Here is a 51842-nt window from a genome sequence, read left to right on the forward strand (position 1 = left end):
CCACCAGGCCCGGACGGACACTGCCGAGCACCGTGAGGGTTTGCTCGACGGTCAGTTCGTCGACGATGAGCGGGGTGAAGCGCCGCGCGAAGGCAGGGTCGTCGTCGAAGGCCCGGGACTCCGTGGAGGTGGTGGCACCGATGACGCGCATGTCGCCGCGGGCCAGGGCAGGTTTGAGCACCTGCGAGACCTTTCGCAGCACCGAGTCGGTGTGGGAGGTGGATCCACCGGTGATTTGGTGGATCTCGTCCATGAACAGGATGACCTTGTTCTTGGGGTCTGAGGCGAAGTCGATGACGGCCTGGACCTTCTCCTCCAGCTGCCCGACGATGCCGGAGCCGGCGACGAGGTTGGTGATGGGCAGCTCGTAGACGGTGAAGCCCTTGAGCTGGTCGGGGATGAGGGTGTCGCCCAGGGCGATCCGGCGGGCGATGTCCTCGACGATCCGGGTCTTACCAACGCCGGCGGAGCCCTTCAGGAGCACGTTCGGCTTGTTCCGGCTGATCAGGACGGAGAGGACCTGCTCGATGAGCGCGTCGCGGAACATCGTCGGGTCGGCGTTCTTGAACTTCTCGTTGTAGTCGACGAGGAGCTCCTTGACGGCGTCGTCGGACTGGCCGCCCTGGCTGGGGATGCCGCCCATGGGCGGGAAGCTCGGAGGCGTGCCGCCGCTGTTCGTGTCGTCGTCGGAGCCCGACGTGAAGTTGTTGAGGCCCATCGCGGGTCCCTCCTTCGGTGGGGTTCGCCGGGCGGCGCGCTGGGTGGGCGCGCCGGGATGCCCGGCAGGGTTACGGGTAGGTCTGAGGGAGGAGGAGACGCCGGCCGGTTCGGCCGGTCGGCGTCTCCCCTGTGGCCGGGAGCAGGATCAGAGGACCATGCCCAGCAGCTTCTGCCGGATGCTCGGGTCGATGTGCTGCATGCCGTTCGCGTACGCCTCGGCGGAACGGACCATGTACTTCCAGTCCATGGCCGAGCACGGGGCGTAGTAGAGGTTCGGCGGGTGCTCCTCGCGTCTCGAGGGCGGAGACCACTCGAAGTCGGTGATCATCAGCGACAGCCGGCGCTTGCGCACCGGGGAGGCGTTGATGTAGTCCCACACCTGCTTGAACTCGGTGCCGCCGGTGACCTTGGGCACCTTCCGGAACTCCTGCCAGATCTGCCGCGTCGACTTGTTCTCGACCTTCAGCAGCGTCTCCTGGGAGAGCATGTGGCTGAAGGAGTTGAAGTACAGGTTGACGTTGAGCTTCTTGGCGATCCGGATGAGCATCAGCACCGCCTCCTGGTAGTTCTCCTCGGAGATCGACCCGGAGGTGTCGATGAAGACGTGCAGGTCGGGCATGTACTGCACCGAGGTGATCCGGCCCGGCTTGTTGAAGTCGTCCGGGTTGCGGCGGTTGGCCTTGAGGAAGGTCGTCTTCGTCGTCCGGTAGACGTTCTGGGACTTGTTGACCTTGCCCATGCGCTTGAGCACCCGGGTGATGTCCTTGAACAGGTCCAGCTTCGTGGGCGGGGCCTTGCGGAACTTCACCTGGGCCGAGCGCGAGCCCGGCTGTCCCGGCTGCTGCCGTGCGCCCATGGCAGCGGCCCTGGCAGCTGCTCGCGGGAGCGAGGTCAGCTTGGACAGCGCGGCGTTGGAGACGACTTTCACGGGTGAGGCGAGGGACTGGTTGATGAGGTTCCACTCCCCCGTTACCTTTGCGGCGGTGGCGCGGGCGTGGGCCTCGACGTTGACCAGGACCAGCGACCGCGGGCAGAACAGCTCCCCGACGGTAAACGGCATGATGCCGGTGTCGAGGGCGGCCGCGCCTGTTGAGGCGGCCTTGCGCTGCTGGTCGACGTAAGTCATCAGCATGCGGATGACCAGCCGGGCGAAAGAGAACTCGTCGTTGCCGTCGGAGTCGTCCTTGCGCAGCAGCAGCGATTCGGTCAGCCCCTTGAGCGAGAGGTTCGCGAAGTCGTTCAGCAGCCGGAGGGTGTCCGCCGGCATCGCGTTCGCGCCGGCCATCGTCTGCACCTGCTGGTTCAGCCAGATCTTGAAGCCGTCGAACGCGGCAGAGGACTGGAACCAGAACCCGAGGGTATTCGGGTGGTAGGTGTAGGCGACGGAGGCGAAGAAGGCGCTCTCGTCGGCGGAGCCTGCGAGCAGGCCCTTGGCCGCGGGGATGACATCGTTCTGGGCTGAGTAAAGGACCCGGGCTGACGGCGCGGGCCACTTGTTCTGCTGCCCGGCCTGGACAGCGAACAGTTCGCCCACCGGCAGGGGCGTGCCCTGGTCATAGCTGACCATGGTCTGCCCGAGCAGCGCCTTGGCGTTCTTCTCGGCGGCCGGGTCCATCGTCTCGCCGAGGCAGCGCATGACGATGTCCAGGACGTCGCCGGTGATGTCGTGGCCCGAGCCGTCGACGATGCTCGCCGGAGCGCTGGGGTTCAGCGGCTCCAGCAGCGGGTCGACCAGGACCTTCTGGATGGCCGGCATGGGGTCGTAGTCGCCCGTGCACGAGATCGTGTGCAGGGCGTCGAGCACCGCCGGCTTCTGGTTCGTGACGGTGATCGTCATCGTGGTCTCCTAATGCGGTCTGAGGCGACGGGTGTCGTGGGATGGCGGGGGACGCTCCGGAACGGAGCCGGTGGCGTCCCCCGCCGCCCGGTGCCGGGTCGGCTCAGAGGAAGGCCGACAGGGACGGCTTGACCGCGGCCACGATCGGCGAGTCGACCTCGAGGAAGGCCTCCAGGTTCTGCCGGTCGAACTGCCCGGTGGTCACCAGCTCGAACAGGGTGCGCGTGTGCTCCGGCTCAATCTGGACGGCGGCCTGCGCCAGCTGCTCGATGAGGCGCGAGTTGTCATCCTTCTCCTTCATCGCGTAGAGCAGCGAGCCGGAGACCTCGTTCTGGGTCAGGCCCGAGATCTGCGCGGCGAGGTCGGTGACCGTGCCCGCGGACTTGAGGGTCGCGTAGCAGTTCGGCTTTGGCACGTTGACTCGGTTGTGTGCCGGGCCGCCCGAGTTCGATGCGAGGTCTTCGGCGATGACCGCCACGAGCTGGGTGGTGAACATGGTGTCGCCGGTGAAGGCCTCGATCGCCTCGTTGAGCAGCGAGGTGTCGCGGCCGCCGATCTGGACCGGGGTCGCCAGGTGGCTTGCCAGCTCCTGGCGGTCGACGCGGTTCAGCCACCGGGAGAGGTGGTCGATGGTGCGCGGCGTGGTGAGCTGGTTCATCTCCTCGCCGCCGTCGAACAGCTCGGCCATGGTGACGTTGCCGTCGTCATCGTCGTCATCGCGGCCGTCGGCCACGATGGAGTTCGGCGTCGACTTCTGGAAGATGAGTCCGGGGTGCTGGGTGAGGACTTTCTTCACCCAGGGGTTGAGCGCGTCACCGAGGACGGACATGAGGGTCGTCGCATCGGGCTCGACGTGGAAGATCGCGAAGCGCGACAGCGAGGCCTCGTCGAGAGTCGTGACGTTACCCTTGTCGTTGCCCGCCACGATGAGGCGCACGTTCTCCGGCAGTTCGATGTGGCCCATGCGCCGCAGGGTCACCAGGGTGAGCGCGCCGGAGGTCACGTCCGAGGTCGTGCGGTTGATCTCGTCGAGGAAGAGGATCGGCCACTCGCGCGGGTTCTCCAGCGCGTAGTCGATGCACTCCTGAATGACCTGGTGCGGGTAAAAGACCTGCTTGTAGGACTGTGTCCCGTCGGTCTTCTCGTAGGGCACCAGGCGCGCGCCGGTGAGGTCGGCCTTGTCGGCGAGCTGGTTGCAGGGCAGGACGAAGGCTTTGGTGCCCATCGAGTAGGCGAGAGCCTCGACGAAGGAGGACTTGCCGATACCGGGCTCGCCCATGAGCGCGGGCGTGGCCCCGACCTCGAGGGACTGCTGGATCAGAGTCGTCAGGGTGTCGTTGAACTTCATGGGAATGTCTTTCTGGTCGTGGGTGAGCTGTGAGCAGGTGAGACGGGAGACGGACCCACGGCAGGGCTGAGCGCCGTACGGGACATGTCGGAAGCAGGGCCACAAGGCCCGGTGACGGGGGCGGTCGGGCTCAGAAGCCCACCGCCTCCCCATCCCCGATCGGGCTCCGCCCGATCCAGTCCTTGTTCCACCGCCAAACCGATGGGCAACCCCCAAAGGTTCACCCCGCCTCGGCGGAGGCTTCCCGTGCCGCCACCAGGGCAGCGGCACGGTCCAGCAGGAACGGCCTGCCGTTGCGCATCTGGGCGTGCTTGGGCCGAGGCTCGATCACCGCCAGCGAGGTCTTGTACAGCAGCCAGGCCTCGTCACCGGAGGAGAACTGCGCGCCGAAGGACCGGTAGGTGCGCAACGGCAGCTGCATGCCGGTGTAGAGGACACCCAGGACGGAGAACTCCCAGCGGGAGCGGTCGTTGTCGAAGTCCTCGGGCGTCTTCAGCCGGTCGCGGGAGCCGGCGAGTGTCTGCTCGACGATGGCCTCGGCGTACGGGATGTCGGGCATTTCGCCGTCCGTGCCGACGGCGGTCGAGGGGATGCTGATGCTTGGCTTGGCCTTGGCGGCGAGGTCTGCATACAGGTCCGCCACCGAAGAGAACCGGTCGGAGGCTGGTCGCGCCGCAACGTGTTCGACGATCCGCTGCGGCACCGGGTTGCGGGTGAACGTGCACCAATGGTCCAGGAGGACCTCGTACCAGCCGTGCTCCTCGCGCAGGACGCGCTTGTCAGCGGCGATCGGGAAGTCGTGGAGGTTGGCAGGCAGCGGGGCGACCAGGTGGAAGCCCCGGCCCGACATCGACAGCTCCGAGTACAGGATTCCGGGCAGGCGCAGGATGTCTGCGGCCACGTCCGGCGGGCAACCGGGCTCGACGTCGATCACGATCAGACCGTCGGAGGGGGCCTGCAGGTAGAAGGCAGCGTTCGCCGCGTTCGGCAGTGTGGCGGCCAGCTGGTCGAGAGTGAGCAGGCAGGTCGCGTCCAGGGCGAAAGCTCCGCGCAGGGGGCCTGCGTGGCGGCAGCCCGGATTGCAGCCGTCGAGCAGGTGCCGCACATCGATCGGTGCCTTGCGGCCGGAGTCCTCGTCGTCGAGCTCGCCGAGCCGGCCGGAGATGGTCCAGCGGCAGGCGGTCGCCAGGGCGCGAATCGCGGGGTTGTCATAGAAGCTGGGGAAGATCGCGCGGGGATCGACGGCGGTCACATCAATGCCTTCTTGTCGGGAGCGGATGAAAACAGGGCCGGGTTGCACTCCGGCCCTGAAAGACGAGACCCCCGTACGGCATGGATGCCTGCACGGGGGTCTCGTCTGGGGGTTCGGTCGGTCGGATCGGCCTTGGATCAGCCCTGGTAGGTGATTCCGGCCTGCTGGGCATCGCCGGAGCCGCCCCACGGGCCCTGGCCGGCGGGAGCACCCACGGCCGAACCCGCGTTCTTCAACTCGGCGTTCTCACGCTCGAGGCGGGCGAGCTTCTGCTCGGGCGTCTCCTGCTGCGGCTGCACCGCGGGGACCGGGGCGGCAACCGGAGCCACGGCAGGGGCCGCCTGCGGAGTCACCGCGACCGGTTCGGTCAGGACCTGCGCGTGGGCCTGGGCGGGGACCGGAGCCGCGACTGAAGCCGCGACGGCGGGCTGCGGGGCCGGGAAGGACAAGCCGTCCTCGACCTCGGTGGCGACCGGCTCCTCGCCGTTGCCGACGGCGGAGCCCGAGCCCGGCTGGGCCTGGACCGCGCGGGGCGGGGCGTTGAAGACGATGCCGCGGGCCGCGAGCTCCCCGCTGGCGACGCCGCCGGCGTTGTAGTAGCGCGGGGTCTCGTGCACAATCACCTGGTCGAGCGACAGGCCGCGGTTGGCGAAGTTCTTCGGCTTGTAGACGCGGAGCACGAGCGTCACGTCCAGTCCCTGTGCCAGCTCCTGGCCGGAGGTGTCCTGGTCGTAGGTGCCATCACCCTTCTCGGACGGGATCGCGATGATCGGCAGGTTCGTGCCCTTGGAGTCGATCGAGTAGTTCGCGCCCGAGGCTGGGTTCTTCTTCGAGGTGTAGCGGCGCTCGGAGACGAACTGCTCCTCGACCGTGGGGTTCGCCGGGTCGGCGAACTGCACCTCGGCCTCGGTGATCGTCGCCGTGGTGTGCGGCTTGCCCACGGGGCTCATGCCGTTCTGGACCTTGCGCTGGTCGCTGGCGGCGAGGGCAGCACCCTCGATGAGGCTGGTCAGCCGGGCGAAGGCGAGCTTGCCGCGGATGAAGACGCTGGTGCCCTCGGTGAGCTGGTTGGCGGAGATGGAGTAGTTGGCCATGGTGGTGGGTTCCTTCTGTTGAGTGATTCGGTGGTTCGTGGCGGCCCGTCGGACTGGTCTATGACTCGTCTATTCCTTCTCCTATTCTATCAAGAGGCACTGGACTACGAGTAGAATGTGCATGAGGACTCGAATGGTCACAAATGGTGAGCTGGATAGAGAGGGACAGGGATGACGGATACGATGCACAGGCCCGAGGAGAAGGTCGCTGATGCGGCTCCCCCGGCCCGGGTGGCGGTGCAGCGGCGGGACCGGCTTGGGCCCCTGGGCTATGGCGGTGGACCGGTGCTGGCGGCCGGGATCATGGCCGGTGGCGCGCTGCTGTTCGCCGGCTGGGGCGCGACGCAGCTCCTCACTGCTGACCGGAGCCCGGCGAGCGATGCGGCGGCAGCTTCCCAGCACGAGGAGGGCACCGTGACGGTGACCTTGCCGGACCGGGACCGCAACGGGGTCCCGGACGCCTTCGAGGCCAAGGCCGGTAACGGCAGCTCTGCGGACGGCCAGGGTTCGGGCACCTCGGCGTCGGGCAAGGGCGACGAGGACAAGCCGGCGCAGGTCCCCGAGCCGAAGCCACAGCCGCGGGTGTATGTGATCCAGTGGGGTGACACCCTCACGGAGATCTCGGCGGAGACCGGAGTGCCGATCGGGGCCCTGGTCGAGAAGAACCGGATCCAGGATCCGAATCTCATCTACGCCGGGGCCTCGCTGCTCATCCCGCCCACGGCGTGAGAGCAGGCCTGGGGCCCGGACTGCGCCGACCTTCAGCGCAGTCCAGGCCTCTTGCTGTGTCCGGAAACGGTCAGTCGGCGGGTCCTGCAAGCATCTTCTGCAGCGATCGCAGCCGCGTCAGCTCGGCCTGCATGCGGGCGACGTCGTCCGGCGCGTAGTCCTGGGGGTAGTCGAGCTTGTACTCGGCGAGCAGCTCGATCTTGGCGGCGAGGAGGTCCGGCACGCCGAGTTCGTCGATCAGGGCCCGGGTGAAGGCCCGGAACGCGTCCTCGTGGGTGATCGCCGCGCCCTGGGCCCAGCCGAGGGCTGCGAGGGCGGATTCCCCGTCCTCATGGGTGAGGCCCCGGGAGGTGACGACAGCGGCTGCGGCCTTCTCGGTGAGGCTTGCAATCGTTCCGGTCAGGTCAGTCATCGGCACCGCCGCCTTGCCCTGCGGCGCTGTCGCCGGCCGGGGGCGACGGGGTCTGGATGTCCAGCCAGATCTGCATGGCCTCCAGGACGTTCGAGACCCCGTCGCCTTCGTCGAGCGTGATCAGCTCCGTCCATCCCGACTGCGTGAGTGTCGAGACGGCGAACTCTTCCCTGGCCGCAGTCACCTGGTAGAGCCCGGAGCCGGCGACTTCGTAGATGGTCCGGCCGTGCCGGGCGGAGCCTTCGGCCCGTTCGTACTTGACGGGCAGCTGGGCTGCGCGGAGAGGGACGGTCATGGGCTACTCCTGTGGGTCGTGGCTCTCAAGAACAGACGATTCGGTAACGGTGGCCGCGCCGCGCACCGCGCGGCTGCGACCACCACGGAACGACCCCCGGGACCGGCGTGAGCCGGTCCACGGTCTTTTCCACCGGTTCCCCAGGGAAGCAAAAGACCCCGCCTCGGCCGAAGCCGGGCGGGGTCGATCGAGCGCCGGAAGAAGTGCTGCGCCGCGCTCAGGCGGCGTCTGTGTCGGCCTCACCGGGATCCTCGGCAGCGTCGTGCTTGTCAAACAGGAAACCCCGGGCCTGGCCGCTGGCCATCATGTCTCCGAGGTGCGCCAGGAGCACCGCGCGCTGCGTGGTCCGGCGGTCCTCCAACGGGTCGTAGTCGCGCAGGGCATCCAGGTTGACCACCCAGCCGTTCTCGCGTTCGACGGCTTCCTCAAGTTCGGAGCCAGCGGCGACGGTCATATCGGTGAAGTCGTGGTCGAACTCGGGTGTGACGTCGAGCCGCCGTGTCGGGTCGTCGATGTAAAGCGTGTCGCCGAACAGCAGCCCGCCGGAGCGGTCGAAGGCGGTGAGAAAGACGCGGTCGGCGCGGGAGGTGTTCTCGACATGCACGGCGGCCACGGCGTCGTTGGCGAGAAAGTCCGTCTCGCTCAGACGGGCATAGATGCGTGAGCGGGCTTCGTAGCACCACATGATCGACCGGGCCTCGTCGAATCCGCGGAACTCGTCGGAGGGGGGCTGCATATCGACCATCTGATGCTCCTTCACGGGCGTGATCACCTTAGTCCGGCGGGACATCACGATGTACGGAATCGCCGGGCTGTGGTTCCCATCCTGCCACAGGAGTGGAAAAGATTCCACTCAAATACCAAACGCCGGCACGAGGAAGACGTCCGCAGGGTGGTGGGACCCCGCGGCGGGATCAGTCTTGAGCGGAATCAGGGCTCTTGGGCGGGTCGTCGAGCTGTTCGCTCTTGCGCGCCAGCTCCACAATGGCCCGGATGCTGGCCAGTGCGCCGTCGCTGAGCCCGTGCACACGCAGGGCGATGGTGCGCTCCTGCGGGGTCAGCTCCTGCTCGGTGGCGCTGTCTGGCTCGTTCTCCTCCAGGAAGTAGGACAGGGGGACGTCGAAGGCGTCGGCCAGGGCTCGGAGGTGCTGCAGGCGGGGATTGTGGGCCTCCCCCTTGCGCAGTTGCTGCAGGTAGCTGAGCGACATCGAGGAGATGCCGCGCTGCTCCATTCTCTGGACGATTTCCTGCAGGGTGACGGGGCGACCGTGTGGTCCCGCCGTCTCCGCGAACAAGCGTTCTAGTCGCTGGGCGATGGTCACGGAGCTGGATCCTCCTCGTGATTTCAGACATGAAGTCATCGAGGCGAACGGTGCACGCGACGACACCTTCATACTAGTGGAAGATCTTCCAATGCGGTGGCATCGGCACATTTCCCGCTGCGCCGGAGCGGCGGGCAGTCCTAGCCGGCGGTGGGCATGTACGCACTGGCTCCGAGCATCACGGCGGCCGCCAGGCCGGATCCGAGTGCGAGCTCGAGGCGTGTGTGGTGCTTTAGCTTCAGCCGGGCGAAGGCGACCACGGGCAGCAGGGTTGGGAGGGCAAGCAGCCACCAGGGCGAGAGCCGCATCGCCGCGAGGACGACGAGGGAGGTGAAGCAGAACGCGTGCATGGAGACTTTTGGTCCCAGGAGGGTCACTCCCCCGGCAAGGACGAGCCCGACGACCATCGTCGGCAGGATCCACAGCAGCGGGCGCGGTGCGTCCAGCAGCACCGCCGTTGCCATGCCTCCAAGCACAGACGCCACGCAAACCAGGAAGACCCACCAGCGCTGATCGCGCCGGGTGACGTGTCGATCGGTGAGCTGCTCGCGCCGCACGGCGACATGGATGGTTGCTGTCGGGATCACTGCGCAGAAAGAGCCGATCAGGATGCCCCATCCGAGACCAACCCATGTATGCGGGTGGCCTGTGACGCCGCAGAGGACGCAGATGAGGAACACGGACACAGCGGGCGCGAACACGTCACTGAGGATCCGGGCGGCCCGGGTCGCAGGATCGCCGGCCGCGGGGATGCGGATATTCGTCCCGTTCCCGGTCATCGCCCGTCCGCCCCATTCATGGCACTCATCGCAACACGGATTTCGTAGAGGCTCTGCACAGAGGCGGCCAGGGTTTCGTCGTCTTTCAGCTTGAGCGTGCGGAGCCGGCTCAGGGCGAGTGTGAACCACCCGAGGCTGGGAACGGCGTTCTCGCCGCTGAGATGGCGCACCAGCCCCGCCGACAGGTGCGGATCCTCGGGGTGCTGCCTGTGCAGGGGTTCCAGTGCGGGGTCGTGGTCCTCGCGGATGAGTCTGAGCGCGTCGTGGGTTTCGATGGTGAGCCTTGAGAGCGTCATCAGCTGATCGAACCCCTGCCTGTCTTCGGGCGGAAGCTTTACGTCGGGGTGAAGAGTGGTGGTCGTTCGCCACAGAGGTACGACGACCTCGTGCGCGAGGCGGAGCGCGAGCCTCACCTGCGTTTCTATGCTGATGCGGCGGATGACCCCTGTTGCGAGTCCCAGGAAGAAGAAGCTGACAACGGTGACGAGGAGTTGTGTCCTCAGTTCAGTTCCGCCGACGACCGGACTGCCAAAGAGGTCCAGGAGTGATGAGCCGATGAACAGGGCAGATCCGATGGCCCCCGTAAAGACGAATGCAACCGGAAGGCGGGCGGAGAAGGGTTGGTTCTTCTGCGTCATGGTCCGCCAACAGCCGACGGCAACTACGGCAGTTGCCGCGGCGAATGCAGAGAGGTACAGGAAGTTGTAGGAGATCAGTGCCCAGGCCTGGCCGCGGGCAAGGGCGGCGTCGATGTCGACCCGGTCGTAGATGGTGCCGTCGGCATGGACGGGGATGAACCACACCAGCACGGCCTCGCCCAGGGCGATGATCCCGGCGAAGAGGTAGATGAACCGGGTTGCACGTCGTGAAAGCGGAGTCGCGCGGAACGTGAGGATGAGCAGCGCCACGGATACCTGGGCGGTCAGGATGGCAAGGCGCTTGAGGAGGTCGACGGCAGGTCCGTCTAAGGGCGGCTCCACGCCACGGCAGACCGTGGCCACGAAGAGGGCGGCACAGGTGACCCTGAGAAGGTTAACCCGGCGTCGGCGTCCTTGATACAGGGCAGAGACGATGATGATCAGGCCCATGGTGATACCGACAATGATGATCTCAGTCATCAGATCTCACCGTCCTCGTTTGATCCGGACAGGAAGGCGAGGACCTCGCTGCGTTCTTCCGATGCCCGCCGCTTCCGGTGCAGAGCATCCATCAGCCGCATGCCGGTGGTCTCGGCGCGCTTCTCCACCGGATCGTCGAACATGCTGCGCAGATGGGTGCAGTCGGTGTCGGCCCGGACGTCGCCGTGCAGGATATGGGCGAACTCGTGGAGGATTGTCTGCTCAATGTTGAGGGGCGGGAGCTCAGGGTCGTAGAAGACGTGGGCCACTCGTCCGATCACAGTAGTGAGGCCGCTGACCTCATGATGGCGCATCTCATCCGGGATGGGCCGTATCACGATCTCGAGTCCGCAAGCTGAGGCGATGGCTTTCCCGAGTGCTTCGAGGCTCAACTCGTTCGGCCAGTCGAAGAGGTCGAGCTGAGCGGGCTTCGGGGTGCAGCTGGTGGGACCGATCTTGGCAGCGCCTTTGCGCATCAGTCGGGCGAACAGGGGGTGACGGGGCTGGCCGTTCCGAGGCGTATCGGCGGTCGCAGCGGATGGAATGAAGGCAGGCATCAGCGTTCCTCTAAATAGCGAGAAGAGCGGACACCGCCTGTCGTTTGTCAACGAAGGGGTACAAGTCCAGTAAAGTTCCGTGTCACAACTTTACAACCTGGGAGGGTAAGAAAAAAATGAGCGACATGGGGAGAACTGCCCTGGTGATCGGTGCAACCCGTGGGATCGGGGCGGCCACGGCTCGAGCCCTGCTCTCCGCCGGCTACCGGAACGGCGGGTACGCATCGTACCGGGGGGACCGTGCCCGAGGGGGTGCTCCCCCTCGAGATGGATGTGCGTGACGGTAATTCGATCGCAGCTGGCGTCAAGGCGGCTGCCGCCGACCTGGGTGGTCTGGATGTGCTCGTCGTCGCAGCAGGGATCACCCGCGACAAGCTGCTCATGCGGATGAGCGAGGAGGACCTGAGCGAGGTCATGCAGGTCAATGCGATCGGGCCGATGCTGGCCTGCAAGGCGGCCCTGGGGCCGATGCTGCGGCAGCGCGGCGGATCGATCGTGCTGGTTTCATCCATGTCCGTGAAGTACGGCGTTGTCGGCCAGTGCAATTACACTGCCTCCAAGGGGGCATTGGAAGCGTTTGCACGATCGATGGCCAGGGAGTACGCAGCCCGGAACATCCGGGTGAACGTTGTTGCTCCCGGCGCAACTGATACGGACATGATGGCTGATGTTGCTGAGGAGGCACGGATGGCAATGCTGGAAGGAATCCCGCTGGGTCGGTTCGGGACGGCAGATGAAGTCGCTTCGGCGATCATTCACACCGCGGAGAATACCTACATGTCGGGGGCCACTGTGCAGGTCTCAGGCGGTATTTGATCATGCAGGTCCAGCTGGATGTAGGTTCCTGGGGCCTTTTCTGCGGAAGCGACGGCAAGCAGCTGGTTCTGGTGGACGATAAGCCCTGTGGTCCGGTCTCCGCTCGGAAGCCCACGCGTGCAATTCCCAGGCGTCTTCTACTTGATGAGAACCGCATCGCCCAGGTGATGCGCAGTGGCAATGTAATTTCCGAGACAGTCCCCCATGCGGACGAGCAGTGGGCAGTTGAGGTACGGCCCGTCTTCTCTCCACGTACCTCCACGGTGATCGGTGTCCTCGCCGGCGTGGCCAAAGCGGCTGATCCGCTTCCGGAACTACCGCTGGTCGGTGGCTGGGAATGGGAGATCGAGCGTGACGCCGACGGTCAACCAACACTGCGCCGGCGCACGTACTGGGACCGGAACCTGTTTCGTATCTATGACGTCGACACAAGCGTCGCCCAGCAGCGCAGTGGCTATTGGGAAGCCGGGGAATGGGCGAGCGAGCTCATCGACCAGTCCGACCGGATGCGCGTGAACAGCCTCATCCGCGACGGCATCCAGGACGGGCTGATGGGCGTAACGGGCAAGGTCCGGTGCCTGACCTACAACATCGTCACAGGTTACGGCACGGCTTCACAGGACCGTCGGCACATGCGCCTGGTCGGCGTGATTCCGCCGATCGAGCCCGATCACGACAAGATCTATCTGCAGGGCTTCAGTTACGAGGCCCCGGAGACTTTTCACGATATGGCCTTCGAGCAAGACGCCAATGCGGGGCGCGTGGACGACGTGCTTCGCGGAGTCATGGCCCTGGCCAAGGAACCGATGGCCGTCGTCGACTCTGCAACGCTGGATGTTCTTATGACGTCGCCATCGTGGCGTCGGGAAGACTTCGGGTATGTCGGCGGCCTTGGTGAATTTGCCATTGACGCTTCAGGTGAGTTGCACAGGTTCATCGCGGCTGCGGCGAGGGATACCGCTCGTTCTCAATCGATGGGTCTGGCGCTTCGCCGGGTCGACGGTTCCGTGCAGAATGTGCGCATCACCGCCACCGGAGTCAGGTCTGGGGCTGAAGGGCGGGATGCAGTCATCAGGCTCGACTTTTAGTCGAGTCCACCTGCCCCGCCGTTTCGCAACGGGTTTCGTGCACTGAACACCGCCACGGTACCGATGACGTCGACCTTCACTTGGTCGAAGCTTCGCCGCAGTGCAGCCTCAAGTCCTGCGGCGTCGTCTTCGCGGTTGTGAAAGATGCCCAGGCGGTTGTACAGGGCCATGAAGCCGCGGCCGATGAGGTTGTGGCTCACGCCACTGCCCAGGATGGTACTGCCGAACAGCACACCGTCAGCAGCGAGCCGCTCCCCTAGGTGTTTGAAAGCTACGCCCTTGTCCGCCCAGGAGCCGGGAACGCAGTGGAAGACGTAGTTCGCCGCGATGGAATCGAATTGGCCGAGAGCCTCGGGGATCGGTTCGAGGACGTTCGCGGTCACACCTCTGGTGCTTACGTGGGTGTGGGCGAGTCTGGACGCTGCGTGCTCCACGCTGTTTTCGTTGAGGTCCATGAGTGTGATCTCAGCAGATTCGGGGAGGTCGGCATTGGCGAGGTACCAACCAGTGCCGGGACCGACATCGAGATGGCGGGTGCCGATGCAACGGTTGTACTGGTCTAGCATGAGCTGGCTGGGGCATCGCCAGGCCAGCGAATTGGAGAACTTCACGACGAGCAGGTCGTAGAAGCCCAGCACCGGCTTGCTGTAGATACCTGCGCCGCGGCGCACTTCCTGGTCGTTCATGTGATCGGAGCCTATCGGTCGAGGTCGGCGAAGTGAGGGTGAGCAGGGTGGTTTCACGAAGGAGCAAGGACGGCTGTGCTGGGGTCCGTGTCCACTGGGTAGCTCTGAGATTGCATCCTAGTGGAAGTAGTTCCACTGGTGAAGTCGAGCCGGTGCGGCGTCAGCCGAAGACCAGCTCGCCGTAGCAAGCGGTCTGAAGGATGATGTCAAGGTCTTGGACGCAGCCGAATCCGAGCTGTTCGGACTCGATGGCGGCAGAGCAGCAGAGGTGGTACCCCTTCTGCTTGGCCTTTCGAAAGGCTTCCTTGATTTGGGCGGCCGACAGCTCGTAGTCCTTGGTCTTGGACTCGTCATCAGACTCTGGATCGTCAAGTGTGATGCTCACGTGCAAGCCGTCCTCTGTCAGCTTGCTCCCGTGGTACCAGGGAAGCGCGCCACCGAAGTAGAACTCTTCGACGTCCTGCAGGACTGAAGTTGCTGATTGGGTGAAGATACCGGTGTTGGTCATGTTTCCATTCCTTCGCGATTCCGTGCGATCAGGGCAAAATGACTTCGCGGGAGGCGAGGTCGGAGAGAACGGCCGGATCCGGGACCCGTGCATCGACGCTGTCCTCCTCACAGAGGGCATCGATCAAAGGGTGGCCTTCCAGCGCGCTGCGGGCTTCTGTGGGAGATGCGAAGACGACAGCTGTGCGGGGATGGAACTCCCGGTCGATGAGCACGTAGCCTAGTTCGCCGGGCTCGCGGCGCTGCATGCGCAGCAGGTCGAGATGCAACCGTGCCTGCGCTTCGACGGCGGCGACGTCGATACCAAGATCTGCTGAGAGTCGGTCGTCCACAGTCCTGGGCTTGTCGGACTCCGGGGTCTGCCTCGCGCGTTCAGTGTTGTCGTTGATCATGCTCATCCCCTCTCGTAGGTCTTGTGGAAGCCGACGACTTTGCTGGTGATTTTCCATGCAGCGACGATCCAGGATGATGCGGCCACGGTTCTACCTCTGGTCCGCGATCTAGTCGAGGGGGTTCCTGTCCTCCACGGTCATCTGATCGATCGCAGCCAACCGTCTGGCGATGGTTTGTTCGAAGCCATTGCCGGTAGGACGGTAATACTGTGTGCCGCGGACGGCATCGGGTAGGTATTGCTGCAAGACAACTCCGTGTTCGAAGTCGTGAGGGTAGAAGTAGCCTTCTCCGTGCCCGAGGCCCTTCGCGCCCGGGTAGTGCGCGTCGCGCAGGTGCACTGGCACGCTCCCGGTCCGGCCGCGCCGGACGTCTTCCAGCGCTTGGTCGATGCCGCGGATGACGGCCGGCGACTTGGGGGCCGTGGCGATTGCGACCGTTGCCTGAGCGAGGTTGAGCCGCGCCTCGGGCATACCGATCAGCTGGACGGCCTGGGCGGCGGCCACTGCGATGCCCAGCACCGAGGGGTCGGCCATGCCGACGTCCTCGGAGGCGTGCACCACCAAGCGCCGTGCGATGAACCTCGGGTCCTCCCCCGCCTCGATCATCCGGGCCAGCCAGTGCAGGGCCGCATCCGGGTCGCTGCCTCTCATGCTCTTGATGAATGCGCTGACGACGTCGTAGTGCTGGTCGCCATCGCGGTCGTAACGCTGCAGCGCAGCGCCGGTGACCTGCTCCAGCACCTCGCGGTCGACGACGCTCTTGCCTGCGGCCTGCGCAGTTGCGACAGCGGTCTCCAGCCGGTTCAGCGCCTGGCGGACGTCGCCGCTGGACAGCCCTGCAATGATCTGCAGCGCGGGGTCGGCGAACCCGATCCCGGTGGCTGAGAGGACCGGGTCCTCCTCTAGGGCACGCGAGAGCAGGTTCACGACCTCGCCGTCCTCCACAGGGCGTAGGACCAGCAGGATTGAGCGCGAGACCAGTGCCGAGTTGACCGAGAAGCTCGGGTTCTCGGTGGTCGCGCCGATGAGCGAGATGACCCCGGCCTCCACGGCGGGCAGGAGGACGTCCTGCTGCGCCTTGGAGAAGCGGTGGATCTCGTCAATGAACACGAACGTCTGGAGGTCGTCGTCGAGGGCCTTCTGGGCTCCGGCGAGCGTTTTGCGGACATCGGCTACGCCGGCGCTGGTCGCAGAGAGCTCGACGAAGCGGCGGCTGGTCTGGCGGGCGATCACCGAGGCGATGGTGGTCTTGCCGACGCCGGGCGGACCCCAGAGCAGGACCGAGGTCGCACCCTCGCCCTGGGCGAGCAGCTCGAGCGGCGAGCCGGGAAAGACCAGGTGCTCCTGGCCCACGATCTGGTCGAGGGAGGTGGGCCGCATGCGGGCGGCCAGGGGTTGGATGGCACTCATGGTCTACTCCTTGTTTGGTTCGAGGCGGGCGATCTCGGCCTCGACCCGGGCTTCTTCGCTCTGTGCCGCGGCGGTGCGCGCCCTGGCCTCGGCGAGCCGGGCACGCGCCTCGCGCAGCGCCTGCGCGTCCGACATGGCCTCGACGGCGTGGATCGCTTTGAGCACCGGTGCGGCTGCGTACGAGGGCACCCGGACGCCGATCTGCAAGTAGAAGTCGTCACCGTCAGATGCGTGACCGACGCTGGGCGGCCGGCCGAACGCTGTCGTGCACTCCTCGTTCTTGCGCGTGTGGATCCGGCCGGCGAAGACCTGGGCGGCGGTCACGCTGCAGTCCGCGACGGCGGCGTGGATGGCCCGGAGCACCGGCTCGACGAGCTGGGTGTCGGTGCGCTGCTGTGGATTGACGGTCGGCAGGAGTCCGGGGTCGAGGTGGCTGTCTTCGATGCGGGGGTGCATGATTGCTCCTTTTGCGGCGGGGGTGGCCATCAGCTCTCGATGCGCGTGAACGGGCCGGAGTTGTGGACGAACAAGGCGATGATCGGCGCGTACCGGGCGTCGCGGTGTACGCCGCCGGCGTCGGTCCAGCCGCCTTGGGCGTCGAGCGTCCAGCGGTCGCCCGTTGTGTCGAGGTACTCTCCCGGCTCGGCCGGGAGCCGATGCTGTTTCACCATCCGGCGGAGCTTGCGGTCAATGGCGGCGCGTTTCCTGGCCGGCATGGGCGCGCCTGTAGTCCGTTCAGGGGGATAGGCGTCCCCGGGCAGCATGTTCTGCTGCCTGAAGCGGCGCGGGAACAGTGGCATGGCGGTCCTTTCAATTGACGGTGCTGCGCTCAGGCGGAGACGGCGTCCTCCCGCTCCTTGTGCCGGGCGAGCACCCGGTAGACGGTGCGGTCGGTGACCTCGGCCATGTCGGCGATGGTCCGGGGGTCGATCCCTCTGCCGGCCATCGCGACGATGAGGGTGTCGCGTTCCTGCTTTTGCGCCTGGGCGGCGCTACGGTGTGCCACCGGTGAAGTCTTGATAAGGCGGTCGCGTTCGGCGGTGCTGAGTCCGCCCCAGATGCCGAAGCGCTCGTCGGCGCTCAACGCGTAATCCAGGCACTGTGCGCGCACCCCGCACTGGGCACAGACCTTCTTGGCGTCGGTGGTGTTGCCGCCCTTCTCCGGGAAAAACGCGTCGGGGTCTGTTTCTGCGCACAGGGCATCCCTGCGCCACTTCTCGTCGGGGTCCTCGCCGCTCATGACGGTGCGGCCGGGAGGCGGGTGTTCTGCTGTGCGTGCACCGTGGCTCCTCCTAGAAGTTGTCGTGCGTGTGTCGGTACTTCGTTCTCGGGGTGTGCGGGCACAGAGCCCCGGAGGATCCCATTCCTCCGGGGCTCTGTGCGCGAGGCTTCCGTCCTGTACTCCGGGGCGGCTGCGCCGCGCGCTGCTCCCGCTGTTCCTTTTAGTCACTGAAAAGGTGCGCGAAGTGTTCGTCGCTGAGGTCAATCTCGACACGCTGGCCCCCACGAGAGATCGTGAAGACGCAGCCCTCGTCAGCACTGGGCTGCCATGGTCCGCGCTGGAAGACCTCCCGCCAGACCTTGCTGGCGGCCTCAGCGGGCGATGCAGCATCCTGGTCGATCGTCCATCCGACGAGGTACTCCTCGCTGCCGGTGCCCTCAAACGGGTCGAGCTGATCCCGGGGGAAGACCTGGTCGAGCGCACGCTCGAAGTCTTCCCGGGTGGTGTCGCCGCCGGACACAGCTCCGCGGATGAGGTCGGCAAGGCTGTCGATGTGCAGGCTCATGGGGTTGCTCCCTGGGTTTTGGTTCGGGTGGGGTCTGCTGCGACCAGCGCGGCGATGAGCTCGAGGTCGTCTCCGCTGTCGGGGTCGATGAGGGTCCCGGCGGATCCGATGTCGGCCAGCGGCTGCTCGTGCGTCTTGCCTGCCGTGTCCCGGTAGACGAGCGTCACGCCGGACAGGTCCACGGCCGTGGTGCTTACCGGGGAGGACCCGGAGGCCTCGAACGCCGGCCGGATCGCCTCGATGAGCGCGATGAGGTGCTGTACCTCTGATTTCCGTTCGAGCAGCGCCTTGCGCTGGAGTGCGCGCTGCTCGAACCGGGCCAGGTGCGCGTCGCAGCAGGTGTCGGTCTTGTCGGGCTCGTCCTTGGGATAGGACAGCAGGTAGTGGTCCGTCTCGACGGATTTGTCGACGAGCGTGTCGAGCAGGATGTCGGCCTGCCGGGCGGTGATGCTGAGGCCGAGGCGCTGCTGCGCCGCTGCCATCAGGACGCCGCCTTCCGGTCCTCCGGGACGATGCCCTTGGTGCACAGCCGGACGAGGGCGGTGAGCATGTCCTGGCGGTGCCCGCCCCAGTGGACAGTGCGGCCGGAGGCCAGCTTGACGACGATCACGGGTGCCTGGGCGTATCCGAGGTCTTCGGTGATGTGGCGGTGGTTTTCATCGCCCTGCTCGATGTCGATTTTGGTGTACTGCATCGCGGGCTGCTGCCGATCGAACAGGCTCTTGGCCTTGTCGCAGTTGGGGCACTCCGCCGGCCCGTAGATGGTGATTTTCGGCGCGGTGTGGGCGGTCCGGGGCAGGTCGCCGATCGTGGTGGGGGTCATGGGACTTGGTTTCCTTCTCTCCCCTGCTGGGGTCGTTGTGGTGTGGAGGCCCTGGCTCTCAGACGTCGGGCTCCAGGTCGAACAGCCCGGGCTGGGCCACACGCTCGCGCAGCTGCCGGGCGGGTTCCTCGCCGAGGCGCTCGACGGCCTTGTCCAGGTCGCGGTAGGCCTCGGACTCGCCGAGTCCACCCATGGCCTCGATCTGGAAGTACAGCTCGGCGAGCTCCCGCTCGCTCAGGCGGTGGCCGAGCACTTCGGGGGCAGCGAGGTCGGTGTACGAGGCGCTGTAGCCCAGCTCCCAGTCGGACTCGGTCTGCTGCTCGGCTGTAAAGGCCACGAGGATGCCGTGGTCGGGCACGAGCGCGCCGACGAGCAGGTCCGCCAGCTGGTCCGGTGTCGGGCTCCACGGCTGCGCCTGCTGGAGGACTGCGCGGACCTTGGTCCGCAGCACTGAGTCGGCGTACAGCCCGGGCTTCCCGCACGGGCACCCGCCGCGAGGGGGCCGCGATCGATGGGCACCCAGAGCCCGTGGTCGTGCTCGAGGTGTTGGTCGGCGTCGTGCCGGGCGATGGCTGCTGGTGTCGACATGACCGTGCTGTGCTGCCAGCTGCACCCGATGCACGCCATGCCGTCTGCGCGCTGCTGGCCGTAGACGTAGACCTCGTGCTTGCCGGGGTGCTTGGCGCGCTTGCCGTCCGGCGTCGCGTCGACCCACCAGTCGGGCAGGGGCGCGTTCACGGCTTCACGTCCTTGGCTGTGCTGTGCATCTCGGCGAGATGGGCGATGGTGCGCCGGCGGAGCCCGTCGTAAAGCGCCCAGAAGGCGTCGTCGCGCGCGGCGAGCTCGTGTATCCAGCTGTTGATCTGTCCGTCCGGGAGCGCTGCGATCTCCGCCGCCTGCTCCGGATCGAGGCCGTGGGCCTCCGGGGCCTCCCGCAGCTCGGCGCGCAGTGACTCTGCGTCGAGCGCGATTCCGGTTGCGGGCCCTCGGTTGTTGTCGGTCATGGGTGGTCTCCTCGGTGTCGCTGCTGGTCGCGGATCGCCTGTCGCTCCCGCTCGCGGCGGGTGCCCTTGCGGGGCTTGGGGGTGTGCCGCTGCGTCGCACTGGACTTGCGGAGTTCCCGCATCCAGTGCGCCTGTTCGGGATTCGCCGACGGCCGGAAGCCCTCGGTGGAGTAGTGCTGCCTGCGCTTTCGGCTCATGGGTTCTTCTCCTCCGCCACGCGGGCGATGTGGCGGGCGCAGCCAGCCGCCCACGTGCGGGCATCGGCGGTCTGCGCGGCGGCCACCGCCTTCGCGGCGCGGTCGGCATCGATGGGCAGCCGATGCCGGATGAGCAGCGCCAGGGTGACGTCGAGCATCACGGTGCGCTCGTGGTCGCTCAGCTCCGTCTGCTCGGAGTGCTCGTGCACCCCACGGCGTTCGTGCAGGGCACGGTCCGCCCGCGAATCGAGCAGGGTCTGCTCGATCTCAGGGACGAGCTCTTCTGCGGTGGTCGTGGTGGTCTGGGGCGTCATGCGGTTCTTTCCGCCGGGCCGCTTGGCCCGGGATCGAGGAGCCCCGTCGCGACGCCGTCCCACAGGGACCCGGCCGCGGCGAGGCTGCGGTCGTGTGGTCTGGGTCAGTCCTTCGAGCCGTCGCGGAACTGGAGGTACTCCCGCAGGGTCGGCGCGTCCGCGCCGGGAAGCGAGATCCGGTCGAGGGCTCCGTACAGGTCCTCGTCTCCGATCAGCTCGCCCTCGTGGGCGACGACGGCTTGCGCCAGGCGGACCAGCAGGACCTTCATCTCCTCGGCGCGCTCCTCGTCGGCGGTCCGCAGGCGCTTGATGTCGATGAGGCGCTTCTCGCAGAGGCTCTTGAGGTAGAGCGCGCCCTTGCGCCACTCGAGGAACTCGATCAGCTGTGTGCTGTGATCCAGCGGGGACAGCCGCCAGATCTCGGCGTCGTCCTGGCGGAATGAGAGCTGCTGGTCGATGCTTGAGGCGGTGGTCTTCAGCCAGTGCTCGGTTTGGTTGAGGCCGGCCGGCGTGGTGGTGACCTCGGCCCAGACTGCGTCATCGCGCAGGCAGCTGCGCATCACGGCGTCGAGCGGGTCCTGCAGGCGTGGAGGTGCGGGGCGGGCGGTGGTCGTCATGGTCATGGCGGATGTCCTCGTCGGTCGTGTCGTTGATGGTCTGCGGAGCGTCGGCCCCGACAGCGCGCCCGTGGCGCTGGTTGTGGAATTAGGTCTCAGTTCCTGGTGCCGAAGCGCAGGTCGGGCCAGATGGGCTCGACCGAGACGCCCAGCAGCTGGATACGGGGGTCGCGGTCCTTGGCGCGTTTCCAGGCGCGGCGAACGGCTGCGGCCTTGTTCCGGGCCTTCTTCTGGTCGTCGAACGGCCCAATCAGGCGCGAGTAGGTCTGGGGGCTGGCGGACTTCAGGCTCTTGGCCTGCATCATCACCACGACGCCGTAGCCGTTGGCCTCCTCGGCCACCAGGTCCTCCCAGGAATCGTAGGTGCGTTCGGTCTGCGTGCTGTACGCCTTCATGGCGAGACCTCCTGGTCGTCGTGACGGATGTCGATGGGCCGCTCCCAGAGCGGCATCCCGTCCTCGCCGGTCTCGGCCGAGAACTCGAGGCGGACCTCCGGCTGGTCTATGTGTGCGCCGAAGTCCGACCAGCCCGCAGGCGGGAGCCGGTAGATGGGCTGCTCAGCCATGGGACTCGCTCCTTCTCGTTGTGGTGTCGTGGCAATGAGGGGGGACCGGGCCGGGACCCGACCCCCGGCATCACTGCCCCGGCACCCGGGTCGGCCCTGCCGACCCCGACGCTGTGCCCTCCGGTGACCAGCACCCGCAGGGTGCCGGTCACCGGTCGGTCATGAACCAGCTGCGATGCGTCCCGTCCCGGTCATCCTGGTCTCAGCCATAGGGCTGTTCTCCTGCGTTTCCGGGTTGGGTCTGCCGACGTTCGGCGGCCCAGGGGAGGCGGGAGTCCTGGTCAGCGGAGCACCAGAGCCCGCCAAGCGAGGCGCTGCGGTGGGTGTGGGGCAGGTGGTCCTCCCGGTCTCCGCACAGCCCGACGGGCAGACCGGCCGGGTCTCCAGTCAGCTCGGCGAAGCGCAGGCGGTACTCGAGCTCGGCAGCATCCGGGCTCCAGGCCTGGATCTCGATCCCGAAGGGCTGACCTGGAACCTCCCAGTCCCCCGCCGGCTCGCCCAGCAGCGCCGCGCGCTCGTCGAGCAGGATCCGCGAGTCGGCGTGCTTCACCTCGGCGGGCATGGCGGGGTCGATGCTGAACTTCTGGGCGATGGCGACCATGACGCCGTCCTCGACGGCCCGGTACTCCGGCATGTGAAGCTTCAGCGGGCGGACCATGTCGCCCACGTATGCCTCTGTCGCGTCGTGCAGCAACGCCCAGAGCGCATGCTCCGGGGCGACGAGTCGCGAGAGGAGTACGCAGTGCTCGGCGACGGACATGAACCGGCGGACGTGGCCGTTGTAGCGGCACTGCATGGACAGCGCGTGTGCGATGTCGGCGATGTCCACGTCCTCGGGCCGCGGGTCCAGCGGGTAGAACCGGCGACCCGTGTAGGTCTGCATCCAGTTGCCGCGCGGAACTACGGTCGTGGCGGGCCGGGCTCCGGCTGTGGCCATCCCTGCTCCGTGATGGCGAGTGACGCTCCTTGTCCCCCGGGCGGGGTCGAAGCTGGCCGGCAGCTCGCGGTCGAAGAGCTCCTCGAGCAGCGCGACGTCGGGGTCGACGGGTTCGTGCTCTGCGCTCTGGAGCCAGAGCACGCCGTAGCGTTCCCCGGTCTCGCGCAGCACGACGTCGTGCAGGCCGTCGTCGGTGTTGTCGATCGTGTAGTCCGTGTTCGGCCCGAGGGCCGGTGCGCGCAGCGGCTTCGTTCCGGGCCGCGCCTGCATGGCTTCCCTGGCCTCGGCGGTGAAGCGCACGCGCGCTCCGTCGGGCCAGGCCTGGTGCTTCGGGTCATTCATGGATCAGTCCTCCTCGGGCCGGGTGGCACTGGGGTCGGGGTGGTGCGCCGCGGAGCGCCGGCGTGTGGCTGGCGCTCCGCGGCGTCGGAATGGGTTGGTCAGACCCGTTCGGAGACCCACAGGTCGTTGAGGTCGTCCTGGATCTCCTCCTCGAGGGCGACGAGGATCGCCTCCTCGCCGGACACAGCCGAGATGAGGTCGTCCTGGACCTGCTGCTTCTCTGCCAGGACTCCGGGCATCCGCTCGTCCTGAGTGCCCTTGGTGATAATCCGGTGGATCACCACGGGCTTGGTCTGCCCCGTGCGGTAGAGACGGCCGTTGGTCTGCAGGTAGTGCTCGAGCGAGAACGGCAGCGTGTACCAGATCATCGTCGAGCCGCCGTCCTGCAGGTTCAGGCCGTGGCCGGCCGCCGCGGGGTGCAGCAGCATCACCTGGATCTGCTTGGCGTTCCACCGGCGGACCATCTCCCGCGAGCCGTCAAAGACCTGCGCGTCGATGCCCGCCTTCTTGAAGCGCGCCATCAGCTGCTCCAGGTCAGAGCGGAAGTGGTACGCGACCAGCACGGGGTCTCCCCCGCTGTTGCGCACCAGGTACTCGGCCATTTCGAGCTTCTTGTCGTGGATAACCTCGTACTGGCCCTTGGTCGCCGGGTCCTCCGGGTCGGCCGTGTAGAGCGTCCCCGAGGCGAACTGCATCAGTTTGCTGGTGAGGACCGCCTGGTTCTCGGCGACGATCGACTCAACGCTCTGGGTGAGCTTTCCGTCCTCGTCCTGGTAGGTCTTCACGACGTCGAGCACGAGGTCGCGCCTGAACTCCTTGTAGGCCTGCATGAGGTCCGGCGGGAGGGTGACGTTGGCGTCCTGGATCGTCAGGCCCGGCAGGTTGAGGTTGGTGTTCTGCGCGCTCATCACCAGGTGCCTGATGGCCTCATGGATCTCGGCCTCGGCGTTCGGGGTCGGGATCCACTTCGCCGGGGTGGTGGTGCCAGGCACCATCTTCGGGATGAACCACCGGTTGCGGAACTCCGTGATGGTCCGGCCCAGGGCCTCGCCCTGGTCGAGCAGGTAGATCTGGCTCCACAAGTCGTGCAGCCCGTTCGGGCTCGGCGTGCCGGTCAGCTCGATGAGCCGCGTGATGGCCGGGCGGACCGCCTTCAAGGCCTTGAACCGGGCGCTGCTGTGGGACTTGAAGCCCTGCGACTCGTCGATGATCACCGTCTGAAACGGCCAGATGAGGGTGTCCTGTCCGTTGATGGACTGGATCGGCATCTGGTCGACCAGGCCGTAGCGGCACTGCGCGCAGCCGTCGCCGCCGCAGCTGCGACAGTCGTGGCTCTCGCGCTCCAGCGCGCCGCGGGTGACGAGCTCGCTGATCGCCTCCTTGACCGCGGTCTTGGTGGGGGCTTTGGTTCCGGACTGCCCGGCAGCCAGCTGCAGGAAGTGTCCGATCAGCTGCTCCTGGGCCATTGGTCCGATCGTCTCGATGAGCCCGCGCAGCCGCACGGCCTCCGGTGAGATCCCGGCGGCGATGGCATCGCCGGTAGGGTCGCCGGTCAGCTGGAGCAGACGCGCACCCTGGGAGGGCTGGGTCAGCAACTCCTGGTTGACGAAGTACATCGTCGGCGGGTCGGAGAAGACTTCCCGAAAGCGTTCCAGTCGCTTCTCCTTGGGCAGCTTCCGGTCGTTCTCGTTGACGATGAGCGACTTGGTTCGGATCGGGAATCCCCATTTGTCGATCTCGTCGAGCCAGGTCGAGCGAGCGATCGCGATCGGTGCGACGACGAGGATGTGGCCCATCGGCCGGACTGTCTGCAGGACGCTGAGGGTCGAAAGCGTCTTCCCGGCTCCGACACCAAGCCAGGCTCCGGCGAAGGGGCGGCTGACGAGGAAGTCGTGGATCTGCTGCTGGTAGGGCTTGAGCACGATGGGCGCGGGTGACGGCTGCGGTGGTGCGATGGTCGTGGTCATGGTGTGCGGCCTCCTCTCGTGGGTTGTCGGCAGTCGGGATCAGGCATGGAATGCCTCGCGTATAAGGCCCAGGCGGACCTCGGCGTCATCGGCCCGGCGTGTCTGGGCGGCGAGCTCTGCCTCCAGCCCGACGATCCTGCGCTGCAGGGCGGTGACACGCGGGTCCTCACCCAGCGCGGTGCGTACGCGCTCAAGCACCGCTTCGGCAGAGGCATCCCCGACGGCCGCATCGGGTATGGGCGTCGCAAACGGCAAATCTTCCTTGGCCTCGGCGGTCATGTCGTCCTCTGCTTCCTGCCCGGGCTCGGGCGCGATCATCAGGTGTCCCCGGCGGCGGGTGGGCCGGGCCGTCGCGGGCTCCGGCTGGTCTTGTTCCGGTGCATCGGGCTGTGCGGGCGCGTCGACGGGCACGGCCTGGAAGGCCGGCTCCCCGGCCCCGTCGAACGAGACCTCGATGAGCTGGTCCGCAGGCAGGCCCTCGGGCTGGGCGTCGAACCAGCGGGAGAAGGCGGCTGGGTGCTCCACGAAGGCCACCGCGACGGTCATCTGCCGTTTCCCGCGTGGCCTGCGGTCTGCGGCGGATACTGCATGATCGGCCCGGTGCCCGCCGAGCAGCCGTTTCATGTCGGCACGGGCGTTCTGCGCCGTGCGGTTGGGTGAGGTCATGTTGCGCGGCACCGAGACGGATCCGCCGGCATTGTTGCGCAGGATGGCGTGGCCCCGGGACGAGACACGCCCAACGCAGCCGGCCCGCATCGCTTCGAGCACGAGCTCCGTGGCCTCGCGATCGAAGGTGCCCAGGTCGGCCCGGGTGAGCTGGCGGAAGGCCGAGGTGGCCTGGCCGTTGCCCTTGGTGACGCGGCCGCTCATCGGGCGGCCTCCGGGGTTCCGGCGTCACCGCGGGCGATCACCGTCCGGGTGCTTTCCGCGGCCAGGAGGTTGAACACCACGGCAGCCGCGTGGTCCTCATCGTCTTCGCCGCACATCCACTGCATGAAGTGGCGGAAGGCGCTGGCGCGGAACTCCTCCATCTCTGCGGCAGTGCTGGCCTGCTCCCAGTCGCGCGAGTCGTACTTGCGCGCTCCACGCTCCACGAGCGCGGCCGTCCTTGTGAGCAGCTGGTCCTGGTAGGGCACCTGAAGCGGTACGAGCAGGTCGAAGCGGGGCTGGCCTGTCTTCACCTCGCGCTGCATGCCGGAGGCGGTGACCCTGCGTGATCCCGAGTCTTTCGTTTCGTAGTCGCGGGCGGCTGTCTCCGGGCCCGCGGCCGTGGCTGTTGCGGTCATGATGCTGCTTTCTGCTGGCTCTCGATCCGGCGGTAACCGAGCACGTGGGTGATGAAGGCGTCGACGGCCTGCTCGTCATCCACGACGTGGATCTCGGCACCGAAACGGCGCATCTTGGCGTGCATGACGCGCTGGCGCTTCTCGAGGTCTCCGCCGGGTCGCTTGACCTCGACGAAGACCGTGCCGGTGGGCGTGAGGACGATTCGGTCGGGGACGCCCCCGCGGGCCGGGGACACGAACTTCAGGCAGAACAGACCGTGCCGGCGGCACTGCGTGAGCAGGTACTGCTCGACGGCCTTCTCCCGCTGGTTCTTCTTCCTCGGCATGGGGCCTCAGTCCTCGTCGGTCCCGGCAGCGTCGGAGGCGTCGCCGTCAAGGAAGTGCCCGAAGCCGACGATGTCCTCGTCGTCGATGTAGGCAGCGATGGCGTCCGGGTCGTAGACGAAGCTCGGGTCGTCAGGGTCGACTACGACCCAGCGCTTGGCCGCATTGCCGTAGTTGGAGAAGCCGTCGATGTCGGCGACGGTCACCAGGCCCTGGTGGGCGAGCTCCTTGAGCCGGGTGCGGATGACGGAGTCCGAGGAGCGCGGCACCTCGCCGAGGCTGGTGACGACGCGGTCGTGGTAAGCGGCGATGAGCTCGTCGTGGGTGAGCGGGCCCTTCTCGCGGACGATGTCGAGCACGATGGGACGGACGCGGGATGCGCCGAGCGCGGCCTTCACGGCGGCGGCGTAGGAGGTCTCCGGGTCAGTGGAGCGGACAGGGAGTGTTGACTGGGACATGATGGCCTCTCGTGGTCGTGTCGTGTCGAGCCTGAATTGCCTTTCGTACTCAATTATGACTCGAAGTGAATGATCTGTACGGAACCATTCGCAATGGTGCACAGAGTTGAACAAGGGGCCGCGGCGTCCGCGGCCCCCTTGTGCGGGCTGTGGTCGATCGGCTCAGGCGGCCTCGTTCATCCAGTTCTTGGTGAACGTCTCCTCGAGCATCCGGACGTAGGTGTCCAGGTCCAGCGAGGCGATGAGCCGCTCGATCCGGTCGGCCGGCAGCTGGTGCAGGTCGTCGTTGACGACGACCATCGACCAGGTTGGGTCGATGGCGTTAATGCGCCGCACCACGACGTCCTGGTCGTCCGGGAGCACGGCGAGCCCGTCCGACATGCTGGCCTCGGCGCGGGAGCGGGCCCAGCCGTGATGGCGCAGCACCTCCAGCGCGACCGGGTCGCGCTTGGTCCGGCCGATGTCCTCCTCGCGGCGCTTGGCCTGGCTGGCCGCGGTGACCTTCCAGGCACCGGCGTTGAGCAGGCTCCGGGCGTTCTCAGTGCCCTCGCGGACGATGAACACCCGGTTGACCATCTGCAGCACCTGCGGGTCGCGGACGTTGGTCACGTGACCCTGCTCGCTGTACTTCACACCCACGGCGGGGTCGATGGGTGCAGCCGAGAAGGGGTAGGTGATCGAGCCGCGGGAGGCCGCGATGACGTTCTGGAACAGCAGGAGCGACCGGATCGGGTCGTCCTCCAGGACCGCCTCCTCGATCACCTTCCGGCCCAGCATCAGGTCGAAGGGCTCCGCGATCGCCGACTCTCCCCTGCTCGCCACCGTCTGCAGGTAGCGGGCCAGGGCGAAGTCGATCACGGCCGGGTGGGCCAGCGACTTCGTCGGAGTCGGGCCCGCGTGGCAGGCCAGCGTGCCGCCACCGGCGGCGATGATCGGACTGTCTGCCACGGACCGCCCCGGCTCCGGGGCCTCCAGCTCCAGGCGGTTGTTCGAGTCCTTGCTGATGAGGAACATCAGCTCAGGCTCGATGTCGACGCCGATGGCCTCCTGCTGCTCGGCGAGCACCCGGTTGTTGGTCGCTTCGTCGAATCCGTTCTCGCCGCCGACGACCGAGTAGAGGCCGTCGGTGTTGGTGGAGATGATCCGCGCCCCGGCCAGGGTCTGGGCCTGTCCGATCCGCCAGCTGAACAGCTGGCCAAGGATGCGCATCGAGATGATGCGGTTGTTCATCCGGATCGGCGTGCGGTGACTTGCGTCGCCTGCGCCCGAGGCCGAGTTGAGGATCAGCTTCGTGCCGTTGCGCAGCACGCCGAGCCCGGCGATCTGAGCCTTCAGCCGCGCAGCTTCAGGGCTGTCGCCCGGAAGCTGGGCCAGCTGCTTCTTCAGCCCCTTGATCTCCTGGCCGTAGCGCTCCTTGTCGAAGAAGATCTTCGCGTAGCGGTCCTCACCCAGCTCGGGGTTCCAGAACGCCCGCATGTTGCGCAGCAGGTTCGGGTAGTAGCTGGTGAAGTCCTCGTGGATCACCAGGCCAGCCGAGGTGCGTGCGAACTTCGGGTGCAGCTTGTCGGAGCCGTCTTCCTTGGCGATGAACAGCTCTGGCTTCTTCTTGGCCGGCTCATCGCGGTAGGCGGCATTGGTGGCCGTGCTGTTGGCGAGTACCACCTTGCCTTCCAGGACACCGCCGTCGGGCAGGACGACGTTCAGCGCCTCCGCCTCGGGCCGCTGGGTGGTCAACAGGTCCGCCGGGTCAGGCACCTGGGCCTGGGCGCGGGCGAGCTGCCCGGCCTGGTCAGGGTCGTCCTTCTTCGGCTTGCGGTACTTGACCTTCTCCGGGTCCGAACCCAGCAGGACCAGCCGCTTGTCGACGAAGGTGCCGTCGGGCAGGCGGAGCATGGCGTGCTGACGCTTGGCCTCTGCTACGAAGTCCTTTGCGTCCGGGAAGGCCTGCGCTGCCCGGATGAGCATCATGGTCTGATCGTTGTGCTCGACCTTCTCGGCGTTGAACACCGACAGGTCGGCTTCGGCCCCATGGATGCCGCCGGTGGAGAACGTGGCGAAGCAGGACGACGGCGAGGCGTCCGCCCGGAAATACGGCACGTTGTTCGGGGTCTTGGGCACATCGCGCAGAGACCGGGCCGGAAGGCTGAACTTGTCGCGGTACTCCTCGGAGTCGTTGAAGTTCTGCCCCTCGATCGAGCGGTAGTACGCCACGACTTGCAGGAATTGCCGGTGGGCCTCGCGCTGGGCTGCAGTCACTTCGGAGTGGGTGGCCGGGTCGGGCGCGACGTTCTCCTCGAAGAAGCGCACGCACTCGTCGAGCACGTTGACCGGCTCGATCCCGCGTTCTTTAGCGACCTCGGGGTGCGGATATACGAAGGACACCGCCTCGATGTCATCCAGTGAGGCGTAGGGTGCGAGGATGCGGCCCACGAACTTTGCCGATGAGGAGTCGACTGCCAGCCGGTCCTTGCGCACCGCACCGTTCTTGGTGAACACCGTTTCGGTGAACTGGGTGAGCAGAGCGGCCTTGAGATCGAAGTTGCTCGCGTACGCCGGGTGCCGGAACAGCTGGGCCAGACCAAGGCAGTCCGAGACGTTGTAGGCCAGCAGCTCATAGAGATCCTCTACCGCCTCGATGCTCGTGTCATGGCTGAGCTTCTCGGATTCCTTGATCTGGCGGCCGAGCATCCCGAGCAGGCGCTTGAGGCTGACCTTGGACTGCAGTTCGTTCAGCCGGGCCACGTCCAGGTGCCGGCCCGAGTGAAGCATGGCACGGCGGATCTTCGCAGCCGCCCCGTCCCAGCCGAGGTAGCCAGGCATGTACTCGATGTGCTGGGACGAGAAGAGCTGGTCGTTGTGGTCGCGCAGAGTACGGGCCGTGGTCGGCTGAAACGGCCGACCGCTGCCCGGGGCCGGAAACGCCTCGTTGAGGTAGAGCGCGACCATGGTCGTGTCATAGTTCATTGAGTTGTAGCCAGCAAGGAACGGATGCAGTGCCGGGTCGTATTCGGGGTCTGTGTCGCAGACCGGACGCAGCGCCGCGGGGTACCCGCCTGGGTCGGAGTGGTTGCACACCTGGTCGGCGTTCGAGAGGCCCATCAGTTCGGCGAGCCGGAGGCTGCCCCGTTCGCTGCCGAGGTTCCAAAGCTGGACGCTGACCGCGGGCAGCCCCGGGTTGGAGCGGATCACGGTGTCGTAGAGGGCCTGGGGGTCGACGGAGGCGACCAGCGCCGGGTCGTCGGCCAGGAAGAAGATCTCCAGGTCGTGGACGGCGCGGCCCGGCCGCGGGGTGTAGGCGCACAGCGTGAAGACGTTCGACAGCGATTCGATGTCGTAGAACGTGAAGAGCGCGGTCTCAGCTGTGACGGGGGTGCGCTGGGTGGTCATGGGTCTGGCCTTTCGGTCGTCACCGGCCGTCACGGCCGGGGTATGCAGTTATCTGGTCGGGGTGCCGGGCGCTGCCGCGGATGGCCTTAGGCGGCGCTTCTTCCTTGTGACGGGCGCGGGGACCGGCCGGGCACCGCGGGCCCATCGACCTCCCACCAGGGAGTAGCCGAAGTGCTCACGCTGGCCGGTGCAGTCGGCGCATTCCTTTCCGGGCGAGACTCCCTCTCCTGCACATCCGTCTTTCCAGTTCGGTTCGTTCGGGTGCGGCTGCGTCATGTCCTGTTTTCCGTTCTTGTCTTCAGTCGATCGGGTTGTGTGGAGAGCGGCGGCGCGGGGCGTCCATCCGGCTGGAGGCCTCAGCCACGAGCCGCCGCTTCTCCTCCGGGTCGGCACTGATCTGCGAGCGGACGATCAGGTTGGTGATCCGCTGTTCGCGGGCGACATCGGCCAGCGCGGTGCTTGCCCTGCCTTGTTGCTTGGCGAGGTCGGTCACCGCCCGGGCGAGCTCGGTGATGGCCCTGGCGATTGTGGGCATGGTCGGATCAGTCCTCTCCTGTGGTGTCCTCGTCGTCGGCGTCCACCTGGGCGGCGGGACCTGTGTGCCGGAGCAGGCCGCGGTAGTTGGCCTGAAGGACCGGCTGCGACTTCTTTTTCGGGTCCGAGCCGCTGTAGTGCGGGTTCATCCACTTCTTCAGCTCGTACTCGGCGATGGTCGTCTCGGGGGTGGCCATCATCTGGCCGGGGCGGATCTTCTTGTTCTTGTCCGGGCAGTGCCACAGCGGGTCAGGCCGCACGATCGCAACCAGGTCCGTGATGAACTGCTTGTTGCTCACCGGCGACCCCGAGGGCGAGACGTCTGCGAACCAGGCCTTGTAGAGGTCATAGGTGAAGGTGAAAGGCACCAGGTCCCACACCAGCCGCTCGCGGAACTCTTCCCAGAAGGCGCGCACGGGGTCGTTGGCCTCCTTGTACTCGGCCAGGACCACCTTGGTCGCCACCGGCTCGGAGAGCTGGTAGTAGTTGCCCGGGTCGGCTGCGCCGGCGCGGTTGAGCACGTACCAGAGGGCGTACTCCAGGACCTCGCGGCGCTGGAGGTAGTCGTCCTTGATGTACTTGCGCTCCATGCCGGTGAAGCTCTTGTTGAACGGTACGAACAGCTGCCGGCGGTAGAAGCTTTCGGACTTGTCCTTCACGCGCGGGAACTCGTTGAGGCACTGGACCATGAAGCCGAAGAACTGGTAGGCGATCGGCATCCGGTACTTCCGGTTGATCTGGATGACGTCGTTGGTGACGATCGCCTTCAGGTTGGCCGCTTTGTCGATGAAGGTGCCCACGTCGTTCTCGTCGACGATGATCGCGTTGGCGCGCACGAGCGGCTCGAGCGCGAAGTCCTTGCCGAAGTCGCTCAGCGGGATCGAGGTGTGCGAGCGTGGCCCGCACAGGTTGCGCATGAGCGAGCACAGCGTGCCCTTGCCGTTGTTGCCCTGTTCTGAATAGAACCAGGCAGTCTTGCCCCAACTGACGTGCGGCCGAATGATCGCGCCGATGACCTCCCAGAGCAGCTCGGGGATACCCTCCTCGTCGGAGAGCTCGCGGATCCAGGACTCGATGTCCCAGACCGAGCCGTCGACAGGGTGGACGATCACCGGGTTGTCCGGGTCTTCGACGTAGTCGATGTGGCACTTGGCCAGGAACACCAGTGCCGGGTCGAAGGGCACGAGCGACTTGGGTTCGAAGTGGAAGGCCTTGCCGCCCTCATGGATGTCCCGGGCCTCGCGGCCGTAGTGGAACACGCCGTTGTTCACGGCGATGAGGTCTCTGTGGCTGCACTGGTGCCGGCGCGGGCTGTCCTCGCGGAGTACTGCCAGGACCTCGGCGAACTCCTTGAGTGTCAGCTGCGTGTTGTAACGGCGTGCCGTGGTGCGGATGTCGTCCTCGCTGGTGGTGTACGTGCCGCGGCCCGGACCGGTGGCCTGGTACATCGCCAGCAGGTCGTACTCGCGGTCAGTGTCCTTGGCGCTGGGGGCGATGCGGATCACGTGGTGCAGGCTCAACAGGATTTGCGCCACTTGCCAGTAGGTCAGGTGCCGGGCCAGGGGCAGCTTCTCGGCAGCCACCTTGGTCTTGCTGTTCTCGGCCTTGGAGACGCCGTTCACGATCGCGAGCAGCTGCTTCTCGAGCAGGCGCGGTGCGGGCGGGTCCGACGGGTCGATCAGCTGGAGGTAGACCTCGGTCGCGCGCGTGACTATTTCGTTTTGCGGGGCGATGTCGCCGCCGTCGGCGAAGTACGTCATGACCTCGGTGAAGGCGTCGGCGACAGGGTTGGTCGAGGGGGTGTCGAAGTCCTCGTCGAAGACGGGCGTTGGGTCGTCAGGAGTCGTCATGCTGCTGTCTTTCTCGATCGCGTCGAGTACCTGCCGGCAGTGAGTGGGAAGCCGATTGGTCTCGTAATCGAATAGGAACGTGCTCACGACTCTATGCCATCCGAATGGTCTTTCGCAACGAGTCGACTGATAGTCGACTCATGGTCCGACAGAGGTCCCGGGTGGTACCCGGGTGGGGCTCGGAGGGGTCGCGCGCGAGACCCGGAGGCCACGGCGACACGACGAGAGCGTGCGGTCTGGAATGAGAAACAGCGGCTCCGGGGGCGTATGCCCCACGGAGCCGCTGGCTTCTCGTGCTCGAGCACTCCCCCGCGGGCGGCGTGAGCCGCCCGACCCCCTGGTCGGGGTTCGGGGAGTTCTTCCGACCGGCCGGCCGGGAACCTCCAGAGCTGGGATCCGGCTGCAGCAGCGAGCCGGTATACCCCCAATGGGTATCGGAAGGTGTACCACTTGACGTGGTACACCTGTTTCCCCTGGTCAGTCGGGGATTTCAGGACTTCTCCAAACGGGGTGTACCACATGGAGATTTGCACGTGGTACAGGCGTTTGCCCTGGTCAGACGGGCTTTATATACCCCCTGTACCACTTGTACCACTAAATAAAGACTAGATATACGCGCATGGGGATAAGAGCTCTTACTGGCTGGATGACCGATCGGAGGCGTCCTTCGCGCACATATGTAAACGCTCGGAATCTGGTGGTACTCGTGGTACACCCGCCGAAAACGCTGATCTGCCAAGGCAATACGGCGTACCACGTCCGCTCGGGCACGTGGTACAGACTCCCTCGGCCGCGGTCGCCTGACCCGCCGTTTGAGCAGGCCAGCACTGGGATCGGGAGGTGTACCACGACACGTGGTACACCTCGGCGCTGCGTCCTCCCGTGCAGCGGAGCATCAGGCCCTGACGGCCCTGACGGGAGCGATCGCGATGGGTCCCGCGTCCTGGTCGACCGGGCTTCCGAGTTATTCCGAGTGATTCGAGACAGACCTTCGAATGGTCGCCGGAATGGGACGCCGACTGCATTGCACATGATGAATCGACACTGATATAGTGGGCATCGGTGTTAGGGCCAGGAACCGTCACCAGGTGTTGTTGTCACAGGAACGTGAAAACAGAAAGGCCGGAGAAGCATCCCCGTGGGAAGGGAGCTCTCCGGCCTTTCTGCGCGTTCACGCTGGTGCGAGGCCCTGGGTGCGCCGGCCGCCTAGAAGGCGGCCGCGCTGCGGCCTCGCCGGTATCCCGCATTGGGGGACTCGGGTATGTGGGCACGGACCCGGTGGCCGTCCTCGACGGCGTACAGGATCTCGTAGGTGATGGAGACGTTGCGGTTGCAGGGCATCACACCCTGCCTCCGGCGCATCTCGAGCTTGCGGAAGCCAGCGACGGACTCGGCGCGTTCGAAGAAGCGGGCAAGCATCTCGCGGGCGCGTTCGTGCGCCTGCTCCGCCGTGCGGCCGCTGGTGCTCATGGTGAAGAAGTGCATGGACCCTCGATCGAAGGTCGGCCTCTCACCGGTGTCGAAGTCGCTGGCGAACCGCGCGCGGCGCACTTCGCTGCCGCTGGGGCGCACGAGCCGGCCTTGCGCGTCATACGCGCACTTGTTGACGACTGCCATGGTGGATCCACCTCCTCTCAGGTCTGGCTGACGAAAATCCTTCAGCCAATCCCCCGGTGACCGGATCACCCCGGTCACCCAAGAGCAGGCCCTCCGGAGCGACCGTCGGCCCACGGCCGAAAGGTCGCCCGGAGGGCACCAGCGTCAGTCCTGCACATTGAGCCCGGCCGCTATGCGGCCTGTGGCTCGCTTTCCCTGCCTTCTTCCCCGCCGGCTTCCCTGTCGTCTTGTGCAGGCCCGGGCGCGGGTGCCGCCATGCGGTACACCGCCAGGGCGCACGCGAGGAACGCCGCGGTCATCAGCAGCGCTGAGACGGGGTTCGCCAATGCGCCCAGCAGCTGGGCGGGGACAAGGACGGCCGCGAGGTTGAAGGCCAGGTGGAGCAGCACGCACGGCCACAGGACGCGGGCGCGTTCGTAGACCAGCGCCAGCAGCACCGCCAGGGGCAGCGTGGCAGCAAACTGGACGACGTTGGCGTGCAGCAGGCTGAAGCCCGCGGCGGTGACGAGCACCGCCGCGACGATGCCGACCCTGCGCCGCAGCAGCGGGTAGAGCAGGCCGCGGAAAAGCATCTCCTCGGCCACCGGCGCTGCCACCAGTGCTAGCAGGAGGGCCACGACGGGACCGGCGTCTGTCCTGGCTCGGGTCGATTCATCGAATCCCGCCGAGCCGCCCAGGGTATAGAGCCACAGGGCCAGGGACTGGCCGGCGAAGAACGCCAGAGCCAGGCACCCAAGCACCGTTCGGGTAAAGCGCGGTGTTCCGGACATCGGTCGGACCGTTGGCGCGTTGGCGAACCACCGGGGCCGGAAGAGCCTGGCAGCGCCGACGAGCAGCGCCACCAGGCCTCCGAGCACCGCCGTACCCAGGACGGGCTCGCCGACCACGGAAACTACGGCAAGGCCAAGTCCCAGGTAGGCGGCGAGCACGCCGAGGGGCACGAGGACACACCACGCGATGGAGACGAGCCGGGACTTGATGGGTGGAGCGGGCATCCCCGCCTCCTTTCCGTGGTCAGACAGACGCGGGGATCTGCTCTTCGATGACGGCCTGGACGCGGGTCTCGCCGCGGAAGGTGTTCAGCTGCAGCTTCGCGATGAAACGCAGCGTTCCGACCTCGGTGCGGCTGGCCGACCGCGTCAGAGCCGAAATCTCCGGCTCCTTCTCCTCGGCGACGTTCCACCACAGGCAGGACAGCCCGGACCTGGTGACCAGCCGCAGATGCTTCTTGCACAGGCGGCACACGCGGTAGCCGCGGGCGTTGGTCATCAGGTTGGCGTCGGTGCGCTCATGGCCGCAGTCAGTATCGGAACCGATCCGGTCCACCCGCAGCCCAAGGGGCTCGACAGCGATTTCGACCACCGGCTCGACGAAGCCGTGGCCGAAGGGCCGCAGCGCTTCCACACGCCGGACGAAGCCGACCAGAGGCTCCAGGTCGTCCAGGCCAGCATCGCAGTCCCGGTCCGGGCCCAGGACCAGGTCGGCCCGGCGCTCATCCTGGACGACAGCCAGCAGGGCAACCTGCGTGGCCTCCCGCAATGCTTCGACCAGACCGTCGAGCAGTTCCGCCCGGTCGACCTTGACGCCGCAGGCCTGCTGGTGGCCGATGGCACGCATGCCGTCCTGGTGCTCGAGCGTGTCGATGATGCCGAACCACGACGGTGCCCGGCCGGAGCCTCCGACGTAGTCATCCGGCCCGACGGGACGGTTGAGCACGACGACCGGGTGGCCGTGGCGCTCCATCAGCCGGTTGGCGAGCAGACCGTACATGCCCGGGTAGGCCTCGGAGAAGTAGACCCAGGGGGCCAGCGGCTGATCACCCTCCTCGAGCTCCTGGGTGTGGACCTCGACAAGCTCCTTGCGGCTCTCGTTGGTCGCGATGACCTGGTGTGCCGCCTCGAGCATCAAGTCCTGGTCAGGCGCGGTGAACACACCGAAGCACGGTGCGAGCGGGTCGCCCGTGCGGCGCGGGGAGTTCATCGCCGGCGCGAGGTAGAACCCGTAGAAGCCCTCGTCGATACTGTCGATGTCGCGGACCTTGCCTGCCTGGCCGAAGGCCTTCAGCAGGACCGCGAAGCCCTCGAAGGCCCGGACGAAGGCCGGGTGGTGCGGGTCGACGCGCAGCAGCTGCATCAGCGTCGACTGCCCGACGTCGATCGCCTCGGGGTCCGGGTCGAAGCCCCAGGGGGTCGGGACGGTGCGCGGCGCGGGCGCGTACAGCAGCCGTGCGATGGACAGCGAGTCGCGCACCAGCTGCCGGTTCTCGTACAGCACTGGCATGACGTCGGAGACGGTGCCCAGGCCGGCGAACAGGCGCAGCAGGCGGATCTCCCAGAGCTTCTCCGGCCGGTGGACGCGGGCATAGGCCTCCAACACCTGGTAGAGCACGTGTGCGCCGCAGATGCCGGTGTTGGCGTAGGTCTCGTCCATCCGACAGGGGTCGACGGTGACGTCGGCGCTCGAACCGGGTTCGAGCTCCTCGTGGTGGTCGGTGACCAGGGTCTTCCATCCCAGAGCCCGGGCGGCGGCGATCCCGCGGTGGGAGTTCACTCCCCCGTCGCAGGTCAGCAGGACCTTGGTGTCCGGCCACGTCGCGGCGATCTCTGCGATGTCCTCGGCCGTGAGGTCGTGGCCGCGGCGGTAGTCGGGCACGTGCAGCTCGACGTCGAAGCCGAGCTCTGACAGTCCGGCGTAGCCGAGCACACCGGAGGAGATCCCGTCCATGTCGAAGTCAGGGGCGATGGTGACCTTGTGGCCGGCGGCGCGGGCGTCTTCCAGGGCCTCGACCATCTCGGCCAGGCCCAGGAGCTCGTCGTGTTCAGCTGATTCGATCTCGCGGAAGTACTCGTCGGTCCAGCCGCGGCGCTGGCACATCAGGGCGAACAGGTCGACGCCGTCGTCCGTCAGTGGATGGTCGTCGACGGTCTGGAGAATGGTCATGGTGGGGGGCCTCTCGATCGTGTCGAATGGTCGGTTTACAGGGGTGGGGAAAGGCACCCGCTGGCAGTGTGATTTTAGCAGTGCTGCGGGTTTATTATGCTGGTATAGCAGCGTTTTCGGCCTATGATGAAGGCATTCGAAAGATCTGTCGTTCTGGCGTGCCCAAAGACTTCTCTAAGGTGGTTCGGATCGTCTACCATTCAAGACATGGCTATTCGAAATATTGTGGAGTCGGACATCAGTGGCAAGCCGGATGCTGCCACAGTCACCTTCGGACTGGGCGACACCTGGTTCGAGATAGACCTGACCGACGAAGAGCGCAAAGAGCTTGAGAAGAATCTCAAGGAATACATCAGTAAGGGTCGAAAGGCCACTAAGAAGGGCGAGAAGAAGCGACTCGTGCCCGAGACGACGCCCGAGGAACGTGAGGAGATCCGTAAGTGGGCGCGCGAGAACGGTCATGAAGTGCCCGAGTTTGGTCGCATTCCGAAAGCTGTCATGAAGGCCCACGATGAGGCACACGGCATCGAGCGGACTCTCTAGCCCCACCCTTTCCGCAGTCTTTCGGGCCATACCGGAGAGATTTCCGGCCACCTATTCGAATCAAGGATCAACAGCCCTGCAGCACCAGCTGCAGGGCTGTTGTCATCTCCGGGGTGTGCACTTGTCAGAACGGAGGCAGGCGCGGGTGGATGATGTCTTCGACCTCGATGCTTGCAGCCAGGGCGCGGGAGCGGGCGTGCACGGTGCCATGTGAGAAGTGCCCTGGCGTTCCGGGCATCAGCTGCTGCTGGCCGGTGCGTTGGTCGCACTTGCTGCAAAGGTCCAGGAAGGCGGCGACACGGACCTCCGCTCCCCCGGCGCGCATGGCGACGAGGGCATCGACCATCCGTTGGTTCCGGGTGAAGCCCGCCGCCTTGGGCTCAGCGCTCCAGTCGGCCGGGAACTCAATTACTTCGAAGCCGGCAGCCCGCCACAGCCGCTCGGCCATGGCGTCAGCACCCTTGGGACAGTGCCCTGAGAGGAGCACGGGTCGGGCGACCGCAGACGGTCCCCAGGCTCTCCAGGCCTCGTTCAAAGCCGCCTTCATGGCCTCCGCGGCGTCCCAGGTCCGGGAACCGGTCACGAGCAGGGCATGGCTGAATCCACTGGTCATCGTGATGCCTCCCGGCTGGTCATCTTGGTCATCGGCATAGATCCCGCCGAGGCCGCCGCGGTGGCAGTCCGGATTGTGATACTCGTCTGTCGCTGCATCATTCGCGTCCTCTTTCGCCGCAATGTTTTCCGGAATGATTCCCGGTGTTCCTTCTCAGTCGGCAGGTCACTACGCGGCAGCTGCCGACGCCTGGGCACTGTTGACCCTGGCACCGCCGCGTTCGTAATGGATTGCCACCCGGACCTTCCGGTCCTCGCTGAGCGGTGCGACGTGAAGGGTGTATCCACCGTCCTTGTCGCGCTCGAGGTAGGCGACGCAGACCGTGCCGCTCTCTTCATCGTCGAAGTCGACCTTGCCAAAGCTCTCCGCCGGAGTCGCCTCAGTGACTCGCTCTCCGTAGGGGATCCACGGCTTGGCCTCGCACCTTGCTCCGGTGTCGTAGGGCGAGAGCTGCGGCTGTGGCCGGCGTGCGGACCTGGATGCCTTCCGGGCGTGTGTCATGACGATGCCTCTTCTGTTTCTCGGGATGCAGGTGTCGGGCATCGAGTGCAGGTCCCGCCAGGGGTCCGCGGAGACTCGATGTACGGTCCAGCTCCCGTGCCAGCTCCGCTGGCCTGACGGCCTACTGGTGAACCGTGTCGGGAACTGCTCCGACTGGGCCGCGCAGCGGGCCGGCCGACGGGCCGTCCTCCTCGGACAAACCTGGTGCGCAGCGCCAGGTGATCCACCGCCTGGCTGCACCCTTTGCCGCGTCGTCCACCTGTGGACAAATGCGGCGGGGCAGGCGGGGTGTCCTCCACTCAAGCGCAGCGCTGGGCATAGCCGGAGGGAGCGCAGCGACTGACGGACCGGCGAGCGAAGCGAGCGGTGGAACCTGTCGGCTATGCCGACCAACAGCGTCTCGAAGCGCAGCGAGAGACCGGAGCGAAGCGGAGGGTCCGCAGGACCGCTGTTGCCAGGTTCCCTTATGCCCTTTTCCTCTCTTGCCGCCATTTCGCCATTCCACGGCTGGAGCGTTAGCGGAAGCCTGGAATATCAGGGGAAACGCCCCGTACACCCTTGACCCGTACACCCCCTCTCCATCCGCGCAGCGGGTGTACGGGTCATGTCGTTTCCGCTGGATTTACGGGCTTTTGGTTGTACAGCCCTTTTGCCGTCCGCTGCAACGCCGTACGGATGCATCTTCCGCACCACCGCGAGGCACGAGCGGGTACCCGTACGGGTCCTCACATGTAGCGTCAGCGACGTCGGGCGCAGCCCGGTCCGCACCCCCTGGTGGATCCTGCTGCCGCAGGCGCATCAGGCCCGGCGCGCAGCGGTCCACCACTCCTCGCGACCTGTCGCGTCAGGCTGTGGAAAACTCTGCTGTCACAGCACTGCACTGATCTGTCGGTGCGCTCGTCGCACCGGTGTGCGGGCGCTCACTCCGGCTCTGTTTCGCGGTCGCGCCAGCACCTGTCGCACCGCGTCCGAGGCGGGCCCACACCGCTTCCTTGCCGGGGTCCGTTCCGGGCCGGCCGACTGCCCCTCCTGGTGGCAGCTGCACCCCCGGATGAGCGACAGCGAGTCCTCGACGGCCACCGCCCGGCCTGCCCCTCGTGGACGCATCAGAAGAGGAGCTTTCCCGGGAAGCATGAAGCCTCCCTGGATCCAACGGCAGCCCCCGCTTCCACAGCGTCACCGAGCCGTCCGGGTCTCCCACCAGGTGCAGCTTCCTGAAGAGGCTCACGGGTTCTTACCTTCTAGACCCCCACCGCCCGTGAGCCTCTTCAGGAAGCGGAGTTTTTGCCCTTTCGCTCCATGCGGGGCCCTACTACCCAGTTCGCCTTTTCCCTCCGCTCTCCTTGCGGCCCCCCCGGGCGGGTCGGTGACGCCACAGGCGCAACCACAGCTGCTCCACCCTGCTCCGATAGCTCCTCCGCTCGCTCCAGGACTGCCTCGAGGTGTCGCAGGCGGGTGTTCCAGGTACCGGTCCGGGCCCGCATCGCTGGACCCCTTCTGGTCCCGGAGTGGACAGATCATTGCACCGGCATGGACAGACAGGGACACAGACCAGACCTACACAAGCCCCGAGAGAGTCCAGAAAGGCCATTCAGACACCATTAAGTGCCGGATGGCGCTCCTCGGGGCCGCTTCGGGCGCACTGCTGGTCTCATGATGGTCTCTCACAGGTCTGCTCTGGTCCGGCTCGCGACGGTGGACTGTTGCTGGTCTCTTCGAGGGCGCTTCTGTGCTTTGTGTGGGACCACCGAGCGCCCTCCAATGTGCCGTGGCCTGATCGAGGTCTTCTGCTGGTCCGCAGCGGACCGCGTGCCGGTCCCGGGTGAGCCCTTGATGAGTCCTGTGTCTTCTGGTTCCCCGGCTGACCCGTGGCCTTCTGCGGGTCCTGCCGGCGGCTCCCACGGGTCCCGCCGCGGCCATGGTCGCTCACGGTGACGCAGGCCTGATCTGCTGGTGGCCTTTTGCTGGTCTTGGCGTGGTCCTTGCAGAGACCATTGAAAGACCAGTAGAATGATGACTGATAAATGAGTCGAAAGGTCCCCGACTGGCAGTAGCGCCTCGGGGACCGCGCATGAGAGGGGGCCGCGATGACCGAGGACAGTGTCCATCAGCACGAGGGCGCAAGGGGGTGCTCGCAATGACCGATAAGGCCGAGCCGCGCCGTCTGCGCTGGAGCGTCCCGCGGGCCGACGAGTCGACGAACCGGTGGCTCGACGAGCAGTACGACATCTCGCGCTCGCTCCAGCTGTTGATCCGCGAGTCCATCCAGCGCGACGGCTACATCGACGTGGTCAACCGTCCCGTCGAGCAGCTTCCCCGGCGCGGCCGCCCGCCGCAGGGCGAGCAGGACCCTGGGCGCAGCGAGGCCCTTGACGGAGAGGAACGCGGCGATGACCGCCGTGACGGGAGTGAAAGCCAGCACGAGAGTCGCGAAGGCCGTGACGAGGCTGCCGTGCCTGTTGCTGTTTCTTCAGAGCCCGTGCAGCGCGTCGAGGCAGCCCAGGCTGTTCAGCCGCCGCCCACGCCTCCTGTCCGCGAGCCCCACCCTGTTCCCGCCGAGGAGCCTTCTGTCCCTTCGGGGCTGGACGCCTTCCTCACCCGCTGATCCGCACCGCACTTCCTGAGACACCGACTTCCTGACCGAGAGGGACACAACCATGAGCAACACCCGCACCGCCGAGAAGACCATCCAGCTCACCGGCGGCATCGACGTCGGCAACGGATACGTCAAGGGCGTCATCCGCGGCGAGGTCCACGGCAAGGAGGTCTTTGACACGATCGACCTTCCTTCTGCCGTGGTGAGCACCTCGCGCTCCACGCCCAAGGTGCCCGAGGCTGACTCGGATGCCTTCAAGATCGTGGTGGAGGACGACTTCTACAACCGCGTCGCCGCCTCGTTCACCACTCCCCTGATCGGGCACTCGGACCTGCGCACCTTCGGCCGCGCGGCACTGAGCACCCCTGGGTCGAAGTTCACGCAGTTCGAGGTCGTCGGATCCCGCTCGAAGGCCGACCAGGAACTGAGCTCGGTGCTCGTCCTGGGCGTCTTCGCCGCCAAGGCCCTGCGCGACTATGTCCGCGAGCACGGCGCGCTGCCGGACCGCGAGCTGCGCGCCACGGTGCGCGCAGGCCTGGCTCTGCCGATTGCCGAGTACGTGCAGCGCCGCAGCGCCTACGCTGCCCAGTTCGTGGGACTCCTGGGCGCGGCCGACCCCACGGTGCACCTGGTGACCGTGAAGAACTTCTCCACGCCGGTCACCGTGCGCCTGCAGTTCGAGGATGTGCAGGTCCTGCCCGAGGGCGCGTCCGCGCAGTTCGCGATCACCGACAAGGGCGCGCCGCTGGCGCAGGCTCTGCTGGACGATCTTCGGGCCTCGGACCCCGAGGAGGCCGCGCGCCTGCAGGGTGTCACCGCCGAGCTGCTGGTCGGTGTGCGCAACACCGTCGGCGTCGACGTCGGCGAGGGCACCGTGAACTTCCCCGTCTTCACCGACGGCGCGTTCAACTCCGAAGCGGCCAGCACGCTGGACCAGGGCTACGGCACCGCGCTGACGAACGCGCTGGACCGGATGAGCACCAGCGGAGACAAGGACCTGAGGTTCAAGAACCGCAAGGCGCTGGCCGACTTCCTGCAGCAGGAGCCCAGCGTATTCCTCCAGGGCAGGTTTGACCGCGCCAAGGGCTACGTCGACGAGGAGGCCGAGTACCTGGCCGAGGAGATCGGCGCACGCTTCGAGGACGTCCTCGCCGAGGTCGGCGGCACCACCGAGGTGGTGTACGTCTACGGCGGCGGTTCGGGCCCGATCAAGGAGATCCTGCGCCCTGTCCTGCAGAAGGCCGCCGGCGGCATCCCGGTGCTCTACCTCGACGCCGCGTACTCGCGCCACTTGAACCGCGAGGGCCTGTACCTGGCGGCGAAGGCCGTCGAGGTCCAGAAGCCCGAGGGCAAGCGCAGCAAGGCCGCGGCGTGACGATCATGCATTCGTGGCCCGGTCCTGAGAGGCTTGCGGTCGGCATCGAGATGATGCGTGCAGGCTGCCGATCGCGTACTGCTTCCTGTGGTACCGCTCACAGTGCTGAGCGGTACCACAGGAAGCCCCGAAAGAGACCACTGATCGACCAACAACAGACCACAGCCCACCCCAGGAGGGATCAATACCATGACCGACCACGACGAGACCCACGACGGACCCAAGAAGGACCAGCGTCAGACCTATGAGAAGCCCTCGGGCATCGTCGCACGGCTCCAGCAGCTGCACGAGGACCGACCTGTAGTCTTCGCCGTGCTCGTGATGGTGGTCTCCGGGCTGGTGTTCCTGCTCGGCGGAGTCCTCACCGGAGCTGTGGACCTCATCGGCATCTCTTTGCTGCCGATGGACAACATGCCGTAGCGCCCGGCAGGCACAGCGCGGGCGAAAAAGAGACCTCCCCGGCGGCAGCTGATGCTGCGCCAGGGAGGTCTTTGCGGTGCTGGTGATCCAGGTCAACAGGATGGTCAATCGATGCCATGCTCGGCCGACAGGGCTGCGAGATCGTGGCTGAGATCTTCCATCGCGGCGATGGCGGCCATGGTGCACTGCTGGGTCGCAGGGCAGCAGAGCGAACGGCGCAGACCTGCTCCGACGATCTCGACGGCCGGCATGTACTTGAAGAGCATGCGGCACATGCGCGAATCCTGGCCGTGGCCGAGCTGGTGCCGGATCGAACCGGCGTTGTCCTTCAGGTCGCTGGCCTTGATGAGCAGCGCCCGGGAACCGGAGTTGGCAAGCCGCGTGAGGTGCTCCTCATAGGAGGTGCTCCCGCCAGGAGTGGTCACCGCCCCAACGAGCACCGAGACGCGCCGGCCGTACAGCCGCGCCAGACAGCCCAGGGGATCCTCACCCGGCTGGCCGAAAGCAGCAAGCAGCTCTTTGCTGCAGTCCTCGACGACATCATGCAGCAGTGCTGCGGCAATCAGTTCAGCGTCGGTGACGCCCCAGCGCAGGAGGCGCAACGCCACGCGCAGCGGATGCTCGATGTACGGCACGCGAGGCATGTCTCCCCTGATGAAGCGGGTCTGCTTCCGGTGCAGGAACGAGGCCGTCGCAGCTGCGCGGGTCACGAGCTCCGTGTTCGTGGGCATGAGGTGTTGGATCTCCCGCTCGAGTTCGAACACGAGCATCGCAGGGTCCATTTGCTTGAGCGGGACACGCGTCGTGGTCAGGGTGGTCATGGCTCTTCCTTTGTTCGGGATGGTTCTCTTGCTGTTGCAAAACACCAGGCGCTGCCCCGCAGCGCGTGGACCCGCCTCAGAGACAGAGCGAGAGCCCCGGCCCCGCGCCGGAGCGCAGGAGCCGGGGCTCTGGTGGGATCAGGCAGGGCGACTGGTCATTGGTGCTGGCTGGGCTGGGTGTCGTTGTGACGGCGTAGCCGGGCAGCCCAGGTCTTCAGGCCCGGAAGTCCAGCAGCCCAGACAGCACCGGACAGGACCACGAGCACCACGCTCGCCGTCCAGTGGCCGGTCCAGGCGCTGGCTGCGATCGCGGGCAGCAGGGCGAGGACGTTCAGCACGATCCCCGTGACGAGGAGCGCCCTGCCGACACTCCGGAGGATCCGCTCGCGGCGGCCGGTGGTCTGCATCGTGTCAGGCATGGTGGTTCACGCTCCTTCGTCGTGGGATGTGTTCTCTCAGAGCTCGATCCGCTTGCCGCGGGCGAGCTCGGCAGCGGGGATGCTCAGCCGGTAACCGCCGACCGGGTAGCTGGGGTGGTCGCTGGCGACGACCGCGCAGTTCCACCAACCAGCGTGGCGCTTGCGAGGACGGGGTTCTTCCTCGCCCTCGGTGCGGGCCTCGCCGCGGTATTCGATGGGCACCACGACGACGCGGTGGCCTGAGCCCCGCTCGGTGGCGTGCCAGGGCAGCTCGATGAGCAGGTCCTGGGGCCACTGCTCGATGGTGACCGGCAGCTTGGACAGTTCGTGGTTGGCCGAGCCCTCGGGCGACTGCGCGAGGCGCTGGGCCTCCTGCTCGGCGGTCTCGACGAATCCGATCTTCTCGAGGAAGGACATGGTGATCAGTGCTCCTGGTTCATGGGTTGGGAAGTCGACGGGTCAGCCTCAACGCTGGACTCGCCGCGGACGAGATCAGCCAGCGCCTGGGCGTAGGCGTCTTTGGCCCGTTCGATTGCAGCCTGCTCGTAGAGTGAGTGGATCTTCTCGCCGGCGGCGATGCGGTCCTCGACCTCGTCCATTGCTATGACGGCGGCGGCGAGCTGGACCCGGGCCTGAGCCTCGGCACGCCGCAGCTCCGGGTAGAAGGCCTTGCTCGTGGCGAGCCGGTGGACGGCGGTAACGCGTTGGGCTTCAGCGTCGAGGTCGGGCTCGGAAGTGGTGGCAATGGACACGGTGATCCCCTCCTGTTTGATGAAGTCGTTTGTTCGATGCCGGACCTGGATCAGCTGCGCTGGTTCCTCAGCCCTCTGCCAGACGGCGGGCGGCCGCCTGGAAATCCGCGAAGGTGGTCTCGGCGCGTTCTGCCCGTGTGCCGTCCGCCGTGAACGCCGTGCCGCACCATCCCGTGACGTAGCGCTGGCACAGCTCGCGGTCGGCCTGGCGGGCCTGCTCGTCGTAGACGGGCGCGCTGACGACCAGCACATCAGAGCCGAAGTCGAATGGCAGCGCGTCCTGCATGGGTGCGGCGATGGTGCTCATGGCGGTTCTCCTCGGAATCCTGTGGGGCACGGCGCTGCACTGCAGGCCGTCCTTCGTCGATGACTCCTCCGTGACAGCTCCGCTGTCACCACCACTGGCTGCACCTGAGAATCGAAGATGAAGAAGAACAACAAGAAGGTTCCAACCCCGCGCCGGCAAAACGCGGATGATCCGCAGCATCGGCACAACCCCTCCACGCACCCTGGGATAGGCTTTCGGCGGAGTTCAAAATTCAACAAAGGGAGAGATTCGTGGCGGGAAGCGCGGTCTATGGCAAGGGCTACCACGCAGGCAAGCAGGATGCCCGTACAGAGGACCTGATCGCCGCGGGGGTCTTGGCGGCTGCAGGTCTGGTCATTGCAGGTGGCGTCAAGGTTTACCGGAAAGTCAAAGAGGCCCACGCAACCCGGCTGGAACAGCGGCTGAAGGACATCGACGACGGAGGTAACTCCGAAGATTCCGGCCAGCAGTAAACCACGGACACAAAAAAGAGACCCCACCGCCGGAGCACGCGCTCTGACGGTGGGGTCTTCTTCAGGCGAACGTCCTGTCCGCAGCGAAGTGCTCGTGCACGGCCTCGCGGGCGGCGGGGTATTCGTCGTAGGGATCCGGGTAAGCAGCATCGAACCGGGCAGCGGTGGTGATGCCCTGGAATCGGAGCAATTCCAGGAGATCCGGCAGGTCCTGTGCACGGCCGGAGAACTCCGCGGTGTCCGCGGCGATGATCTTGGCGCGGGTCAGCGTGGGGACACTGGCCAGCTGAAGCCTGATGCACTCGTACGCTGTGTCGTCGTCGATCCAGCGCGCCTGGTATATCGAGGCCACGAGCTCAGCGTCGTCACCGTCCATCACGTTGTCGTTGTTGATCCAGTCGCGCTCCAGGTTCATTTCGTCGGCCACCTCATGGATTGCCGCCATGACCTCTGGCGCGAAATCGCCGGTGACGCTGTCGATGTCGACGGTGAATGCCCGGTCCGCAGCACGGATGCCGTACTTCATGAGCGCGAAGCCGCCGATCGCACGGATCTGCACCGGGGCGTTCAGCCCCAGGCGCTTCAGCTTTCCGTTGAGCACCTCGAGCGCCCGCTCCAGCTGGGCCAGGCTGCACTTGTGGTCGTCGTGGCTCATCGTGCTGCTCCTTCTGGTCAGGAAGGAGCGGGTGTCTCCTTCGAGTCCAGATCCGGATCGGCTGTGCCGATCTGACGAGCCGCCAGGAAAGAGACGAGCCCGGCACCAGGGGCTCTCCCCCGTGCCGGGCTCTGTTCAGGCTCAGTGCATGCGTTCGATGCGCGTGGATCCGGACCCGTCCTGCAGGCCGGTGGCGCAGTCGTACCAGAAGCCGTTGGGCAGGCGGACCAGCGTGTGCGCCTCACGTCCTGGCCAGTTGCCGGCAGCTGCGATCGCGGGTACCGCCCGGCGGTCCATCACGCAGCTCACCCCCAGCTCCTCCACGACCTGCGGGTCGCGGACGTACTTCGCGGTGGAGCCATTGCGGGGATCGCACGGGACCTGCTTCATCCAGGCGGGGTGGTCGAGGACCCTCTTGACGAGGACCTTGTCGCCGACCTGGAGTTCGTCCAGCTCAGAGGGTGCTGTAGGGATGGGCATGTGGTTCTCCTGGTTCGTAGTCTGTAAGTGCAGCAGCTCAGCCGCGGCCGATGGAGGAGCACTGTGAGTGCGCACCGGCATGCAGTGCCACGGCGTTGTCAGCCGCCGTGCGGTACTCGGGGATCCGCTGGGGCTCCGGCTCGCCCTTGGGGAACCAGGGCATGGCGTAGCCGTCGGTGACCTGCTGTCGCGCGGCATCGTTGTGGGCCGGTGTGATGACGTAGGCGAGAGAACGGCCATAACGGTCAGTTCTGTCTGCCCCGGGGTCGTACTCGATGGTCACTGGCATGCCCTGCGGCAGGATGCCGCCAAGATGATCAGTGGCGGCCCTAGCGCCGCACTCGGGCTCGGCATCCTTGTGATAGTTCATTTCGGGCGCGTCGATGCCCAGGAGCCTGACTGTGTGCTCGGGGATCCCGATATGCTTGTCGGTCGCCTCGAGCAGGCCGGCCACCGGCAGCACGGCGACGGTGTCGCCGTCGATGACACGGATGACTTTGGTCTCCACGCTCGCCGGTTTGCCAGAGGACACCTGTCCCGGGTCCTGGGCTGCCGCAGTGCTGGTGGACGGCGTACCCGGGACGCCGGGGGCCTTCGGCAGGTCCTCGCAGCCGGTCAGCGTGACGATACAGAGCACGGCGGCGATGAGGCCGCCGAAGACAGATCCGGAGGGGGTGCGCTTCATGGTGGGGTTTCCTTGCTGGAGTGGTCGTCGGGCGCTCTGGCCGGGGTGGCAGGCGTGCTTCTCCACGGGCACGCCCGAGCCAGCTGTGCTGGCTGTTCCGGAAAGAGAAAGACAGGACCCCCGGCCCTGAGCGATGCGCTCGGTGCCAGGGGTCCAGTGAGAGAGATCAGTTGCCTGCCGCGACGGATCCGGAGTCGATGGGTTCGACGATGAAGACGCCGTCGGGCTCGCCCGTGAGCTCAGCAGCGAGCCGGCTCAGTGACTGGGCGTGGTCGAGCCTGTTACCGGCCCAGACACGCCGGCCAGCGTCGAAGTGCTCTGCGGCTTTCCTGGTCTCCTGTTCGGCACCGAGCGAGGCGATGTGTGCGAGCTTGCGGCGCACGTCCGGGCTGAGCTCGCGGATCAATGCGCTGCGTCCCTTGTGCGTCATGCCGAGCAGCATGCCGTTGCTGATGGGTCCGGTGTACATGGCGGTTTCCTTGCTGGTCAGGGTTGTTCCGGTCCGCGGGCGACGAGCACGAGGCGCGAGCCGCGGACGAGGTGGGCCTCACCGCCGACGGTGAGGATGTGGACAGTGCTGCCCACCGAGGGCCGCACCTGCTGGACGACGGCTGTGCCGCCATCCAGATCAGGGTTCAGGTCGCGCAGCGCGACCCGGTCGCCCCGGCGCAGCATCCGGGCGCTCTTGCCGCCGAGGATGCGGTGGCGCTCGGTCGAGCGCAACAGAGCCTCCTGGACCGCAGGACCGCCGTCTTTGACGATGTCGAGGAAGGCGGGGGTGATGGTGTCGGTCATGGCATTGCCCTCCTGGCTGGTGCAGCTGATGGATCGCGCGGGCCTGTACGACCCTGGGTCTGTGGCGCTCACGGGGATCGAACCCGTGACCTCTCGTGCGTCGCCCTGCAACGGGCCTGTAGCCTGGGTCTGCCTGACCAGGGATTGATGCGGAATCGAACCGCGGGCAGTCAGAACGCCGAGTGCTCTGCCGCTGAGCTAGAGCGCCGTGGGCCGGTTCCGGGAAGGAGCCGGCGAGGGGTTGTGAGGAAAGGGACGAGGAGCCGTTCGCCACTCACTTCCAGGTCGGTGCCCGCAGGGAGTCCGGAGCCGTGCAGCCGTCGCACGGCCTGGCCGCTGGCGCGAGGTGGTGCTCGACGAGATGGGACAGGAACCGGACTCCGACCTCGACGTCCGTCGTGAACGACTCGTCATCGGCCGTGCCGACGATCTGCGCGGAGGCGACCGTCGAGTCGATGTCCAGGTCGATGACCAGCTGCAGGGCGAGGCCCGGCGCGGGGCCGATCAGCTCGACGAGCACCTGGTAGTCCGGCTCGCACGAGTGCGAGACCCAGCCGACGTGGCGCTCGAGCTCGTCGGCGTCGTCGGCGGCGTTCAGCTCCTGGAAGACCGCTGCGACGGCGGACAGGAAGCCGGTGAGGGTGTGGTCGTGGTTGCGGTGATGACGGTGCTGCACGGAGGTCGACATGGCCCCTCCTCGGTCGATGGGTGGTGATCAGCGGATCTCGGAGTAGCCGCACTCCGGGCAGGTGTGGGTGCAGGCGCAACCGCGCCGGCCGGCCCGTTCGCGGGCCGTGGCGGGGGCGTCGGACTCCATCGGCACGCCATCGTTGGGGCAGCTGAGACCAGACATGGCGGACCTCCAGTGAAGTGTGGCAGGACGGGGACGTTGTCCTTCGTCGTCAGATCCGGATCGGCTGTGCCGATCCCCTCCACACAGGCCACGAACGAAACCTGAACGAAAAGACAGCGCCCCGCCACGCCGCTGCTGCCGGGAGGGCAGGGCAGGGCGCGCGGGGCGCTGGTGGGGCCGGAGCCACGGAGGGATCGAACCGCTCTGCACGGAAGCTCTCAGCGCCGGATCCCGACGGCGGCCTTGCACCGCTTGGTGAGGACCAGGAACTGGAAGAAGGCGACGGCAGCCGACTCACCGAGGAAGTAGTGCACTTCTTCGATCGTCATCCCACTGGGGTCGAAGTCGACGATCCGGGGATACGTCTCGGCGAGGATCCGCGCCGCCGCGGGAAGCCCGGCAGCCGGCTGGACCTCGGCGGCGGGCTCGAGCTGCTGGACCAGGCTCATTCGTCCTCCAGGTCCATCCGCCCGGTGACGGTGCGGAAGCGCTCCACGGGGCGGGTGCCGCCGTGATCGGCGACGAAGACCTGGCTGGCGTGAAGGCGCAGCTTCTGGATGACGGCGGTGACGACGTCGTCGACCATGGCCTCGACATCCGGTCCGGGGTGGTCGGTGATCACCGAGCCGACGACGGCGGTGAGCCCTGCGTGCAGGGCCTGGTCGTGATCGGTGGCCTCGACGGTCGCGTCGGCGACGATCTGCATGGCGGAACTCCTTCTCTTGGCTGATGACGTTGGGGGCAGGGCAGGACGGCGGCCAGCGAAAGCAGATCCCCGTCCGAGCAGCGCGAGGCTCCTCGGACGGGGACTGTCGGCGTGCGTGAGCCGCCTATTCGGTTGTTATTCAGTTGTGGGTTGTGCTGGGTGCGGGGCGCGCTTCTCAGGAGAAGGGCAGCTCCTCGCTGTGGACGGCGCTGGCGACGGCCGGCTGCGGTGCGGCAGCGGCTGCGACGGGAGCCGGAGCCGGCTGGGTCTGCAGGGCCTGGTTCTGCGCCTCGGCGGCAGCGACGCGCTCGTTCACGCGGGCCTGGGTCACCGAGCGGGGCTCGAGGAACGTGATGTCCTCGACGACTGCCTTGAGCTCGAAGACCTCGACACCGTTCTTGGTGTAGCGGTCCTGGCGCAGCTTGAGGTTCACGGCCACGAGGTCACCCTTGTGGATGCTCGCGAACGGGCCGATGCCGTTGGTGGTCGCGCGCACGAAGGCCTCGACCGGCACAGCGTCAGCGCCGCGGTTGCCATGGCTGTCGGTGTAGTTGTGGTCGGCCATCAGGGTGAACGCGACCTTCTTGGAGCCGTCCTGGTTGTTGAAGACGACCGGGTCCTTGGTCAGGCGGCCTATGACGGTGGCGGAGTTGCGGGGGTTCGACATGAGTATTTCTCCTCGTTGTGCACGAAACGCGCGGGCAGTGTCCCTGCTCCGCGCGCGATGGTGAGTTGAAGTGTTCGGTTGTCTCTCAGACCCCCATCCGGATCAGCTGTGCTGATCAGACGATGATCTTTCGAATGAAGACTCGGATCAGCTGTGCTGATCGAGCGCTCCTCAGTGCTCCTTCCGGATCAACTGCGTTGATCCCAGATGCCCTTGCATCACGGGTCCCGCATCAGCTGCGCTGATCGAACCCGGTACGCCCGGCCCAAGGCCAGCCCGGTGCTGCCCCCAGATCCCAGAGTTCAGCCTCGATCTGATCGGCCGCGGCCACGTCTCCGCTCTCGCAGGCCCGCCGGTAGTCCTCCTCCAGGTACGCGATCTGCCCGTCCCGGTTCGGGAACCGTCTCCGGAACAGCAACCAGCCCAGCCACGCGAGGCAGATCATGAAGGCAAGAGTGGCGATGAGGACTCCGGTGCTCTCGATGATGTTGTCCATGGCGTTTCTCCTGTCTGCTTCAGATCCGCAGCCGCCGGCGGACCAGGTCCACGAGCGTCGGGTCGGGTGCATGCCCCTGGGCCTGCTGCAGCTGCAGCCAGGCGAGGACGTTCTGCGTGTCCTGGGCCTCGAGCTGGCGGCGCTCGACCTCCAGCTGTTCCTCGCCGAGGGCGAGCATCCGTCCCTGGAGCTGCTCGATCTTCTCGAGGTGGCCGGTGCTCAGCTTCAGGACGCTCAGCGCATGGGTGTCCGCGGCCATCAGAGCGTGACCTCGACCTCGTGGGCGGTGGAGGCGAACGGACCGACGGTCACGGAGCGCATGATGCGCACGAGCCCCGCCTCCTGCAGGCGCTCGGCCAGGCCAGCGTGTTCCG

Annotated in this window: 69 protein-coding genes and 1 tRNA gene (2 of these 70 only partly in view); 8 read left to right on the forward strand and 62 right to left on the reverse strand. The window is 66.6% G+C overall.

Annotated features, from left to right (window positions below):
* The 5 genes from FB478_RS04265 to FB478_RS04285 form a co-directional block, all read right to left on the reverse strand.
* On the reverse strand, positions 1–718 hold the beginning of the coding sequence (locus FB478_RS04265) for an AAA family ATPase (RefSeq protein ID WP_144599821.1). The gene continues 1226 nt to the left of window position 1, outside the view; only the first 718 of its 1944 coding nucleotides appear in the window; it begins with the start codon at positions 716–718; its stop codon lies beyond the left edge, outside the window.
* A 147-nt stretch (positions 719–865) separates the two neighbouring features.
* Complete coding sequence (locus FB478_RS04270) at positions 866–2557, reverse strand: hypothetical protein (protein WP_056387459.1); 1692 nt, start codon at positions 2555–2557, stop codon at positions 866–868.
* A 103-nt stretch (positions 2558–2660) separates the two neighbouring features.
* Entirely contained in the window at positions 2661–3905 is a 1245-nt protein-coding gene (locus FB478_RS04275; protein WP_056387461.1) for an AAA family ATPase, read from the reverse strand.
* 220 nt (positions 3906–4125) lie between these two features.
* Positions 4126–5157 carry a hypothetical protein gene (locus FB478_RS04280; protein ID WP_056387464.1) on the reverse strand — a complete coding sequence of 344 codons (1032 nt, stop codon included), beginning with the start codon at positions 5155–5157 and terminating at the stop codon, positions 4126–4128.
* Positions 5158–5294: 137 nt separating this feature from the next.
* A complete protein-coding gene (locus tag FB478_RS04285) occupies positions 5295–6251 on the reverse strand; it encodes a hypothetical protein (protein WP_056387467.1) in 957 nt (318 codons plus the stop codon).
* A gap of 171 nt (positions 6252–6422) precedes the next feature.
* Here FB478_RS04285 and FB478_RS04290 point away from each other — a divergent pair, with 171 nt between their 5' ends.
* Positions 6423–6980, forward strand: a complete 558-nt coding sequence (locus FB478_RS04290) for a LysM peptidoglycan-binding domain-containing protein (RefSeq protein WP_056387469.1) — start codon at positions 6423–6425, stop codon at positions 6978–6980.
* Positions 6981–7050: 70 nt separating this feature from the next.
* Here FB478_RS04290 and FB478_RS04295 read toward each other — a convergent pair whose 3' ends face one another.
* From FB478_RS04295 to FB478_RS04325, 7 genes are all read right to left on the reverse strand, one after another.
* Positions 7051–7392 carry a hypothetical protein gene (locus tag FB478_RS04295; protein ID WP_144599822.1) on the reverse strand — a complete coding sequence of 114 codons (342 nt, stop codon included), beginning with the start codon at positions 7390–7392 and terminating at the stop codon, positions 7051–7053.
* The gene (locus FB478_RS04300) at positions 7385–7687 is read right to left on the reverse strand and encodes a hypothetical protein (protein ID WP_056387475.1); all 303 of its coding nucleotides are present in this window, start codon (positions 7685–7687) and stop codon (positions 7385–7387) included. The genes FB478_RS04295 and FB478_RS04300 overlap by 8 nt, the downstream gene beginning before the upstream one ends.
* A gap of 217 nt (positions 7688–7904) precedes the next feature.
* Positions 7905–8432, reverse strand: a complete 528-nt coding sequence (locus FB478_RS04305; protein WP_056387479.1) for a hypothetical protein — start codon at positions 8430–8432, stop codon at positions 7905–7907.
* A gap of 169 nt (positions 8433–8601) precedes the next feature.
* The gene (locus FB478_RS04310; protein ID WP_142938874.1) at positions 8602–9009 is read right to left on the reverse strand and encodes a hypothetical protein; all 408 of its coding nucleotides are present in this window, start codon (positions 9007–9009) and stop codon (positions 8602–8604) included.
* Positions 9010–9149: 140 nt separating this feature from the next.
* Complete coding sequence (locus FB478_RS04315; RefSeq protein ID WP_144599823.1) at positions 9150–9788, reverse strand: hypothetical protein; 639 nt, start codon at positions 9786–9788, stop codon at positions 9150–9152.
* Entirely contained in the window at positions 9785–10906 is a 1122-nt protein-coding gene (locus tag FB478_RS04320; protein WP_056387487.1) for a hypothetical protein, read from the reverse strand. The genes FB478_RS04315 and FB478_RS04320 overlap by 4 nt, the downstream gene beginning before the upstream one ends.
* Positions 10906–11382 (reverse strand): hypothetical protein, encoded by a 477-nt coding sequence (locus FB478_RS04325; protein ID WP_144599824.1) that lies wholly within the window; start codon positions 11380–11382, stop codon positions 10906–10908. Before FB478_RS04325 ends, FB478_RS04320 begins: the two co-directional genes overlap by 1 nt.
* Positions 11383–11703: 321 nt before the next feature.
* Here FB478_RS04325 and FB478_RS04330 point away from each other — a divergent pair, with 321 nt between their 5' ends.
* Both FB478_RS04330 and FB478_RS04335 read left to right on the forward strand, forming a co-directional pair.
* Entirely contained in the window at positions 11704–12279 is a 576-nt protein-coding gene (locus FB478_RS04330) for an SDR family oxidoreductase (RefSeq protein ID WP_144599825.1), read from the forward strand.
* A gap of 2 nt (positions 12280–12281) precedes the next feature.
* On the forward strand, positions 12282–13367 hold the full coding sequence (locus FB478_RS04335) for a hypothetical protein (RefSeq protein WP_056387497.1): 1086 nt from the start codon (positions 12282–12284) through the stop codon (positions 13365–13367).
* On the opposite strand, the gene FB478_RS04340 is transcribed toward FB478_RS04335, so the two are convergent.
* The 29 genes from FB478_RS04340 to FB478_RS04475 form a co-directional block, all read right to left on the reverse strand.
* Entirely contained in the window at positions 13364–14053 is a 690-nt protein-coding gene (locus FB478_RS04340) for a bifunctional 2-polyprenyl-6-hydroxyphenol methylase/3-demethylubiquinol 3-O-methyltransferase UbiG (protein ID WP_056387501.1), read from the reverse strand. The genes FB478_RS04335 and FB478_RS04340 overlap by 4 nt on opposite strands.
* A gap of 160 nt (positions 14054–14213) precedes the next feature.
* Complete coding sequence (locus tag FB478_RS04345; RefSeq protein ID WP_056387504.1) at positions 14214–14561, reverse strand: hypothetical protein; 348 nt, start codon at positions 14559–14561, stop codon at positions 14214–14216.
* Between the two features lie 28 nt (positions 14562–14589).
* The gene (locus FB478_RS04350; protein WP_056387508.1) at positions 14590–14952 is read right to left on the reverse strand and encodes a hypothetical protein; all 363 of its coding nucleotides are present in this window, start codon (positions 14950–14952) and stop codon (positions 14590–14592) included.
* A 108-nt stretch (positions 14953–15060) separates the two neighbouring features.
* Complete coding sequence (locus tag FB478_RS04355; RefSeq protein WP_056387510.1) at positions 15061–16362, reverse strand: replication-associated recombination protein A; 1302 nt, start codon at positions 16360–16362, stop codon at positions 15061–15063.
* Positions 16363–16365: 3 nt separating this feature from the next.
* Entirely contained in the window at positions 16366–16818 is a 453-nt protein-coding gene (locus FB478_RS04360) for a hypothetical protein (RefSeq protein ID WP_056387513.1), read from the reverse strand.
* A 29-nt stretch (positions 16819–16847) separates the two neighbouring features.
* Entirely contained in the window at positions 16848–17162 is a 315-nt protein-coding gene (locus FB478_RS04365) for a hypothetical protein (protein ID WP_056387516.1), read from the reverse strand.
* A 29-nt stretch (positions 17163–17191) separates the two neighbouring features.
* Positions 17192–17602, reverse strand: a complete 411-nt coding sequence (locus FB478_RS21465) for a WhiB family transcriptional regulator (protein WP_142133561.1) — start codon at positions 17600–17602, stop codon at positions 17192–17194.
* Positions 17603–17804: 202 nt separating this feature from the next.
* Positions 17805–18149, reverse strand: coding sequence for a hypothetical protein (locus tag FB478_RS04375; RefSeq protein WP_056387519.1), 345 nt, complete (start codon positions 18147–18149; stop codon positions 17805–17807).
* The gene (locus FB478_RS04380; protein WP_056387522.1) at positions 18146–18631 is read right to left on the reverse strand and encodes a hypothetical protein; all 486 of its coding nucleotides are present in this window, start codon (positions 18629–18631) and stop codon (positions 18146–18148) included. Before FB478_RS04380 ends, FB478_RS04375 begins: the two co-directional genes overlap by 4 nt.
* On the reverse strand, positions 18631–18972 hold the full coding sequence (locus FB478_RS04385; RefSeq protein ID WP_056387525.1) for a glutaredoxin family protein: 342 nt from the start codon (positions 18970–18972) through the stop codon (positions 18631–18633). Before FB478_RS04385 ends, FB478_RS04380 begins: the two co-directional genes overlap by 1 nt.
* A gap of 58 nt (positions 18973–19030) precedes the next feature.
* Complete coding sequence (locus FB478_RS04390) at positions 19031–19423, reverse strand: hypothetical protein (protein ID WP_056387529.1); 393 nt, start codon at positions 19421–19423, stop codon at positions 19031–19033.
* A gap of 283 nt (positions 19424–19706) precedes the next feature.
* Positions 19707–19976 carry a hypothetical protein gene (locus FB478_RS04395; RefSeq protein ID WP_056387532.1) on the reverse strand — a complete coding sequence of 90 codons (270 nt, stop codon included), beginning with the start codon at positions 19974–19976 and terminating at the stop codon, positions 19707–19709.
* Positions 19973–20173, reverse strand: coding sequence for a hypothetical protein (locus FB478_RS04400; protein WP_056387535.1), 201 nt, complete (start codon positions 20171–20173; stop codon positions 19973–19975). Before FB478_RS04400 ends, FB478_RS04395 begins: the two co-directional genes overlap by 4 nt.
* A complete protein-coding gene (locus FB478_RS04405; protein ID WP_056387538.1) occupies positions 20170–20487 on the reverse strand; it encodes a hypothetical protein in 318 nt (105 codons plus the stop codon). Before FB478_RS04405 ends, FB478_RS04400 begins: the two co-directional genes overlap by 4 nt.
* A gap of 104 nt (positions 20488–20591) precedes the next feature.
* On the reverse strand, positions 20592–21110 hold the full coding sequence (locus FB478_RS04410; protein ID WP_056387540.1) for a hypothetical protein: 519 nt from the start codon (positions 21108–21110) through the stop codon (positions 20592–20594).
* Positions 21111–21199: 89 nt separating this feature from the next.
* Positions 21200–21499, reverse strand: coding sequence for a hypothetical protein (locus FB478_RS04415; RefSeq protein WP_056387543.1), 300 nt, complete (start codon positions 21497–21499; stop codon positions 21200–21202).
* The gene (locus FB478_RS21050; protein ID WP_156400143.1) at positions 21496–21669 is read right to left on the reverse strand and encodes a hypothetical protein; all 174 of its coding nucleotides are present in this window, start codon (positions 21667–21669) and stop codon (positions 21496–21498) included. Before FB478_RS21050 ends, FB478_RS04415 begins: the two co-directional genes overlap by 4 nt.
* A gap of 202 nt (positions 21670–21871) precedes the next feature.
* Positions 21872–22948, reverse strand: a complete 1077-nt coding sequence (locus FB478_RS21055) for a hypothetical protein (protein WP_186447726.1) — start codon at positions 22946–22948, stop codon at positions 21872–21874.
* A gap of 98 nt (positions 22949–23046) precedes the next feature.
* Complete coding sequence (locus FB478_RS04425; RefSeq protein WP_056387546.1) at positions 23047–24915, reverse strand: DEAD/DEAH box helicase; 1869 nt, start codon at positions 24913–24915, stop codon at positions 23047–23049.
* Between the two features lie 39 nt (positions 24916–24954).
* A complete protein-coding gene (locus FB478_RS04430; protein WP_056387548.1) occupies positions 24955–25785 on the reverse strand; it encodes a hypothetical protein in 831 nt (276 codons plus the stop codon).
* Positions 25782–26201, reverse strand: coding sequence for a dATP/dGTP diphosphohydrolase domain-containing protein (locus FB478_RS04435; RefSeq protein WP_056387550.1), 420 nt, complete (start codon positions 26199–26201; stop codon positions 25782–25784). The genes FB478_RS04430 and FB478_RS04435 overlap by 4 nt, the downstream gene beginning before the upstream one ends.
* Complete coding sequence (locus FB478_RS04440; RefSeq protein ID WP_071416422.1) at positions 26198–26527, reverse strand: VRR-NUC domain-containing protein; 330 nt, start codon at positions 26525–26527, stop codon at positions 26198–26200. The genes FB478_RS04435 and FB478_RS04440 overlap by 4 nt, the downstream gene beginning before the upstream one ends.
* Positions 26528–26533: 6 nt before the next feature.
* On the reverse strand, positions 26534–26983 hold the full coding sequence (locus FB478_RS04445) for a hypothetical protein (RefSeq protein WP_056387553.1): 450 nt from the start codon (positions 26981–26983) through the stop codon (positions 26534–26536).
* A 162-nt stretch (positions 26984–27145) separates the two neighbouring features.
* Positions 27146–30370: a hypothetical protein gene (locus FB478_RS04450; protein WP_056387555.1), complete on the reverse strand. Its 3225-nt coding sequence runs from the start codon at positions 30368–30370 to the stop codon at positions 27146–27148.
* A 298-nt stretch (positions 30371–30668) separates the two neighbouring features.
* The gene (locus FB478_RS04455; protein WP_056387559.1) at positions 30669–30905 is read right to left on the reverse strand and encodes a hypothetical protein; all 237 of its coding nucleotides are present in this window, start codon (positions 30903–30905) and stop codon (positions 30669–30671) included.
* A 7-nt stretch (positions 30906–30912) separates the two neighbouring features.
* Complete coding sequence (locus tag FB478_RS04460; protein WP_200953126.1) at positions 30913–32841, reverse strand: phage/plasmid primase, P4 family; 1929 nt, start codon at positions 32839–32841, stop codon at positions 30913–30915.
* A 1119-nt stretch (positions 32842–33960) separates the two neighbouring features.
* Positions 33961–34326, reverse strand: coding sequence for a hypothetical protein (locus FB478_RS04465; protein ID WP_142133558.1), 366 nt, complete (start codon positions 34324–34326; stop codon positions 33961–33963).
* A 215-nt stretch (positions 34327–34541) separates the two neighbouring features.
* On the reverse strand, positions 34542–35366 hold the full coding sequence (locus FB478_RS04470; RefSeq protein ID WP_142133557.1) for a CPBP family intramembrane glutamic endopeptidase: 825 nt from the start codon (positions 35364–35366) through the stop codon (positions 34542–34544).
* Positions 35367–35385: 19 nt separating this feature from the next.
* Complete coding sequence (locus FB478_RS04475; RefSeq protein ID WP_056387572.1) at positions 35386–37311, reverse strand: DHH family phosphoesterase; 1926 nt, start codon at positions 37309–37311, stop codon at positions 35386–35388.
* A 207-nt stretch (positions 37312–37518) separates the two neighbouring features.
* On the opposite strand from FB478_RS04475, the gene FB478_RS04480 reads away from it, so the two are divergent.
* Positions 37519–37854 (forward strand): Lsr2 family protein, encoded by a 336-nt coding sequence (locus FB478_RS04480; protein ID WP_056387574.1) that lies wholly within the window; start codon positions 37519–37521, stop codon positions 37852–37854.
* A 124-nt stretch (positions 37855–37978) separates the two neighbouring features.
* On the opposite strand, the gene FB478_RS04485 is transcribed toward FB478_RS04480, so the two are convergent.
* Both FB478_RS04485 and FB478_RS04490 read right to left on the reverse strand, forming a co-directional pair.
* A complete protein-coding gene (locus FB478_RS04485; protein WP_056387577.1) occupies positions 37979–38467 on the reverse strand; it encodes an SLOG family protein in 489 nt (162 codons plus the stop codon).
* A 168-nt stretch (positions 38468–38635) separates the two neighbouring features.
* Positions 38636–38968, reverse strand: coding sequence for a hypothetical protein (locus tag FB478_RS04490; RefSeq protein ID WP_056387581.1), 333 nt, complete (start codon positions 38966–38968; stop codon positions 38636–38638).
* A gap of 2137 nt (positions 38969–41105) precedes the next feature.
* Here FB478_RS04490 and FB478_RS04495 point away from each other — a divergent pair.
* The 3 genes from FB478_RS04495 (at position 41106) to FB478_RS04505 (ending at position 43359) form a co-directional block, all read left to right on the forward strand.
* A complete protein-coding gene (locus FB478_RS04495; RefSeq protein WP_056387585.1) occupies positions 41106–41573 on the forward strand; it encodes a hypothetical protein in 468 nt (155 codons plus the stop codon).
* A 52-nt stretch (positions 41574–41625) separates the two neighbouring features.
* The gene (locus tag FB478_RS04500) at positions 41626–42939 is read left to right on the forward strand and encodes a hypothetical protein (protein ID WP_056387588.1); all 1314 of its coding nucleotides are present in this window, start codon (positions 41626–41628) and stop codon (positions 42937–42939) included.
* A gap of 189 nt (positions 42940–43128) precedes the next feature.
* Complete coding sequence (locus FB478_RS04505; RefSeq protein WP_056387591.1) at positions 43129–43359, forward strand: hypothetical protein; 231 nt, start codon at positions 43129–43131, stop codon at positions 43357–43359.
* A 104-nt stretch (positions 43360–43463) separates the two neighbouring features.
* Here the strand turns inward: FB478_RS04505 and FB478_RS04510 are convergent, their stop codons facing one another.
* From FB478_RS04510 to FB478_RS04530, 5 genes are all read right to left on the reverse strand, one after another.
* Positions 43464–44180 carry an HD domain-containing protein gene (locus tag FB478_RS04510; protein ID WP_144599826.1) on the reverse strand — a complete coding sequence of 239 codons (717 nt, stop codon included), beginning with the start codon at positions 44178–44180 and terminating at the stop codon, positions 43464–43466.
* Positions 44181–44335: 155 nt separating this feature from the next.
* A complete protein-coding gene (locus tag FB478_RS04515; RefSeq protein WP_056387596.1) occupies positions 44336–44599 on the reverse strand; it encodes a hypothetical protein in 264 nt (87 codons plus the stop codon).
* Between the two features lie 36 nt (positions 44600–44635).
* A complete protein-coding gene (locus FB478_RS04520) occupies positions 44636–45016 on the reverse strand; it encodes a hypothetical protein (protein WP_021473549.1) in 381 nt (126 codons plus the stop codon).
* Between the two features lie 5 nt (positions 45017–45021).
* The gene (locus FB478_RS04525; protein ID WP_056387598.1) at positions 45022–45351 is read right to left on the reverse strand and encodes a hypothetical protein; all 330 of its coding nucleotides are present in this window, start codon (positions 45349–45351) and stop codon (positions 45022–45024) included.
* Between the two features lie 67 nt (positions 45352–45418).
* Positions 45419–45658, reverse strand: coding sequence for a hypothetical protein (locus FB478_RS04530; protein ID WP_056387601.1), 240 nt, complete (start codon positions 45656–45658; stop codon positions 45419–45421).
* Positions 45659–45909: 251 nt separating this feature from the next.
* Between FB478_RS04530 and FB478_RS04535 the strand changes: the two genes are divergently transcribed.
* Positions 45910–46131, forward strand: a complete 222-nt coding sequence (locus FB478_RS04535) for a hypothetical protein (RefSeq protein WP_056387604.1) — start codon at positions 45910–45912, stop codon at positions 46129–46131.
* A gap of 61 nt (positions 46132–46192) precedes the next feature.
* On the opposite strand, the gene FB478_RS04540 is transcribed toward FB478_RS04535, so the two are convergent.
* The 14 genes from FB478_RS04540 to FB478_RS04595 form a co-directional block, all read right to left on the reverse strand.
* Positions 46193–46786, reverse strand: coding sequence for a hypothetical protein (locus FB478_RS04540; protein WP_056387607.1), 594 nt, complete (start codon positions 46784–46786; stop codon positions 46193–46195).
* A 141-nt stretch (positions 46787–46927) separates the two neighbouring features.
* Positions 46928–47266 carry a hypothetical protein gene (locus FB478_RS04545; RefSeq protein WP_056387609.1) on the reverse strand — a complete coding sequence of 113 codons (339 nt, stop codon included), beginning with the start codon at positions 47264–47266 and terminating at the stop codon, positions 46928–46930.
* 37 nt (positions 47267–47303) lie between these two features.
* Positions 47304–47951, reverse strand: coding sequence for a thermonuclease family protein (locus FB478_RS04550; RefSeq protein ID WP_142133553.1), 648 nt, complete (start codon positions 47949–47951; stop codon positions 47304–47306).
* A 166-nt stretch (positions 47952–48117) separates the two neighbouring features.
* The gene (locus tag FB478_RS04555; RefSeq protein ID WP_056387614.1) at positions 48118–48420 is read right to left on the reverse strand and encodes a hypothetical protein; all 303 of its coding nucleotides are present in this window, start codon (positions 48418–48420) and stop codon (positions 48118–48120) included.
* A 17-nt stretch (positions 48421–48437) separates the two neighbouring features.
* Positions 48438–48746 (reverse strand): hypothetical protein, encoded by a 309-nt coding sequence (locus FB478_RS04560; RefSeq protein ID WP_056387617.1) that lies wholly within the window; start codon positions 48744–48746, stop codon positions 48438–48440.
* Between the two features lie 62 nt (positions 48747–48808).
* Positions 48809–48954: transfer RNA gene (locus FB478_RS21060), tRNA-OTHER, on the reverse strand.
* A gap of 66 nt (positions 48955–49020) precedes the next feature.
* Complete coding sequence (locus tag FB478_RS04565) at positions 49021–49434, reverse strand: hypothetical protein (RefSeq protein ID WP_056387620.1); 414 nt, start codon at positions 49432–49434, stop codon at positions 49021–49023.
* Positions 49435–49461: 27 nt separating this feature from the next.
* Positions 49462–49599 carry a hypothetical protein gene (locus tag FB478_RS21065; protein ID WP_156400144.1) on the reverse strand — a complete coding sequence of 46 codons (138 nt, stop codon included), beginning with the start codon at positions 49597–49599 and terminating at the stop codon, positions 49462–49464.
* Positions 49600–49817: 218 nt separating this feature from the next.
* Positions 49818–50048 carry a hypothetical protein gene (locus tag FB478_RS04570; RefSeq protein WP_056387625.1) on the reverse strand — a complete coding sequence of 77 codons (231 nt, stop codon included), beginning with the start codon at positions 50046–50048 and terminating at the stop codon, positions 49818–49820.
* Positions 50045–50305 carry a hypothetical protein gene (locus tag FB478_RS04575; protein WP_056387628.1) on the reverse strand — a complete coding sequence of 87 codons (261 nt, stop codon included), beginning with the start codon at positions 50303–50305 and terminating at the stop codon, positions 50045–50047. The genes FB478_RS04570 and FB478_RS04575 overlap by 4 nt, the downstream gene beginning before the upstream one ends.
* A gap of 175 nt (positions 50306–50480) precedes the next feature.
* Positions 50481–50972, reverse strand: a complete 492-nt coding sequence (locus tag FB478_RS04580; RefSeq protein ID WP_056387630.1) for a single-stranded DNA-binding protein — start codon at positions 50970–50972, stop codon at positions 50481–50483.
* A 232-nt stretch (positions 50973–51204) separates the two neighbouring features.
* Positions 51205–51468 (reverse strand): hypothetical protein, encoded by a 264-nt coding sequence (locus tag FB478_RS04585; RefSeq protein ID WP_056387633.1) that lies wholly within the window; start codon positions 51466–51468, stop codon positions 51205–51207.
* A 19-nt stretch (positions 51469–51487) separates the two neighbouring features.
* A complete protein-coding gene (locus tag FB478_RS04590) occupies positions 51488–51727 on the reverse strand; it encodes a hypothetical protein (protein WP_056387635.1) in 240 nt (79 codons plus the stop codon).
* On the reverse strand, positions 51727–51842 hold the 3' portion of the coding sequence (locus FB478_RS04595; protein WP_056387637.1) for a hypothetical protein. 205 nt of this gene lie beyond the right edge of the window; 116 of the gene's 321 nt are visible here — the last part of the coding sequence; its start codon lies off the right edge, out of view; it ends in the stop codon at positions 51727–51729. Before FB478_RS04595 ends, FB478_RS04590 begins: the two co-directional genes overlap by 1 nt.

Source organism: Arthrobacter sp. AG367, assembly GCF_007828995.1.
GTDB lineage: Bacteria > Actinomycetota > Actinomycetes > Actinomycetales > Micrococcaceae > Arthrobacter.

Coding starts and splice junctions, on each gene's coding strand:
- FB478_RS04270 (WP_056387459.1), bottom strand. CDS start 2,557: ATGACGATCACCGTCACGAACCAGAAGCCGGCGGTGCTCGACGCCCTG.
- FB478_RS04275 (WP_056387461.1), bottom strand. CDS start 3,905: ATGAAGTTCAACGACACCCTGACGACTCTGATCCAGCAGTCCCTCGAG.
- FB478_RS04285 (WP_056387467.1), bottom strand. CDS start 6,251: ATGGCCAACTACTCCATCTCCGCCAACCAGCTCACCGAGGGCACCAGC.
- FB478_RS04290 (WP_056387469.1), top strand. CDS start 6,423: ATGACGGATACGATGCACAGGCCCGAGGAGAAGGTCGCTGATGCGGCT.
- FB478_RS04295 (WP_144599822.1), bottom strand. CDS start 7,392: ATGACTGACCTGACCGGAACGATTGCAAGCCTCACCGAGAAGGCCGCA.
- FB478_RS04300 (WP_056387475.1), bottom strand. CDS start 7,687: ATGACCGTCCCTCTCCGCGCAGCCCAGCTGCCCGTCAAGTACGAACGG.
- FB478_RS04305 (WP_056387479.1), bottom strand. CDS start 8,432: ATGGTCGATATGCAGCCCCCCTCCGACGAGTTCCGCGGATTCGACGAG.
- FB478_RS04315 (WP_144599823.1), bottom strand. CDS start 9,788: ATGACCGGGAACGGGACGAATATCCGCATCCCCGCGGCCGGCGATCCT.
- FB478_RS04320 (WP_056387487.1), bottom strand. CDS start 10,906: ATGACTGAGATCATCATTGTCGGTATCACCATGGGCCTGATCATCATC.
- FB478_RS04325 (WP_144599824.1), bottom strand. CDS start 11,382: ATGCGCAAAGGCGCTGCCAAGATCGGTCCCACCAGCTGCACCCCGAAG.
- FB478_RS04335 (WP_056387497.1), top strand. CDS start 12,282: ATGCAGGTCCAGCTGGATGTAGGTTCCTGGGGCCTTTTCTGCGGAAGC.
- FB478_RS04340 (WP_056387501.1), bottom strand. CDS start 14,053: ATGAACGACCAGGAAGTGCGCCGCGGCGCAGGTATCTACAGCAAGCCG.
- FB478_RS04345 (WP_056387504.1), bottom strand. CDS start 14,561: ATGACCAACACCGGTATCTTCACCCAATCAGCAACTTCAGTCCTGCAG.
- FB478_RS04350 (WP_056387508.1), bottom strand. CDS start 14,952: ATGATCAACGACAACACTGAACGCGCGAGGCAGACCCCGGAGTCCGAC.
- FB478_RS04355 (WP_056387510.1), bottom strand. CDS start 16,362: ATGAGTGCCATCCAACCCCTGGCCGCCCGCATGCGGCCCACCTCCCTC.
- FB478_RS04360 (WP_056387513.1), bottom strand. CDS start 16,818: ATGCACCCCCGCATCGAAGACAGCCACCTCGACCCCGGACTCCTGCCG.
- FB478_RS04365 (WP_056387516.1), bottom strand. CDS start 17,162: ATGCCACTGTTCCCGCGCCGCTTCAGGCAGCAGAACATGCTGCCCGGG.
- FB478_RS21465 (WP_142133561.1), bottom strand. CDS start 17,602: ATGAGCGGCGAGGACCCCGACGAGAAGTGGCGCAGGGATGCCCTGTGC.
- FB478_RS04375 (WP_056387519.1), bottom strand. CDS start 18,149: ATGAGCCTGCACATCGACAGCCTTGCCGACCTCATCCGCGGAGCTGTG.
- FB478_RS04380 (WP_056387522.1), bottom strand. CDS start 18,631: ATGGCAGCGGCGCAGCAGCGCCTCGGCCTCAGCATCACCGCCCGGCAG.
- FB478_RS04385 (WP_056387525.1), bottom strand. CDS start 18,972: ATGACCCCCACCACGATCGGCGACCTGCCCCGGACCGCCCACACCGCG.
- FB478_RS04395 (WP_056387532.1), bottom strand. CDS start 19,976: ATGACCGACAACAACCGAGGGCCCGCAACCGGAATCGCGCTCGACGCA.
- FB478_RS04400 (WP_056387535.1), bottom strand. CDS start 20,173: ATGAGCCGAAAGCGCAGGCAGCACTACTCCACCGAGGGCTTCCGGCCG.
- FB478_RS04405 (WP_056387538.1), bottom strand. CDS start 20,487: ATGACGCCCCAGACCACCACGACCACCGCAGAAGAGCTCGTCCCTGAG.
- FB478_RS04410 (WP_056387540.1), bottom strand. CDS start 21,110: ATGACCATGACGACCACCGCCCGCCCCGCACCTCCACGCCTGCAGGAC.
- FB478_RS04415 (WP_056387543.1), bottom strand. CDS start 21,499: ATGAAGGCGTACAGCACGCAGACCGAACGCACCTACGATTCCTGGGAG.
- FB478_RS21050 (WP_156400143.1), bottom strand. CDS start 21,669: ATGGCTGAGCAGCCCATCTACCGGCTCCCGCCTGCGGGCTGGTCGGAC.
- FB478_RS21055 (WP_186447726.1), bottom strand. CDS start 22,948: ATGAATGACCCGAAGCACCAGGCCTGGCCCGACGGAGCGCGCGTGCGC.
- FB478_RS04425 (WP_056387546.1), bottom strand. CDS start 24,915: ATGACCACGACCATCGCACCACCGCAGCCGTCACCCGCGCCCATCGTG.
- FB478_RS04430 (WP_056387548.1), bottom strand. CDS start 25,785: ATGAGCGGCCGCGTCACCAAGGGCAACGGCCAGGCCACCTCGGCCTTC.
- FB478_RS04435 (WP_056387550.1), bottom strand. CDS start 26,201: ATGACCGCAACAGCCACGGCCGCGGGCCCGGAGACAGCCGCCCGCGAC.
- FB478_RS04440 (WP_071416422.1), bottom strand. CDS start 26,527: ATGCCGAGGAAGAAGAACCAGCGGGAGAAGGCCGTCGAGCAGTACCTG.
- FB478_RS04445 (WP_056387553.1), bottom strand. CDS start 26,983: ATGTCCCAGTCAACACTCCCTGTCCGCTCCACTGACCCGGAGACCTCC.
- FB478_RS04450 (WP_056387555.1), bottom strand. CDS start 30,370: ATGACCACCCAGCGCACCCCCGTCACAGCTGAGACCGCGCTCTTCACG.
- FB478_RS04455 (WP_056387559.1), bottom strand. CDS start 30,905: ATGCCCACAATCGCCAGGGCCATCACCGAGCTCGCCCGGGCGGTGACC.
- FB478_RS04470 (WP_142133557.1), bottom strand. CDS start 35,366: ATGCCCGCTCCACCCATCAAGTCCCGGCTCGTCTCCATCGCGTGGTGT.
- FB478_RS04475 (WP_056387572.1), bottom strand. CDS start 37,311: ATGACCATTCTCCAGACCGTCGACGACCATCCACTGACGGACGACGGC.
- FB478_RS04480 (WP_056387574.1), top strand. CDS start 37,519: ATGGCTATTCGAAATATTGTGGAGTCGGACATCAGTGGCAAGCCGGAT.
- FB478_RS04485 (WP_056387577.1), bottom strand. CDS start 38,467: ATGACCAGTGGATTCAGCCATGCCCTGCTCGTGACCGGTTCCCGGACC.
- FB478_RS04490 (WP_056387581.1), bottom strand. CDS start 38,968: ATGACACACGCCCGGAAGGCATCCAGGTCCGCACGCCGGCCACAGCCG.
- FB478_RS04495 (WP_056387585.1), top strand. CDS start 41,106: ATGACCGATAAGGCCGAGCCGCGCCGTCTGCGCTGGAGCGTCCCGCGG.
- FB478_RS04500 (WP_056387588.1), top strand. CDS start 41,626: ATGAGCAACACCCGCACCGCCGAGAAGACCATCCAGCTCACCGGCGGC.
- FB478_RS04505 (WP_056387591.1), top strand. CDS start 43,129: ATGACCGACCACGACGAGACCCACGACGGACCCAAGAAGGACCAGCGT.
- FB478_RS04510 (WP_144599826.1), bottom strand. CDS start 44,180: ATGACCACCCTGACCACGACGCGTGTCCCGCTCAAGCAAATGGACCCT.
- FB478_RS04515 (WP_056387596.1), bottom strand. CDS start 44,599: ATGCCTGACACGATGCAGACCACCGGCCGCCGCGAGCGGATCCTCCGG.
- FB478_RS04520 (WP_021473549.1), bottom strand. CDS start 45,016: ATGTCCTTCCTCGAGAAGATCGGATTCGTCGAGACCGCCGAGCAGGAG.
- FB478_RS04530 (WP_056387601.1), bottom strand. CDS start 45,658: ATGAGCACCATCGCCGCACCCATGCAGGACGCGCTGCCATTCGACTTC.
- FB478_RS04540 (WP_056387607.1), bottom strand. CDS start 46,786: ATGAGCCACGACGACCACAAGTGCAGCCTGGCCCAGCTGGAGCGGGCG.
- FB478_RS04545 (WP_056387609.1), bottom strand. CDS start 47,266: ATGCCCATCCCTACAGCACCCTCTGAGCTGGACGAACTCCAGGTCGGC.
- FB478_RS04550 (WP_142133553.1), bottom strand. CDS start 47,951: ATGAAGCGCACCCCCTCCGGATCTGTCTTCGGCGGCCTCATCGCCGCC.
- FB478_RS04555 (WP_056387614.1), bottom strand. CDS start 48,420: ATGTACACCGGACCCATCAGCAACGGCATGCTGCTCGGCATGACGCAC.
- FB478_RS04560 (WP_056387617.1), bottom strand. CDS start 48,746: ATGACCGACACCATCACCCCCGCCTTCCTCGACATCGTCAAAGACGGC.
- FB478_RS04565 (WP_056387620.1), bottom strand. CDS start 49,434: ATGTCGACCTCCGTGCAGCACCGTCATCACCGCAACCACGACCACACC.
- FB478_RS21065 (WP_156400144.1), bottom strand. CDS start 49,599: ATGTCTGGTCTCAGCTGCCCCAACGATGGCGTGCCGATGGAGTCCGAC.
- FB478_RS04570 (WP_056387625.1), bottom strand. CDS start 50,048: ATGAGCCTGGTCCAGCAGCTCGAGCCCGCCGCCGAGGTCCAGCCGGCT.
- FB478_RS04575 (WP_056387628.1), bottom strand. CDS start 50,305: ATGCAGATCGTCGCCGACGCGACCGTCGAGGCCACCGATCACGACCAG.
- FB478_RS04580 (WP_056387630.1), bottom strand. CDS start 50,972: ATGTCGAACCCCCGCAACTCCGCCACCGTCATAGGCCGCCTGACCAAG.
- FB478_RS04585 (WP_056387633.1), bottom strand. CDS start 51,468: ATGGACAACATCATCGAGAGCACCGGAGTCCTCATCGCCACTCTTGCC.
- FB478_RS04590 (WP_056387635.1), bottom strand. CDS start 51,727: ATGGCCGCGGACACCCATGCGCTGAGCGTCCTGAAGCTGAGCACCGGC.